This window comes from Sphingomonas sp. BK235 (assembly GCF_004345855.1).
Taxonomy (GTDB): domain Bacteria; phylum Pseudomonadota; class Alphaproteobacteria; order Sphingomonadales; family Sphingomonadaceae; genus Sphingomonas.
In genome coordinates this window covers 333,690-390,196 of sequence record NZ_SLXN01000002.1, presented here as the reverse complement: position 1 = coordinate 390,196, position 56,507 = coordinate 333,690, and the positions used below count along the sequence as shown (strand labels likewise).

The window sequence follows — 56,507 nt, the reverse complement described above, 5'->3', positions numbered from 1 at the left end:
GGGCTGCTCGGCCCCAATGGCGCGGGCAAGTCGACGTTGATCAACATCCTTGCCGGGCTGGTCAACAAGACCAGCGGCAGCGCCGAGATCTGGGGCTTCGACATCGACGCGCACCCGCGCAACGCCAAGGCCTCAATCGGGATCGTCAACCAGGAGATCCTGTTCGATCCCTTCTTCACCCCCGTGGAGACGCTCGAGATCCAGGCCGGGCTGTACGGCGTGCCCAAGAAGGAGCGGCGCTCGATGGAGCTGCTCCGCGCGGTCCATCTCGAGGACAAGGCCAACGCCTATGCGCGCACGCTGTCGGGCGGCATGAAGCGCCGGCTGATGGTGGCCAAGGCGATGGTCCACGCGCCGCCGGTGCTGGTGCTCGACGAGCCGACCGCGGGCGTCGACATCGAGCTGCGACAGCAGCTGTGGACCTATGTCCGCAGCCTCAACGACGCGGGCGTGACGGTGGTGCTGACGACCCACTATCTCGAGGAGGCGGAGGAGCTGTGCGATCGCATCGCGATCATCAGCGGCGGCCGTGTGATCGCCAACGAGCCGACCGCCGAGCTGGTCGGCAAGGCGCAGGAGAAGGTGGTTGCGGTCACGGTCGACCGCGACGTCGCGATGGTGCCCGAGAACGCCTGTTTCGGGAAGATCGCGCTCAAGGGTACGCGCACGCTCGAGATCACCTACGCCAAGGACCGGGTCAACGCGGGCGAGGTGCTCGGCGCGGTACAGGCCGACGGCTATGGCATCGTCGACGTCACCACCAAGGAGCCCGACCTCGAGGACGTCTTCCTCAACCTGACGCGCGCCGCGAACCATCGCTGAGCGCCCCCTCGCGCTCAGCGGATGAAGCTGCCCTCATTGGGCAAGGTCGCTTCCTCGGCGCTCGGCATCGTGTTGAACAGCGCGCGGTCCTCGGGGCCGAAGGCGTAGCGCCAGATCACGAACAGATAGGCGCCCATCGTTGCCACCACGCCGACCGACACCTGCATCCAGCGCCACCCCGGCGGCAGCAACGTGAACGCGCCGCCCACCGCGCCCCCCGCCAGCGCCGCCCATAGCAAGGGCCAGCGCATCGGCGACACCGGCGCGCCGAGCAGCCGCCCGAGTACGCGCGCCTTCACGAACGAGGTGAGCAGCAGCACCAGCAGCAGCGCCACCGGCGCGCCCGCGGCCTGTTCGGTGATGCCATAGCCAGCGTCACGGATCAGCAGGATGAAGGCGAAGGACAAAGCGATCTGGAGCACCAGCATCGTCGCGGAGATCAGCAGGTTGCGGTGACGCGCGAGGTACACCAGCGCCGATTCCGCCACCGCGCCGGTGGAGGCGGCCACCTCGGCGAACAGCAGGAACACCATCGCCGCGGCACCGCTGGTGAACTGCGGGCCGATCGTGGCCATCACCGCCTTGCGCGGGATCGAGGCGGTGAGCGCCAGCGCGAGCTGCGCGGCGATGATCCAGAACGCCACCTGGCGCACCTGGCGCGCGATCGCGCCGAGGTCGCCCCGCGCGATGCTCCGCGTCACCACCGGGCCGAGGATCGGGTCGAAGCTGGTCTTGAGCCGCTGTGGCAGCGAAGCGACCTGCTGCGCCATGTAATAGATGCCGACGACATTGGGCGCGAACAGCGTGCCGAGGATGAGCCGGTCGACGTTGCGGCTGCCCCATTCGAGCGCGTCGGCCCCGGCGAGCGGCGTGTTCGCGCGCGCCATCTGCCACAGCACGCTGAGGTGCGGCGACCAGCCGCTCGGCACGCCGTAACTGCGCAGCAGCGGCACGATGCTCGCGGTCAGCGCCGCCACCATCGACGCGACATAGGCGAGCACCAGCCCGTCCTTGAGCGTGAAGAAGGAGAAGAGGAAGGCGAAGATCGACAGCGTCCACGGCTCGACGATGGCGCGCGCGGTAACGCTGGCCTTGACGTCGTGGCGATAGGCCAAAGCGGCGAGGCTGACGTCGCTCAGCGCGGGCGCGAGGATGATCAGCGGGAAGAAGCGGTCGAGCCCGCCGATCGCCGAATTGGGGTACATCGCCTGGGGGAAAGCGCAGAGGACCGCGCTGGCGATCAGGCTGGCGACCAGCGCGAGCGCGAGCGCGTCGAACACGACATGGTTGTGCGGCCGCTCCGCCGAGGACAGCGCCTGCGCCAGCCCGCGCTTGAGCCCCAGCGTCGCGACGAGCGCGGCGAGCTCGACGACCACCACCGCGATGGCGAACCGCCCGACCAGCGCGGCGCCATAGAGATGGCCCGCGATGAACAGGAAGGGGATGCGCGCGCCGAGCTTGAGGATGAACCCCGCGACATTGGTGCGCCCGCCCTTGGCGAGCGCGGCGATGTCGTCTGGATGGTCGGTGGCGGTCATGCGGCGCGGGGCCGGGTGTGCGGGGCCGACAGGATGCGGCAACCTTGGGCGCTATCGTGCTCCCGCGTACGCGGAAGCCCGGGGCCACGAGCGCCGTTGTGTGCGACCCTGGGTTCCTGAGTCCGCAGGAACACGAACAAGGACGCGGCACCGGCCACCGGTCGTCGGACGCTCAATGCGCCGCCCCCCAGCTCGCACCGACGCCGATCTCCACGCCCAGCGGCACGTCGAGCGTCACCGCCGGCTCGGCCGCGGAGGCCATCACGCGCTCGATCACCGGGCGCGCCGCGTCGACGTCGCCCTCGGGCAGCTCGAACACCAGCTCGTCGTGCACCTGGAGCAGCATCCGCACGTGCCCCAGCCCGGCCGCCGCCAGCGCCGGCTCCATCCGCGCCATCGCGCGCTTGATGATATCGGCGCTGGTGCCCTGGATCGGCGCGTTGATCGCGGCGCGCTCGGCGCCCTGGCGCTCGTGCTGCACCTTGCTGCGGATCCGCGGGAAGTGGGTCTTCCGCCCGAACAAGGTCGTGGTGTAGCCGCGCTCGCGCACCTGCGTCAGCGTCTCGGCGATATAGCGGTTGATGCCGGGAAAGCGCTCGAAATAGCGGTCGATCATCGCCTGCGCCTCGTCGGCGGAGATATCGAGCCGCCCGGCCAGCCCCCAGCGCGATATGCCGTAGAGGATCGCGAAATTGATCGTCTTGGCGGAGGCGCGCGTGTCGCGCGTCACCGCGCCGAACAGCTCCTGCGCGGTGAGGCTGTGGATGTCGTCGCCGCGCGCGAACGCCTCCTTGAGCTGCGGCACGTCGGCCATGTGCGCGGCGAGGCGCAGCTCGATCTGCGAATAGTCCGCCGCGAGGATGACGTTGCCCGCGTCGGCGACGAAGGCGTCGCGGATCTGGCGCCCGGTCTCGGTGCGGATCGGGATGTTCTGGAGGTTGGGATCGGTCGACGACAGCCGCCCCGTCTGCGCGCCGGTCAGCGAGTAGCTGGTGTGGACGCGGCCGGTGGCGGGGTGGATCTGCTCCTGCAACGTGTCGGTATAGGTGTTCTTGAGCTTGGTGAGCTGGCGCCAGTCGAGCACGCGCGCGGCGATCTCGGCGCCCGGCGAGTCCTTGTCGGCGGCCAGCCGCTCCAGCTCGTTGACGTCGGTGGAATAAACACCGCTCTTGCCCTTGCGCCCGCCCTTGAGCCCCATCCGCTCGAACAGCACGTCGCCGAGCTGCTTGGGGCTGCCGATCGTGAAGGGGCCGCCCGCGAGCGCGTGGACCTGTGTCTCCAGGCCGGCGATCTGCTGCGAGAACTCGTCGGACAGCTGCGCCAGTCGCTCGCGGTCGACCTTGATGCCGTGCTGCTCCATCCGCGCGATCACCGCCACCAGCGGGCGGTCGACCATCTCGTAGACGCGGGTCGCGCCCTCGATCGGCAGCCGCGGCTTGAAGCGGCGCCACAGCCGCAACGTGACGTCGGCGTCCTCGGCGGCGTAGCGCGTGGCGGCCTTGAGATCGACCTCGTGGAAGCCGAGCGCCTTCTTGCCCGTGCCGACCACGTCCTTGTAGGCGATGCAGCTGTGCGACAGGTGCGTCGCGGCGAGCTCGTCCATGCCATGGCCGTGGCGCCCCGCGTCGAGATCGAAGCTCATCACGATCGTGTCGTCATAGGGCGCGACGTCGAGCCCCAGCCGGCCCAGCACGATCAGGTCGTACTTCAGATTGTGCCCGATCTTGAGCACGCTCGCGTCCTCGAGCAGCGGCTTGAGCTTGGCCAGCGCGAGGTCGCGGTCGAGCTGCACCGGCTTCTCCGCGAACATGTCGCTCCCGCCATGGCCGAGCGGGACATAGCAGGCGAGATTGGGCGCGAGCGCGAGGCTGACCCCGACCAGCTCGGCGAGCATCGGGTCCTTGGCGGTGGTCTCGGTGTCGATCGCGACCCAGCCCTGGTGGCGCGCGACCTGGATCCAGCGGTCGAGCGCGGCCTCGTCGACCACGGTCTCGTAGCCGTCGTGGTCGCAGGCGGGCTCGTCGTCCTCGGCGGGGGCACCGACGGTCTCGGGCTGGGTCGCCTCGGCGACCTCGCCGAGCCGGGTGAGCAGCGAGCGGAACCCGTGATGCTCGAGGAAAGCGCGCAGCGGCGCCTGCGGGATGCCCTCGGCGGGCAGCGCGAGCGAGTCGAGCGGGTCGGGCAGCGGCACGTCGCAGGCGAGCTCGACCAGTCTGCGGCTCATCCGCGCCGCCTCGGCATGCTCGATGAGGTTGTCGCGCAGCTTGCCCTTCTTCATCTCGGGCGCGGCGGCGAGCACCGCCTCGACGTCGCCGTGCTCGACGATCAGCTTGGCCGCGGTCTTGGGACCGACCCCGGGGACGCCGGGGACATTGTCGACGCTGTCGCCCATCAGCGCGAGCACGTCGCCGAGCTTGTCGGGGCCGACGCCGAACTTCTCCACCACCGCCTCGGGGCCGAGCCGGCGGTTGTTCATCGTGTCGAGCATGTCGACCGAGGGATCGGTCATCAGCTGCATCAGGTCCTTGTCGGAGCTGACGATGGTCACCTGCCAGCCCTGCGCCAGCGCGGCCTTGGTGTAGCTGGCGATCAGGTCGTCCGCTTCCCAGCCCTGTTCCTCGATGCACGGCAACGAGAAGGCGCGCGTGGCGTCGCGGATCATCGGGAATTGCGGGACGAGGTCCTCGGGCGGCGGCGGGCGATGCGCCTTATACTGGTCGTACAGCTCGTTGCGGAAGCTGGACGAGCTCTTGTCGAGGATCACCGCCATGTGCGTCGGTCCGTCGGACTTGTGCAGCTCGTCGGCGAGCTTCCACAACATGGTGGTGTAGCCGTAGACCGCACCGACGGGCTCGCCGTGCTTGTTGGTCAGCGGCGGCAGCCGATGATAGGCGCGGAAAATGTAGCCCGATCCGTCGACGAGATAGAGGTGCGGCATCGCGCTGCCCTAAACCGGTTTGGCCGTGTGGGAAACCGGGGTTGTGGGGTGCGGCGCGCCGCTGCGGTCGCGGTTCGGATGCGGGAGACAGTCACTCCCTTCGTCATCCCGGCCCTGAGCCGGGATCCATGGTGCCGCAGACGCAACCGCCGGCGTGTGCGCGGCACGATGGATCCCGGGTCAAGCCCGGGATGACGGCAGACGGCTGGATCTCCCGGCGCTCTCTCGCCAGCGCCTCACGTCCCGTCCTCGTCGCCCCCCACCGCGCGCGGCTGCGCGCCGGTGAGCGCGGCGCAGACGTTCTGGATCAGCTGCTGGCGCAGCCGCATCGGCGCGGCGGTGTCGCCGATCATCACCGCGATCGCGTAGCGCCGACCGTCCGGCGCCGTCAGCAGCCCGACGTCGTTGAAGCCCGCGTTGCGCGCGCCGAAATCCTGCCCGGTGCCGGTCTTGTGCGCCACCTTCCAGCCCGGCGGGGTGGCGGCGCGCAGCCGCGCGTGGCCGGTGCGCGACGCCGCCATCGTGTCGAGCAGGATCCGCGTCGAGGTCTCGCTCAGCAGCTCGCCGCGCGCCAGCCGCGCCAGCGCGCCCGCGATCGCCACCGGCGCGGCGCCGTCGGGCGGGTTGTCGATGTAGCGCTGCAGCGCGGCGCGGCGCACCGCCGGGTCGAGCCGGGCGCGCGCCGCCTCGAACCCGCGCCCCAGCGCCATCGACTGGCTCCACGTCAGCCCCGCGGTGCCGCTCTGGAGCAGCCGCTCGCCGGGGCCGAACTTGATCGCGCCGAGCTGATGCTTCGCGATGAAGCGCCGCACCGCCGACGGGCCGCCCACCACGGTGAGCAGCCGGTCGTTGGCGGTATTGTCGCTCTGCGTCAGCGCGCGGGTGAGCAGCCCGCCGACGGTGGTGCGATAGCCGTTGGCGCCGACCAGCCCGGCGATCGGCTGGTGGAACAGTGTGAGGTCGTCGCGCGTGACCAGCACCGGGTCGTCGAGCGTCAGTCGGCCCTCGTCGCGCTGCGACAGCACCGTCATCGCCACCCAGGTCTTGCTGACGCTCTGCTGCGGCAGGCTGAGATCGCCGCCCTGCTGCACCACCCAATCCTCGTCGACCGCGACGATCGCCGCGCCCGCCTTGCCGGGGAAATTGCGGACCAGTTGCTCGATGCGCGCCTGGAGCGCGCGCGGCGCGGCCGAGCGGCGCGGCGGCGGGGGTGGCGGCACCGCGGCGAGCGGCACCGGGATCGACACCAGCGGCTTGGGCGGCGCGGCGGGGATGAGCGCGGAACCCGCCCCCGCACCGCAGCCCGCGATCAGGAGCGACCAGCCGATGATCGCGACGCGGCTTCCCAACGTCCTCTTCCCCATGTCCGCCGCCATCGATCCCACTTGACTCGACCCTGTGAATGATAATGGCGCGGACACAATGCGGTGCGACTCGTCGCTGCGACGATCGCCGTTCCCGGCGCGACGAACGGTGGAGCGGGCGGTGGGGCGCAGAGGCTCCACGGCTCAGGCGCGCGGCACCAGCACCGTGTCGGCGGGCGCGTCGAGCGTCTCGGGCCAGTCGAGCGTATAGTGCAGCCCGCGGCTCTCGTGCCGGTGCAGCGCCGAGCGGACGATCAGCTCGGCCACCTGGAGGAGGTTGCGCAGCTCGATCAGGTCGGGGGTGACCCGGAAGTGGCCGTAATAATCCTCCACCTCGCTGCGCAGCAGGTCGATGCGATGCTGCGCGCGCTCGAGCCGCTTGGTGGTGCGGACGATACCGACATAGTTCCACATGAAGCGGCGGATCTCGGTCCAGTTCTGCTTGATCACCACCTCCTCATCGGAATCGGTGACGCGGCTCTCGTCCCACGCGCGCACCGCGGGGGGCGGCGGCAGCGCCTCCCAATGCTGCGCGATATGCTGCGCCGCCGCCTCGCCGAAGACGAAGCATTCCAGCAGCGAGTTGGAGGCGAGCCGGTTGGCGCCGTGCAGCCCCGACTGGGTGCACTCGCCCGCGGCATAGAGGCCGGGCAAATCGGTGCGGCCGTCGCGGTCCACCACGATCCCGCCGCAGGTGTAATGCTGCGCCGGCACCACCGGGATCGGCTGGGTCGTCATGTCGATGCCGAGGCCGAGCAGCTTCTCGTGGATGTTGGGGAAGTGCGCGCGCACGAAGTCGGCGGGCATGTGGCTGATGTCGAGGTGGACGAAGTCGAGCCCGTAGCGCTTGATCTCGGCGTCGATGGCGCGCGCCACCACGTCGCGCGGGGCGAGCTCGAGCCGGTCGTCGTACCACGGCATGAAGCGCCGCCCGGTGGTGGGGTTGATCAGATGCCCGCCCTCGCCGCGCACCGCCTCGGTGATCAGGAAGTTCTTGACCTCGAGATGGTAGAGGCAGGTCGGGTGGAACTGCATGAATTCCATGTTGGCGACGCGCGCGCCCGCGCGCCACGCCATCGCGATCCCGTCCCCGGTGGCGCCGCGCGGCGCGGTGGAGAAGAGATAGGTCCGCCCCGCCCCGCCCGTCGACAGGATCGTCGCGCGCGCGGTGTGCACCTCGACCGCGCCGGTGCGCCGGTCGATCGCGTAGACACCCCAGACGTTGCCCGCGCCCGAGTAGCGTTCCTCGTGGCGGCTGGTGGCGAGGTCGATCGCGACCTGATCGGGCACGAGCGTGATATTGGGATGCGCCTCGGCGGCGCGCTGGAGCGCCTCCTGCACCGCCCAGCCGGTCGCGTCGGCGACGTGGACGATGCGGCGGTGCGAGTGGCCGCCCTCGCGCGTGAGATGGAGCGCGCCGCCCTCCTCCGCGAACGGCACGCCCAGCGCGCGCAGCCGCGCGATCGCGGCGGGGGCGCGCTCCACCACGAACTCGACGATCGCGCGATCGTTGAGCCCGGCGCCGGCGACCATCGTGTCCTCGACATGGTGCTCGAACGTGTCGCCGGGTTCGAGCACGGCGGCGATCCCGCCCTGCGCCCAGGCGGTGCTGCCCTCGTTGAGCGCGCCCTTGGCGAGCACGGTCACGGTGAAGCGGTCGGCCAGGTTGAGCGCCGCGGTGAGCCCGGCCGCACCCGAGCCGACGATCAGGACGTCGCTCTGCGTCATGCACTTAGCCCGCGAATGTTGCGAATGTTGAGTCGCTGGCGCGGGTCGCGGCGGACGTGAACGTTGAGTCGGCGGCGGTCGGGGCGCGGGTGGCGGTCGGGCTCGGGGAGAGACATGACGCCCATGTGGCACAGCTGCGGCCGTTTAGGACAGTGTGACGTGGGGACAATGATCCTCCCGGCGCGCGGGGGAGGGCAATCGCATAACGGTCTCCGCTCGCCCAAGGCCATCTCGTCATCCCGGGCTTGACCCGGGATCCATGGCGCCGCCTACGCATGAGCCGTCGTTCTCGCGGAAACCTGGATCCCGGATCAAGTCCGGGACGACGGCAAGAAGTGAAGCGCCCGGCGCATCACCATCATATGTGATAGCCCTGCCCGTGCCGGGGAGGGATGACAGCGGCTCACTCCTTCGCCACGACCTTGGGCAACCGGTCGATCGGCTCCACCGTGATGTCGCGGAACCACGTCTCCGCGCCCTCGGACTGGAGCTGCACGCTGCCGTGCGTCAGCGGCATCCGCTTGCCCGCGGCGTCGACCGTCGCCAGCCCCTCCACCACCATCACCGGCACGCCGTTGACGACATGCACCGCGCGGTCGCCGAGCACGTAGAGGTCGAGCGTGTTCCACTGCCCCGCCGGCCTCTCCGCGTCGCGCGCGTTCTCGACGTTCCAGATCAGCGTGCCGTTGACGATCTCGACCGGCCGCCCGCCGTGGCGGTAGCGCACCGGCGGCGAGACGAGCGATGGGTCGAGCGCGGCGGTGGTGCGCAGGCGCACGTCGCGCCCCACTGCCACCGCCATGCCGGTCGAGCCCTGCATGATCTCGAACTCGACCGAGGGCTGCCAGGTGCCGAACACCGCGCCCGGCGCACCATGCGTGTGGTAGAGCAGGCCGTTGTTGGGCGGCTGGCCGAGCCGCGGCGCCCAGCGCTTGGCGCCCCAGCGATATTGTAGCCGCAGGTGATAGTCGCGCAGGTCGGCATGGTGGACGAGCGCGCCCCAGGTCTCCCCCTTGACCCACAATGCCGCGCGGCCCTCGATCCGCCGCACCGCGAAATCGCCCGCGGTCGAGCGCGAGGTGCCGATCGCGGTCGCGCCGGGGCGGTCGCGATAGGTCACCGACGGATCGGGATAGCCGAGCCAGGGCGACCAACCGGTGAGGTCGCGCCCGTTGAACAGCGTGATGCGCGGCCCGGTGGCACGCGGCACCGCGGCGAGCACCAGCGTCTGCGGCGTAGCGACCGCATCGCCGACGAGTGCGCGCGCCTCGGCGAGCTGGGCGGGGGTGGTCGGCGCCTGTGCCGCCAGCGGCGCGGTGGCGCCGAGCAGCGCCAACCCGAATGCGACCTGTCTCACGCTCGTCCCCTCCCCCGTCCCGATCCGTCGGCTATCGCAGGCCGGTGGAGGCGAAACAATGGTTTATGGGAACGTTCTACCCAAAGCGCCTGACCGCAGATCGGTCCCGGCGCGCGTCACGCGGGCGCGACCGCATCACGCCGACGCCAGTGCGATGCCGGGTCGCGGAGCGGGAGCGCGCGGCCGCTCCCGCTCCGCGCTCATTGGCCGTCGCTGGCGCCGCGTCCGGCACCGCGCGCACTGTCCTCGCCGGTGGCGCGGCCGCCGTCCTTCTTGGGATAGGCCTCGGGGGTGGTGCCGCCCTGGTTCTTGACCGCCTGCTCGTCGCCGGGGTCGCGGACCTTGCCGTCGGCGCGCACGTCACCACCGGGCTTGTTGGGTTGCTGGTTCACGGCGTCTCTCCTTCACGCCACCAACGTGCCGCCCGCGCGCGGGTTCAGCCGTCGCGGCGGCGTTCGATCAGCCAGGGCCGCGGCCGCCCGGTCGGCTTGGGCGTGCCGTCGAGCCGCGTCGCGCGGTTGACGCGCACCGGGGTGAGCATCAGCGTGCCGTTCATCCCGCCCCCGGTCGGCTCGGCGAGGATCCGGCGCACCGTCGCCTGGCCGCCGACGACGCGCCCGAAGGCGGCATAGCCCGGGTTCGAGGCGCTCCAGTCCATCGACGGGATCGCGCCGACGGTGATGAACCAATTGCCGTTGGCCGATCCCGGCGGGCCGCGGCGCGCCATCGAGATCGTCATGTCGAGATGCTTGAGCCCGGTCTGTTTGGTCGATTCATGCGGGATCGTGTCGAGGAAGCGGCGCGCGTCGGTGCGGATGCCCGACTGGATGAAGCCGACGCGCGGGTCACGCTTGTTGCGCGCGGTGCGGTAGAAGCTGACCCCGTCGAACCGCCCATCGTCGACGTAGCGGAGGAAATTGGCGGTGCTGACGGGGGCGCGGCGCTGGCTGAGCGCGAGCACGATCGGCCCGTCGGCGGTCTCCAGCCGGACGCGGGTCCAACCCGGCGTGGCGCGATCGGCGCGCTGCGCCGACGCCGCGGCGGAAATGGAGGCGACGAGCGCGAGCGAGACGAGGAACAACCGCATGGCGCCGGGGCTAGGTCGCCGCGCGGCACAGCGCAACCCGGCAGGCGATACGGCGTCGGCGTCGGCACCGTCCGTCGCGCCGCGCCCGTGGCGCTCCGCTCCGCGGGTCAGCGCGCCGCGGAGCGCGCGAGCAGCGCGACCAGATCGTCCTTCCACAGCCGTGCCCAGGTGTGGCTGCCGTGACCGCGCGTCGCGGCGCTCTCGGGGATCAGCCGGAAGCGCGCGTCGCGCATCCGCGCCACCGCGCGCGCGGGATAATCGAGCCCGCGCGGGTTGATGAAATCGTCCGCCGAGTTGATCCAGGTGAGCGGCGCGGTGATCGCTTCCATCCGCGGCCAGGGATCATAGCTGCGCGACGAATCGAGCGCCCAGATCAGATCGTTGGCGTCGAGACCCGCCACGGACGCGGCGACGCGCGCGCGGGCGTACTCGGCCGCGGCGTCGCGCCCCGGATAGGCCTGCTGGAGGTACAAAGGCGCACCGCCCGCGACGAACAGCAGCGCCGCCGCGCCGCGCAGCCCCGCGAGCGGCTGGCGCGTGTAGCGTCCGTGCCGATAGGCGGGATCGGCTGTGATCGTGTCGATCGCGAGTTGGCGCCACATGCGATTGAGCCCAGCGATCGGCACCGCCTCGCACCCCAGCGGCATCAGCGCGCGCGCCGCGTCGGGCCAGGTCTCGCCCCAGATCAGCGCGTGCATGCAGCCCATCGACGTGCCCATCAGCAGCCGCAGCCGCGCGATGCCGAGCGTCTCGGTCACCAGCCGATGCTGGAGCCGCACCATGTCGTCATAATCGTAGCGCGGGAAATCGGGGCCGCCCCCCGCCGAGGGACGCGACGAGCCGCCATGCCCGATATTGTCCGGCAGGATCACGAAATAGCGCGTGATGTCGAGCGGCTGGCCGGGGCCATAGAGTTCGTCGGCGAACTGCGGCTGGAGGAATTGCTTGCCCGTGCCGCCGGTGCCGTGGAGCACCAGCACCGCATTGTCGATCGCGCCCGCGGCGTCGCGGTGCGGGGTGCCGAGCGTGGTGTAATGGAGCGTCACCTGCGCCAGCCGTCCGCCCGCGGCGAAGCGCACGTCGCGCAGCACCGCATCGGCCTCGCGGATCGGCCAGGCATGGCGCGGCGCTGGCTGCGGCGCGGCGGCGGTGACGGGCGGACGCTCGCCCGCGCCCTGGGCGGCGACGGGGAGCGGCGTGGCGGCGAGCCCGATCAGGGCGAGGAAAGCGCGGAGCATCCACGACGTGTCGGCGGACGCGCGGCGCGGCGCAAGCGCGGGTGTCGCGCGCCTACAGCGCGGTGCGCGCGCGCAGCAGCCGCACGAAGGCGCCGAGCGGGCAGCTCCGCTCGGGTCCGCGGTCGCAGCCGGGAATGGTGAGTCGGGTCACCGCGCCGCGGCGCGCGAGCCGGCGCAGTTCGTCCGGCGATTGGGTGCGGTAGGTGGCGCGGACGAAGCGCGCGCCATCGCGGGCGCGCAGCAGCTCGAGCACCAGCGCACCGCCCGGCGCGACGTCGCCCTCGGCATAGCCGGGTGCGGTCAGCCGCACGCCCAGGATCGCGGCGAGCGCGGTGACATTGGTGTCATGGCCGACCAGCAGGTCGACCGCGGGGGCCTCGGGGGTGGAGAAATCCGCCTCGATCCGGCGCGCGATCGGCCCTGCCTGGCGTGCGGCCATGTAAGGCGGGCGCGAGAAGACGTCGAACAGGGCGGCGTGCAGCGCGCCGAGCCGACGCAGCGTCGCGGCATCGACGCGCGGCCAGGCGTCGCGTCGCGCCAGCCCCTCGGCGTGGAGCAGCAGCAGCACCTGCGCTGTCCCCGACACGTCGCGGATCGGCCCCTCGAACACGATCGAGCGACCGTCGGCGCTGGGACGCAGCGCGGCGGGCGGCGAGGGCGTGCACCCGTGCGGATCGCCACAGCCCAGCACGCGGTCGAGCGTCGCGATCAGCGCGCGGTGACGGTCGGCCTGTTGCGCGACTCCGCCGGTGTAAGCGGCGATCGCGGCGATGGCGGCGGCGGGGTCGAACGGCGCGACCCCGGCACGCAGCGGCTCGAACAGCGGGTCGGCGCTGCCCGGGGCGCGATGCCCGACCGCGAGCGCGCAGCCGGGCGCGACGCCCTGCGCCAGCGCCTCGCCGCTCGCGATCGTGCGCTCGGCGGTATTGGCCCAGAGGGTGAGGCGGCCAGCGCCGGGGCATCGACGGGGGACGAGCAACCCGACCGAGTCGAGCCAGCGCCGCATCGACGCGCCCTCGATCGTCAGCGCACGCGCGCCGTGCGGGGTGAGCGCCTCGGGCGGCACCGGCCATCTCGGCCAGGGCGCCGCGGTGCGCGTGCGCTCGGGCACCTCGCCCGGGATCGGCGCGCGGACGCCATGGCGCACCAGCGCGACGACGCGCTCCACCCGCAGCGCGCGCGTGCGCACCGCCCCTGTCGGCTCGCCCACGCCCGCGGCCGCCATGGTCGCCATCGCCACGGCCAGCAGCGCGCCGGCCCTCGTCACTCGCATCATCGGTCGCATCGCGGCCGCGGCTAGGCGCGATCGATGACTCCGGTGTGACCGCGAACGGCGGCGCGGGTCAGAGCTTCTCGGTCAGCTCCGGCACGATCTTGAACAGGTCGCCGACCAGGCCGATGTCGGCGACCTGGAAGATCGGCGCGTCCTCGTCCTTGTTGATCGCGACGATCACCTTCGAGTCCTTCATCCCGGCGAGATGCTGGATCGCGCCCGAGATGCCGACCGCGACATAGACCTCCGGCGCGACGATCTTGCCGGTCTGGCCGACCTGATAGTCGTTGGGGACATAGCCCGCGTCGACCGCGGCGCGGCTCGCGCCCACCGCCGCGCCGAGCTTGTCGGCGAGCGGCTCGATCAGCTCGTGGAACTTCTCGCCCGAGCCGAGCGCGCGCCCGCCCGAGACGATCACGCGCGCGCTGGTCAGCTCGGGGCGGGTCAGCGCGGCGATCTCCGCGCCCTCGAAGGTCGCGAGGCCGGTGTCGCCGGTCGCCGCCACCGCCTCGATCGTGCCGCTGCCGCCCTCGGCCGCCGCCTTCTCGAAGGCAGTGCCGCGCACCGTCAGCACCTTCTTGGCGTCGCGCGTCTGCACCGTCGCGATCGCGTTGCCCGCGTAGATCGGGCGCGTGAACGTGTCCTCGCCCTCGACCGAGAGCACGTCGCTGATCTGCATGACGTCGAGCAATGCGGCGACGCGCGGCGCGAGCGCCTTGCCGGTGGTGGTGGCGGGCGCGACGAAGGCGTCATGGTGCCCCATCAGCTCGACCACCAAAGGCGCGACATTCTCGGCGAGCTGGTGCGCGTAGGCGGCATCGTCGGCGACATGGACCTTGCCCACGCCGGCGATCTTGGCCGCCGCCTGCGCGACGCCGTCGACGCTTTGCCCCGCGACCAGCAGATGGACCTCGCCGAGCTTGGCGGCCGCGGTCACGGCGGAGAGCGTGGCGTCCTTGACGGACTGGCCGTCGTGCTCGACCCAAACCAGAGTCTTCATGCTGCGCTCCCTTACTTCGCGATGCCGAGCGACTTGAGCTTGCCCGCCAGCTCGTCGACGTCGGCGACCTTGACGCCCGCGGTGCGCTTGGCCGGCTCGGCGACCTGCAATGTGGTGAGCCGCGGCGCCACGTCGACGCCGATATCCGCGGCGGTCTTGGTCGCGAGCGGCTTCGACTTGGCCTTCATGATGTTGGGCAGCGAGGCGTAGCGCGGCTCGTTGAGGCGCAGGTCGGTGGTCACGATCGCGGGCAGTGTGTAGCGATCGGTCTCGAGCCCGCCGTCGACCTCGCGCGTCACCGTCACCGCCTCGGCGCTCAGCTCGACCTTGGAGGCGAAGGTCGCCTGGCCCCAGCCGAGCAAAGCGGCGAGCATCTGGCCGGTCTGGTTGTTGTCGTCGTCGATCGCCTGCTTGCCGAGGATGACGAGCTGCGGCTGCTCCTCCGCGACGATCTTCGCGAGGATCTTGGCGACGCCGAGCGGCTCCACCTTGGTGTCGCTGGTGACGAGGATAGCGCGGTCGGCGCCCATCGCCAGCGCGGTGCGCAGCGTGTCCTGCGCCTTGGGCTCGCCGATCGAGACCGCGACGATCTCGGTGACGGTGCCCTTCTCCTTGAGCCGGATCGCTTCCTCGACCGCGATCTCGTCGAAGGGGTTCATGCTCATCTTGACGTTGGCGAGGTCGACCCCCGAGCCGTCCGCCTTCACACGGGGTTTCACGTTATAGTCAAGCACGCGCTTGACCGGCACCAAGACCTTCATCAGCGTCCTTCCGATCCTGCGGTCGGGGCACGCGTTCGCGGCCCCGGTGTGGGCTCCACATGGCGGTTTTCCGCGCTTTTCGCAAGTTCAGTACGGAAAGCGCGGTTGCCGTAGCGGCAGCGTTCGCGGCGTCAACGCGCGGGGCGCGGACATGGTGTCTGCGGCAGGTGATTTTCGCGTCGTGCCTTGATCGCCGCGGCACCTGGGCGGCTAGAGGCCGCGAGGATTGTGCCACACCAGCCCCCAACACAACCTGCCGTCATCCCGGACTTGGTCCGGGATCCACTCCTCCGCTCACTCGCCGGCGATGGGGTATGCGGGCCGGTGGATCCCGGACCAAGTCCGGGATGACGGAAGAGAGAGGGGTGCCCGACGAGTGTGAGGCGGCGCCACCAGGCGCCGCCCCTCCCACATCACGCGACCTTCTTCACCTCGGCGACGATCTTCTGCGCGGCGTCGCCCAGGTCGTTGGCGGGGACGATCGCGAGGCCGGAGGTGGACAGGATCTCCTTGCCCTTCTCCACATTGGTGCCCTCGAGCCGGACGACCAGCGGCACCGACAGGTTCACTTCCTTCGCCGCGGCGACGATGCCCTCCGCGATGATGTCGCACTTCATGATGCCGCCGAAGATGTTGACCAGGATGCCCTTCACCGCGGGATCGGCGAGGATGATCTTGAACGCCGCGGTCACCTTCTCCTTGCTCGCGCCGCCGCCGACGTCGAGGAAGTTGGCGGGGAACATGCCGTTGAGCTTGATGATGTCCATCGTCGCCATGGCGAGGCCGGCGCCGTTGACCATGCAGCCGATGTCGCCGTCGAGCTTGATATAGGCGAGGTCGTACTTGGACGCCTCCAGCTCGGCCGGATCCTCCTCGGTCTCGTCGCGCAGCTCGGCGAGGTCCTTGTGGCGGAACATCGCATTGCCGTCGAAGCCGACCTTGGCGTCGAGCACCATCAGCTTGTTGTCGTCGGTCACCGCGAGCGGGTTGATCTCGATCTGCGAGGCGTCGGTGCCGAGGAAGGTGTCATACACCTTGCCCGCCAGGCTGTGCGCCTGCTTGGCGAGGTCGCCGGTCAGGCCGAGTGCGTTGGCTACGGCGCGGCCGTGGTGCGGCTGGAAGCCGGTCGCCGGATCGACCGCGAAAGTGTGGATCTTCTCGGGCGTGTCGTGCGCGACGGTCTCGATGTCCATCCCGCCCTCGGTCGAGACGACGAAGGCGACTCGGCCGGTGGCGCGGTCGACCAGCAGCGCGAGGTAGAATTCCTTGGCGATGTCGACGCCGTCGGTGACGTAGAGGCGGTTGACCTGCTTGCCGGCGTCGCCGGTCTGGATCGTCACCAGCGTGTTACCGAGCATCTCGGTGGCGGCGTGGCGCACCTCGTCCTCGGTCTTGGCGAGGCGGACGCCGCCCTTGGCCTCGGCCGGCAGCTCCTTGAACTTGCCCTTGCCGCGCCCGCCGGCGTGGATCTGCGCCTTCACCACGTACAGCGGCCCGGGCAGCTTCTTGGACGCGGCGACCGCCTCCTCCACGCTCATCGCGGCGAAGCCCGCGGGCACCGGCACGCCGAACTTCGCGAGCAGCTCCTTGGCCTGATATTCGTGGATGTTCATGCGCGGTCTCCGAGACAGCAGGACAGACTAGACTGGAGCGTGCCTTAGGCGCTTGCGGCGCGGGAATCCACCCTGCGGTTGTGGTTTCTGCGCGGCACGACGCAGTTGCGATGCGATAGCAATAGGGTGGATGAGTGCCCGACTTGGGAGCCTTGCGAGTGATCGGAGGTCCCTCTTTCCTCACCCACCTCCGTCATCCCGGACTTGGTCCGGGATCCACGGTGCCGCATATCCAGCGGCCGGTGGGTGCGCGGAAGGATGGATCCCGGAACAAGTCCGGGATGACGGTCAGAGCGTGGGGCAAAGGTGCCTCACTCATCGCAGCGGTTCTCCACGCGATCTTCCCCGCGGTGAGGGACGGCTCGCGGGCGATGTCCCCGCGCCGTCCTCGCCCCCGCGACCGCGCACCGCCTCACCCTCGTCAGCGCCGCGAGCCTTTGCGGTTGCCGATCTGTTCCGCGTGGCGCACAGCGACAGCGTGACGTCGCCCTTCCCCGCGCTGCCGCATCCCGCGCTTCATGCCAGCCACTCGGGCGTGTGGGTGGCGCATGCCGGCGAGACGCGCGCGCTATCGCGCGGGGAGGCGATCCGGCTCGCCGCCGACACGCCGGTGATCCTGCTCAACGCGCCGCTGGTGGCGCAGCGGCTCGGCTATGTCGAGCTGTCGGGGCTCGACCTCCTCGAGCTGTTCGCCTTCCTCCACCCCGCGCGCTTCGCGGTGCCGACGCCGCGCGGGATCGCGCAGGTGACCCGGCTCGACGCGCCCGCGCGCGACGAGGACGTCGCCGCCTTCCTCGCCGCGGCCGCCGAGCGGCTGCTCGCGGTGACGCAGGCGAGCGACTGGCCCGAGCGCGAGGGCGCCTGGACCGCGGCGCAGTCGCTCACCCGCGCGCGCTGGCCCTGGGCGCCAATCGTCGCCCCGCGGGTCGCCAAGCCGGCGCAGCACGAGCGCTGGCTGTTCTCGCGCCTGCCCGAGTGGCAGGAGGCCGCGCCCCGCCCCGCCCCGCGCGCGGTGACGCTCGACGACGCCGCGGTGCTCGACCGGCTCGAGACGCTCGTCGGCGGCGGCGCCGAGCTGCGCACCGGCCAGCGCGCCTATGCCGCCGCCGCAGCCGCCGCCTTCGCGCCGCGCATGGCGCGCGACATGCCCAACCTCGTGCTCGCCGAGGCGGGGACCGGGATCGGCAAGACCTTGGGCTATCTCGCCCCCGCCAGCCTCTGGGCCGAGCAGGCCGGCGGCGCGGTGTGGATCTCCACCTACACCAAGGCGCTGCAACGCCAGCTCGGGCACGAGACGCGGCGGCTCCACCCCGATCGCGCGGTGCGCAAGGCGCGCGTGGTGACGCGCAAGGGTCGCGAGAACTACCTCTGTCTCCTCAACCTTGAGGACGCGCTCCAGGGCGGCTTCGCCGGGCGCGCCGCGATCCTGGCGCATCTGGTCGCGCGCTGGGCGGCCTATAGCGACGACGGCGACATGGTCGGGGGCGACCTGCCCGGCTGGCTCGTCACGCTGTTTCGCCGCAACGGTTCGGCCGCGCTGACCGACCGGCGCGGCGAGTGCGTCTATGCCGGCTGCCCGCATTACCGCCGCTGCTTCATCGAGCGCGCTGCGCGCGCCTCGGCCGAGGCCGACCTCGTCATCGCCAACCATGCGCTGGTGATGGTCAACGCCGCGCGCGGGCGCGAGACCGCGACTCGGCCGACGCGCTACGTGTTCGACGAGGGGCACCATCTGTTCGACGCCGCCGACGCGATGTTCGGCACCGCGCTGACCGGGCAGGAGACGATCGAGCTGCGCCGCTGGATCGTCGGCCCCGAGGGCAACGCGCGCGGGCGGCGGCGCGGGCTCCAGGCGCGGCTGTCCGACCTCGCCAGCTACGACGAGCAGGGCGCGCGCGCGATCACCGAGATCGTCGCCGCGGCGGGGGCGCTCGCCGCCGACGGCTGGCTCCAGCGAGTCGCCGAGGGCCAGCCGTTCGGGGCGATCGAGACCTTGCTCGCCGCCGTGCGCGGGGTCGCCTATGCGCGCGCCGAGCAGGACGCCGACGCCGGCTACGGCCTCGAGACCGAGCTCGCCGAGCCGACCCCCGAGCTGATCGAGGCCGCCGCGCCCGCCGCGCATGCGCTCGATTCGCTGGTGCGGCCGATGGTGGCGCTGGGCAAACGGCTGGAGGCGGTGCTCGCCGACGCGCCCGACTGGATGGATGGGCCGGCGCGCGCGCGGGTCGAGGGCGCGATCGCCTCGCTCGGCTGGCGCGCCGAGACCGTGGCGGCGTGGCTGGCGCTGCTCGCGCGCGTCGGCGGCCCGGCCGACCCGCGCCACGTCGACTGGCTCGCGGTCGAGCGCGGCGAGGGGCGCGAGTATGACATCGGGCTGCACCGCCGCTGGCTCGACCCCACCCTCCCCTTCGCCGAGACGGTGCTCAAGCCGGCGCACGGTGCGCTCGTCACCTCGGCGACGCTGACCGCTGGGGGCGACTGGGAGACCGCCGAGGCGCGCGTCGGCGCACCGCACCTCCAGCGCGCGCCGGGCCGCTTCACCGCGCCGAGCCCGTTCGATTACGCGCGCAACGCCGAGGTGGTGATCGTCACCGACGTGAAGCGCGGCGACGTGCCCGCGCTCGCCAACGCCTATGCGCGGCTGATCGAGGCGTCGGCCGGCGGGGTGCTCGGGCTGTTCACCGCGATCCGCCGCCTGCGCGCGGTGCACGCGCGCGTCGCCGACCGGCTCGCGCGCGCCGGGCTGCCGCTCCACGCGCAGCACGTCGACCCGATCGACACGGGCACGCTGGTCGACATCTTCCGCGACGATCCCCACGCCAGCCTGCTCGGCACCGACGCGCTGCGCGACGGCGTCGACGTGCCCGGCCAATCGCTGCGATTGGTGGTGATGGAGGGCGTGCCCTGGCCCAAGCCGACCGTGCTCCACGCCGCGCGCCGGCTCGCCGGGGGCGGCAGCGCCTATGACGACCGGATCGTGCGCGCGCGGCTGGCGCAGGCGTTCGGGCGGCTGATCCGGCGCGGCGATGACGCGGGGTTGTTCGTGCTGCTGTCGGCGGCGATGCCGTCGCGGCTGCTCGACGCCTTTCCGCCGGGGGTGCGCGTGTCCCGCGTGCCGCTCGACGAGGCGGTGAGTCGCGTGCGGCAGCGGCTTTCCACCGCGGGTCCGATCGGGCATGAGGCCGACCTCGACGCCTGAGCGGAGTTCGCCCGAATGAAGACGCTGACGCTGCTGCGCCACGCCAAGTCGGGCTGGGACGATGCCGTGCCGCGCGATCTCGACCGCCCGCTCAACCCCAAAGGCCGCCGCGCGGCGCAAGCGATGGGGCGCGAGATCAAGGCGATGGGGCTCGACTTCGACCGCGTGCTCGCCTCGCCCGCGGTGCGCGTGCGCGAGACGATCGAGGAGGCCGAGCGCGGGCTCGGCCATGCACTCGCGCCCGAGTGGGACCGGCGGCTGTATCTCGCCTCGGCGGCGACCTTGCTCGACCTCGTCCACGAACAGGACGAGGGCGCGGAGACGCTGCTGCTGGTCGGGCACAATCCCGGGTTGCACGAGCTGGTGCTGGCCCTGGTGCCGGACGCACCCGGCCGGCTGCGCGACGCGGTGGCGGAGAAATATCCCACCGCCGCGCTGGCCGAGATGACCCTCGACGTGCCGCGCTGGCGCGATCTCGCCGCGGGCTCGGCGACGCTGACGCGCTTCGTCCGCCCGCGCGACGTCGATCCCGCGCTCGGCCCCGACGACGCCTGAAGGCGCGCGCTCACTCGCCGCAGCGCACCGTCGCCCCCGCGGTGGCGCGCACCGCGCAGCGCGGGCGGCCCGCGACGCTGACCTGCGCCGCCGCGCCGGCGATCACCCCCGCCTCGTAGCGCGCCGCGGCGCGCACCACCGCATCGCCCTGCGCGCGTACCGTCAGCCGATCGGTCGCGAGCGCCGCCGCGTCGATCGTACCGGGGCCATTGGCGACCAGCTCAGCGGTCACCGCACGTCCCGCCAGCGCGAGCGTGCCGTCCCCCACCAACGTCGCGGCGAGCGCGGCGGCGTCGACGCGCGCGACCGCCAGCGTCCCGGCGGCGACCGCGGCGGTGGCGCGCTCGCCGCGCAGCGCCGCGACGCTGACCGTCGCGGGCGCGTAGACCGACACCGCCGCGAGCCGCGGCGCCACCACCGTCACCGTCGCGCCCGCGCTCGACGCGTCGCCGCGGATCACCAGCGCCGCGCCGGTCGCGACGACGCTCAGCGCGGCGAGTGCGGCCGGGTCCGGCGCGGTAGCGACCACGCCGCTGCCCGCGCCATCGCGCGCGGCGAGCACGACGCGGACGGTCGCGGGCGCCTCGACCCGCAGCCGCTCGACCGCGGCGACCGGCCAGCGCCGCTCCGCCGCCAGCGCCGGGGTCGCGACCGCCGCCAGCAGCGCGGCGGGGGCGATCAGCCGCCGCACCGCACGTTGCCCGACCCCATCTTGCGCACCGAGCAACGCGCGCGCGGGCCGAGATCGACGTCGCCCGATCCCATCACGACCACGTCGGCCGTTCCCTCCACCGCGGCGCGGACGCTGCCCGAGCCCATGATCTTGACGTCGGCGGCGCGCGCGACCAGCCGCTGCGCCGCGACGTCGCCCGAGCCCGGGATCGACACGCCGAGCCGATCGGTCTCGCCCGCGAGCGTGACATTGCCCTGCCCGGCGATCGACAGGTCGAGCGTGCGCGTCGTGCCGGTCACCGTGGCGTTGCCCGATCCGGCGATCGCCACCTCGGCCTCGTCCGCCCGCAGCGCCGCCACGTCGAGGTTGCCCGAGCCCAGGATGCGCCCGGCGAAGCTGCGCGCGGCGACCCGATCGATCGAGAGATTGCCCGATCCCGCCAGCGTGGCGCGTTGTATCGCCGGCATGGTCACCAGCACGCGCGCATGCCCGGTGGAGCGACCGTTGCGGCGCGATACCTTCAGCGTCGTGCCGTCGCGCGTGATCTTGAGCTGGTCTAGCGCGGCGGGGTCGCCGGTGGCGCTCACCGCGAAGGCGCCGCCGACGCGCACGGTGACGTCGTCGTTGCCGGCGAGTTCGACCGCATCGAAGCCCGCCACCTCGAAGCTCCGCTCGCCTCCGCTGCCGCTGCCCGGGATGCCGCCGCGATCGTCGTCGACGCTGAACGCATTGCCGCAGGCCGCCAGCGGCAGCAGAGCGGCGGCGATGACGGCGCGCATGACCTGATCTCCCCTACGTGTGTTGCTGCTATAATACACGCACGCGGCGGGCGCAAACGAAAAGGGCGGCCCCGCGGGGCCGCCCTTCGTCGTGGTCGCGGTGGCGCGCGGTTCAGGCGGGCACCTTGTCCTTGTTGTAGATCGCCGCGGCCTTGCGCAGGATCTCGAGGATCTTCTCCTGCGCGGCGGGCTCGTCGATCTGCTCCATCGCGGCGAGTTCGCGCGCGAGGCGGCTGCACGCGCCCTCGAAGATCTGGCGCTCGGAATAGCTCTGCTCGGGCTGGTCGTCGGCGCGGAACAGGTCGCGCACCACCTCGGCGATCGACACGAGGTCGCCCGAGTTGATCTTCGCCTCATATTCCTGCGCGCGGCGCGACCACATCGTGCGCTTGACCTTGGGCTTGCCCTTGAGCGTCTCCATCGCCTCGCGCATCGTCTTGTCCGACGAGAGCTTGCGCATGCCGACCGACTCGGCCTTGTTGGTGGGGACGCGCAGCGTCATGCGCTCCTTCTCGAAGCGCAGGACGTACAGCTCCAGCTGCATGCCCGCGATCTCCTGTTTCTGCAGCTCGATCACACGGCCGACCCCGTGCTTGGGATAGACGACATAGTCACCGACATCGAAATGCAGAGCCTTGGCAGCCATTAAACGGCCTTTCCAATGTTGTGGCTCCCGCAGTCCCGTGCGACCCGCGCCGGCTAGCACCGCGGAACGGACTGATCGTGGGAGCAGAAGGTTTGACGTCTCCAGGAGCGCGAGAACGAATGCGCCCGTGCCGGCCTCATGTAGCACCTCGGCAATAAAATTTCCACCCTGTTTAGGGCAGGCACGCTGTCGCGAGGGAACCTTTTTACAAAATCGCGTCACCCGAGGTGGGGATCGCGCGAGACCGAAGGCGGTCGCGGGTGGCGGACGCGGACTCTCGCGCTGGAGCGGCTCTCCTGGCGTGTGGCCCACCTCGCTCGACCTGTGCTCCTGCGGCCGCAGGAGCCTGGTGCAGCAGACGAGCCGCTCACGCGGCGCGGCGTACCATAACGAGACGCACCAGGGATCACGCCGGCACGCGCGTCAGTCGCCCTTGCCCGGTTCGGGCGAGAAATATTGGTCGTACTTGCCGTCCTGGCCCTTGAAGGCGTCGGCGTCGGGCGGGGTCTGGTCGAGCTTGCGCGTGACGTTGGGCCATTGCGCCGAGAAGGTGTTGTTGAGCTCGAGCCACTGCTCCAGCCCGCTCTCGGTGTCGGGCAGGATCGCCTCGGCCGGGCATTCCGGCTCGCACACGCCGCAGTCGATACACTCGGACGGGTTGATGACGAGCATGTTCTCGCCCTCGTAGAAACAGTCGACCGGGCAGACTTCCACGCAGTCCATGTACTTGCAGCGGATGCACGCGTCGGTGACGACGTAGGTCATGATCGGGATATCCTCGCTTCTCGCGCGCCGCTTTTGCGCCGCATCACGCCCGCGTCAACGCTCGTCACCGCGTTGCGACCCGTTCTCAGCGCCACCAGCGACCAGTTCCTGGTAGCAGGCCTGCGCCTCGGGCGCCGGGCCGCGCCGTCCCGGCAGTGCCTCGACGCGCAGCACGCGCACCCGCCCGGCGTGGAAGAAGGTGAGGATGTTGCCGACGCGCACCGGCGCATGCGCGCGGTCGATCGCGCGCCCGTCGATGCGCAGCCGGCCGTCGCAGGCGAGTGCCTGCGCGACGTCGCGCGTCTTGGCCAGCCGGGTGAACCACAGATAGCGGTCGAGCCGCATCGCCTCGCCGCCGCTCACCGTCGCACCAGCTCGGCGAGCGCGGCGAAGGCGTTGTCGGGCGCTGGCCGCGACTCGCGCGCGCGGGAACGGCCGCGCCAGACATAGTGCGGCGGCCCCTCGGCGCTGACCGGCGCCGGACGGAAGCCGAGCTCGGCCATCAGCCGCGCGATCGTCGCCGGCTCCAGCCCGATCGACACCGCCAGCGCGGGATCGGGCGCGAAGGGCGCGCGGCCGTCGGCGGCGCGCGCGTCATGCGCGGCGCGCGCGACCCGCTCGACCAGGTCGATCCGCACCGCCTGCGCGCCGAGCGGGCGATAGCCCATCAGCGGCACCGCGCCCGCGCTGCCGCGGGGCAGCGTCGTCGCGCCGGCGCGCGGCAGCGGCGGCGCGGGCATGCCCGCCGCGGCGAGCAGAGCGCGGCGCCACGCCTGCGCGCTGGGCTTGAGCAAGCGCGGATCGAACAGGTCGAGCGCGCCGATCGTCACACCCTGGCGCCGCAGCCAGTGGCGGTCGCCGGCGCTGAGCGACTCGATCGCGGCGCGCAGCGGCAGCCGCTCGGCGAAGCCTGCGCCGCTCTCCAGCGCCGCCGCGACGCTGCGCAGTGCCGGGCTCTCCGCGGGCGCGCGCGCCGCCTCGGCCGCTGCCGCGACGCTGCGCAGCGCGCGGCCGATCGCCGCCGTCAGCCACGCGCGCAGCCGGGTCGCGATCGCCTCGCGCACCGCCGGGTCGAGGCAGTCGAGCGCCGAGTCGAGCGCGAGCTGCGGCCGGGCGAGCGACGCGCCGCGCTTGAGCCGCGCCACCGCCAGCCCGTCCGCCAGGATCAGCCCGTCGTCGTCGAGCGCGAACCCCGAATCGTCGCGCGCCACCAGCGCGTCGGCGCGACGCCGCCGCTCGGCGCCGAGCCGTTTCTCCGCGGTGGCGAGCAGCAGCCGCTTGTCGGAAGCGGTGGCGTCGGGCGCGACGACGAAGCGGAAGCCTTCCAGCCGCCCGATCGCGTGGGTGTCGATCGTCACCTCGCCCTCGGCGTCGATCTCGACCGGCAGCGCGCCCACGCCGCTGCCGATCTTCTTGGCCAGCGCGGTGGTACGCTTGTCGACGAAACGCTGGGTGAGCTTCTCGTGGAGCGCGTCGGACAGCCGCTCCTCCACCGCCAGCGTGCGCGCGGCCCAGTGCGCCGGGTCGGCGAGCCAATCGGGCCGCTGCGCGATATAGGCCCAGCTGCGGATCGCCGCGATCCGCCCCGCGATCGTCTCGACGTCGCCCTCGACGCGGTCGAGCCTGGCCACCTCGTCGGCGAACCACTGGTGCGGCACGTTCCCTTGCGCGAGATAGCCGAACACGCGCCCGACGAAGCGCGCGTGCGGGTCGATACCGAGCTTGGCGAAATCGGGGATGCCGCACGCCGCCCACAGCCGCGCGACGTTGCCGCGCGCGCGGTCGCGCACGCCCGCCTCCTCGGCGAGTCGCTTGAGCACGCGCAGGTCGGTCGCCTCGGGCGCGGCGCGCAGCCGCTCGTGCTCGGGGCGGCGCGCGAGCGAGGCGAGCAGCGCGTCGATCGAGGAGAGGTCGGGCGTGCCGTCGCGCCAGTAGAGCCAGTCGAGCCGCGGGAAGCGATGCGCCTCGATCGCGGCCACTTCCTCGGGCTCGAACGCGTCCGGCCCTTCCTCGGTCAGCCCGCCGAACGTGCCGTCGCGCTGGTGGCGCCCGGCGCGGCCGGCGATCTGCGCCATCTCGGCGACGGTGAGGCGGCGGCGTTGCTGACCGTCGAACTTGGACAGGCCGGCGAAGGCGACGTGGCCGACGTCAAGGTTGAGCCCCATGCCGATCGCGTCGGTGGCGACGAGATAGTCGACCTCGCCCGCCTGGAACATCGCCACCTGCGCGTTGCGCGTGCGCGGCGACAACGCGCCCATCACCACCGCCGCCCCGCCGCGCAGCCGCCGCAGCATCTCGGCGGTAGCGTAGACCTCCTCGGCGGAGAAGGTGACGATCGCGGAGCGCCGCGGCAGCCGCGACAGCTTCTTGGCGCCGGCGTAGCTCAGCGTCGAGAAGCGCGGCCGCTCGATGATCTCCGCCTCGGGCACCAAAGCGCGCAGCACCGGGCGCAGCGCCTCGGAGCCGAGGATCATCGTCTCCTCGCGCCCGCGCGCGCGCAGCAGCCGGTCGGTGAAGACATGGCCGCGTTCGCGGTCGGCGCCGAGCTGCGCCTCGTCGAGCGCGACGAAGGCGACGTCGCGGTCGAGCGGCAGGCTCTCCGCGGTGCAGAGGAACCAGCGCGCGTCCCTGGGGACGATGCGCTCCTCGCCGGTGATCAGCGCGACCCGCTCCGGCCCCTTGATCGCGACGACGCGGTCGTACACCTCGCGCGCCAGCAGCCGCAGCGGGAAGCCGATCATGCCGCTGGCGTGCGCGCACATCCGCTCGATCGCGAGATGCGTCTTGCCGGTGTTGGTCGGACCCAGCACCGCGATCACGCGCGAGCTGTCGTGCGGGCGAGGGGTGAGCGACATGACCCAGACTACATCGGGTCTGCGTCCAGCGGATGCAATCGCGCTCAGTCTCGGGCGCGGCCCGCCGCCGGACACGACCGGCTCGCCGCAGCGATCGCCGCGGCGAGGTGCGGTTAATTTGACTTTAGCACCTCTTCTCCACAACGCTGCCACCCACGCGCTGGAGGGGTTGGTCCGGCGCACGACGGAAGGCGGCGGCCGACGTGTTCTTGCGCGACGATCAGGGGATGGAGCTGGCAGGCGCGGGGGGACGCAGCGCCGGGCGCGCGTTCGGTCGCGCGCTGGTGCCGCTCGCCGAGCGCGGCGCGCTCGATCGTGCCCGCGTCGCGCTGGCGCAGGCCGATTGGGCGCCCGACCTCGGCCAGGACATCGGCAGCCGCACCTGGTGGCGCGGCCTCGCCACTTGCGCGGCCTTGTGCTGGGGGACGTGGCAGCTCAACCCCGGCCTTCCCGCGATCAGCGGCGACCTGCCGGTGGCGGGCGACCGCGCCGCCTTCGAGGAAGCGCGCACCCAGGGGATCGCACCGCTCGCGCTGGGCGCCACCACGGGGCGGCGAATGGCGGCGAGCGCCTTGGTGCGCCCGCTGGCCGAGACGCCCGAGCGCCCGCAGATCGAGCTCAGCGCCGCGCTCGCCGACGGTGACACGCTGCGCGGCGCGCTCCAGCGCGCGGGCGTCGGCGGCGGCGAGGCGGGGCGGATCGCGGGTCTGGTCGGCGACGCGGTGGCGCTCGACTCGCTCAAGCCGGGCACGGTGCTGGCGCTGACGCTCGGCCGCCGCCCGACCAAGTTCCAGCCGCGCCCGCTCGAGCGGCTCGCCTTCCGCGCCGCCTTCGACCTCAACCTGGTGGTGGAGCGCGCCGGCGAGGGGCTGGTGCTCGACCGCCAGTCGATCGCGATCGACCGCACCCCGCTCCACGTCACCGGTACGGTCGGTTCGAGCCTGTATCGCTCGGCGCGCGCCGCGGGCGTGCCCGCGCGCGTGGTGGAGACCTATATCAAGGCGATCGCGGCGCAGCTGCCGATGGGGCAGCTGGCCAGCGACGACCGCTTCGACATCGTCGCCGACCAGGCGCGCGCCGCCACCGGCGAGGTCGAGGTGGGTCAGCTGCAATATGCCGGTCTCGCGCACGGCCGCCGCCAGGTGCGGCTGGTGCGCTGGGGCGACAAGGACGGCGAGGGCGGGCAGATGCTCGATCCCTCGGGCACGATCGAGCGCCGTGGCGCGATGGGGATGCCGGTGGCGGGGCGGATCACCTCCACCTTCGGGATGCGGATGCACCCGCTGCTCGGCTTCATGCGGATGCACAAGGGCACCGACATCGGTGCGCCCTACGGCAGCCCGATCTACGCCGCGGTCGACGGCACGGTGCAATTCGCCGGGCGCGCCGGCGGCTACGGGAATTTCATCAAGCTGGCGCACGGCGGGGGGCTCGTCACCGGCTACGGCCATATGAGCCGGTTCGCGGTGCGCCAGGGCACGCGCGTGCGGCGCGGGCAAGTGATCGGCTATGTCGGCTCGACCGGCATCTCGACCGGGCCGCACCTTCACTGGGAGGTGTGGAAGAACGGCCGGCCGGTCAACCCGCGCACGCTGTCGCTGTCGAGCGTGCAGACGCTGCCAGCCGAGACGATCCGCGCGATGCGCGCCAAGATCGCGCGGCTGATCGGATAAGGTCCGATCCCGTGAAGCCGGAAAGTGCTCCGGTGCACGAAGGTTCAATCCAAGTGGAGCACGCGCTCGCTTCGCCGACCGGCGGCTCAGCCGGTCGCGCTGCGTCCCGCGATCGCGCGCGCGTCGGTGACGGTGGCGGTGCCCGAGTCGTCCAGCGTGATCAGCCAGGCGGACTGGTCGTCGCAGGTGGCGACCCAGGCGGCCTTGCCCGCGACCGGGTCGGTCGGCACCGAGCGCTCCACCTTCTGACACGTCCGCCCCGCGTCGCGCACCGCGCGGAACAGTGCGACGTTGCGCTCCTTCTCGTTGAGCGCCTGCATCCGGGTGACGAAATCGCCCCGCGGCGCGGCGATGGCGGCGGACTGGTTGCCGCTGTCCCCCCCGCCGCAGCCCGCGAGCGGCGCGGTGAGCAGCACCGCGAGCAGCACGGCGGCGGGGCGAGGCGACAGGCACACGATCATGCCGCGCAGAATATCAGATCGCGGTGGCCCCGCCAGCGCTATTCCCCGCCCGCGCGGAACGCCGTCGCGCCTGCCCGGCGTTAACCTGTATCGCATATACAAGGTAAGGGCGGCGCGCTACGCCGCCCGGGGGTTGCAGGAGTGGACGATGCGTAGACCGCGGTGGGTCGGGGTGCTCGCGCTGGCGGCGATGCTGGCGGGGTGCGGCGGTGACAATGACCAGATGACCGCGGGATCCGGCAGCGCCGCGACCCCCGCGCCGAGCGCGGGCGGCGGCAGCGCCGGCGGGGGCGCGGTCGCCGCCTGCACGTTGCGCGCGCGTCAGGACTGGGTGCTCGCCGCGCTCAACGAATGGTATCTCTTCCCCGACCTGCTCGCATCGGGCGTGAACCCCAGCAGCTATACCGATCTGGGGAGCTACGTCGACGCGCTCACCGCGCCCGCGCGCGCGCAGAACCGCGACCGCTTCTTCACCTATGTCACCTCCGCGGCGCAGGAGACCGCTTATTACACCTCGGGGCAGACCGCCGGCCTGGGGCTGCGGCTGTCGTTCGATTCGCGCAACCGACTGATGGTGACGGAGGCGTTCGAGGGCGCCCCCGCGCTGGCCGCGGGCATCGACCGCGGCACGCAGATCCTCGCGGTCGGCACCTCGGCCACCGCCCTGCGCGACATCAGTGACATCGTCGCCCAGCGCGACGACGCCGCGCTCGACGCCGCCTTCGGCGACACCGCGGCGGGCGCGGCGCGCGTGCTGCGCGTCAGCGATGCCGCGGGCACGCGCGTGGTGACGCTGGCGACCGCCGATTACGCGCTCTCGCCGCTCTCGACGCGCTACGGCGCCAAGGTGATCGATGACGGCGGGCGCAGGGTCGGTTACGTCAATCTGCGCACCTTCATCTCCAGCGCGGACGACCAGTTGCGCGCCGCCTTCGCGACCTTCCGCGCGCAGGGCGTGACCGATCTGGTGATCGACCTGCGTTACAATGGCGGCGGGCTGCTCTCCACCGCCGAGGTGTTCACCGACCTGCTCGGCGCGGCGCGTTCCACCAGCGACGTCCAGGCCTACACCAGCTATCGCGCCTCCAAGTCGAGCCGCGACCGCATCCGCTATTTCCAGCAGGAGGCGCAGGCGATCGCGCCGCGCCGCGTCGCCTTCATCGGCACCGGGCAGACCGCCTCGGCGAGCGAATATGTCATCAACGCGCTGATCCCCTACCTCCACGCGCAGGTCGCGCTGGTGGGGAGCAACACCTATGGCAAACCGGTCGGCCAGATCGCGCTCGACAACCCGTCCTGCACCGACGACCGGCTGCGCGCGATCGCCTTCGCCTTGCAGAATTCGGCGCGCCAGGGCGATTACTACAGCGGGCTGGCGACCAAGGTCGAGGCGAGCTGCCAGGCGAGCGACGACCTCACCCACGCGCTCGGCGACCCGGCGGAGACGTCGACGCGCGCGGCGCTCGACTTCGTCGCGGGGCGCAGCTGCACCCCGATCACCAGCAGCGCGGCGACGCGCAGCGCCGGGCTGCTCGCCCCGGCGACCCAGCCGCTGCGCGCGTCGCATCCCAATGCGGCGCAGCGCGACCAGCCGGGGCTGTTCTGACCGGCTGAGCGCGGGGCGCTTGCCAGCGCGGCGGGGGACTGCTGTGCTGGCGGGCATGATCGCGCTTCTCCTCGCCCAGGTCGCCACCGCCCAGCCCGCTCTCACCGCTCAGCCCGCCCCCACCATCTCGGAGGCGGTGCCGGCGCGGATCGAGCGGCTGCTGACGCGCGCGCCGGTGATCGACGGCCACAATGATCTGCCCTGGGAGCTGCGCGAACGCTATGACGCCAGGGTCGAGGCGGTGGACCTGCGCCGGGACTCGAGCCGGCTGCCGCACCCGCTCCAGACCGACATCGCGCGGCTGCGCGCGGGGCATGTCGGCGGGCAGTTCTGGTCGGTCTACATCCCGGCGAGCGCGACCGGCGCGCGCGCGGTGGAGATGACGCTCGAGGAGATCGACATCGTCCATCGCCTCGCCGCGGCCTATCCCGACACGTTCGCGCTGGCGCGCACCGCCGCGGACGTGCGGCGGATCCAGCGTGCGGGCCGGATCGCCTCGCTGATCGGGGTCGAGGGCGGGCACCAGATCGACAAGCGGCTCGCGGTGCTGCGCCAGTATAAGGCGCTGGGCGTGGGCTATATGACGCTGACGCATTCGCACAGCCTGGACTGGGCCGACAGCAGCACCGACGCGCCGCGCGCGGGCGGGCTCAGCGCGTTCGGGCGGCAAGTGGTCGCCGAGATGAACCGGATCGGCATGATCGTCGACGTCAGCCATGTCGCCGACACGACCATGGCGGCGGTGCTCGACGTCTCGCGCGCGCCGGTGATCGCGTCGCATTCGTCCGCGCGCGCGATCGCGGACGCGCCGCGCAACATCCCCGACGCGCTGCTGAAGCGGATCGGCGGCGCGGGCGGCGTGGTGATGGTCAATTTCTACCCCGCTTTCGTCTCGGCGCGCTGGCGCGCGTGGGACGCCGAGCGCACAGCCTTCGCGCGCTCGATCGGGGTCGCGGCGGATACCTATGACTCGCGCGCCGCGGGGCCGCTGCTGGCCTGGGATCGCGCGAACCCCGCGCCCGCGGTGACGGTGCGCGACGTCGCCGACCATGTCGAGCATGTCGCGCGCGTGGCGGGGCGCGGCGCGGTCGGGCTCGGGGGCGACTTCGACGGGATCAACGGCACCGGGCCGATCGGGCTGAGCGGGGTGGACGGCTATCCGCGGCTGTTCGCCGAGCTGGCGCGCCGCGGCTGGAGCGACGCCGACCTCGCTGCGCTGGCACAGGGCAATGTGCTGCGCGTGATGGAGCAGGTGGAGGCGGTGGCGCGCGCCTCCGCCGCCCAGCCGCCGGTCGACGCCACCGCGCCGGACTAAGCCGCACGGTCAGCGCGTCGCCCCGCGGCCGCGTCGTCAGCTCACCCCCAGCCGCCGCTCCATCTCCTCCAGCGGCACGCCCTTGGTCTCGGGGAAGTAGAGCGCCACCACGACGAGCTGCAGCAGCATCATCGCCGCGAAGACGTAGAAGGGCAGGCTCACCGACAGCGCCGCCACGGTTGGGAAGGCGGCGGCGATGATCGCGTCCAGCCCCCAGTGCGTCGAGGCGCCGACCGCGCTGCCCCGCCCGCGCACCGCGGTGGGGAAGACCTCGCTGATATAGACCCAGATCACCGCACCCGTGCTCGGCGCGAAGAAGGCGATGAAGCCGATCAGCGCGGGCAGCACGATCCAGCCCGGCAGCGATCCACCCAGCGCCAGCCCGGCCACGGTGAGGCTCGCCGCCATCCCGGCCGAGCCGACCATCAGCAGCGTCTTGCGCCCGAGCCGGTCGATCAGCAGCATGCCCACCGCGGTGAAGATGCCGTTGACGATCCCGATGATGATCGCCTGCACGTCGGCCGAGAGCGCGCCGCCGGCCGCCGCGAAGATGTCGTTGAGGTAATAGAGCAGCGCGTTGATGCCGGAGAGCTGGTTGAAGCCCGCCACCAGCAGCGCCAGCAGGATCGGCTTGCGATGGCGCCGCCACGACAGTCGCTCGCCGCTCGGCTTGGCGGCGAAGCCGGCGTGGATCGCGGCCAGTTCCTTCTCGGCCTGCTCCTCGCCCATGCCGACGCGGGCGAGCGCGTCGCGGGCCGCGGCGGCGCGGCCCTTCGCCATCAGCCAGCGCGGCGAGTGCGGGATGCGGAGCAGCAGCAGCAGGAAGACGATCGCGGGCGCGGCCGAGACGCCGAACTTCCAGCGCCAGTCGTCCGCCCCCAGCGCCAGCGCGGCGATGATCGCGTTCGACACATAGGCCAGCAGGATGCCGAGGATGATGTTGAACTGGAACGCCGCGACCAGCCCGCCGCGGCGCGCCGGCGGGGCGATCTCGGAGATATAGACCGGCGCCAGCACCGACGAGCCGCCCACCGCCAGCCCGGCGATCACCCGGAAGAAGACCAGCGACTCCCAGCTCCACGCCAGCCCGCAGCCGATGCCCCCGGCGACGTAGAAGAGCGCGAGCACGCGCAGCGTGTCGCGGCTGCCGAAGCGATCGCCCGGGATCCCCGCGAACAGCGCGCCGACCAATGTGCCCCACAGCGCGGAGGAGACGGTGACGCCGAGCCAGAAGCTGTCGAGCCCGTAGGCGCGCGTCAGCGACACGGTCGTGCCCGAGATCACCGCGGTGTCGAAGCCGAACAGCAGCCCCGCCAGCGCGGCGGTGACGATGCAGGCGAGCAGCCCGGCGTTGAGCGGCGGTGCGCTGCCGCCCGATTGATCCGGGCCTATCGCCGTCACCGCCATCCGTCCTGTCCTTCCCTCAGCCTTCGATCCCGCTCAGCAGGCTGGCGACATTGGCACCCAGCGCGTCCACCGCATAGCCGCCTTCCATCACGATCGCGCACGGCAGCCCGGTCGCGGCGATGTCGCCCGCCAGGACCGCATAGTCCGCGGTGCTGAGGCGGAAGTGGCTGATCGGGTCGCCCTCCCACGTGTCCGCGCCGAAGCTGAGCACGAGGACGTCGGCACCGAAGGCGGCGATCGCGTCGAGCGCGCGCGCCTGCGCGGCGCGGAACCCGGCCAGCGCGGTGCCGCGCGGCAGGGGCAGGTTGAGCGTCGCGCCCTCCCCTTCGCCCTCGCCGCGCTCGTCGGCATGGCCCCAGTAGAAGGGATAGTCGCTCGCCGGATCGGCGTGAACCGAGGCGTAGAAGACGTCGCCGCGGTCGTAGAAGATGTCCTGCGTGCCGTTGCCGTGGTGATAGTCGATGTCGAGCACCGCGACCCGCGCCCGCCCCGCGTCGCGCGCCGCCTGCGCCGCGACGGCGGCGACGTTGAGATGGCAATAGCCGCCGCAATAGTCGCGCCCGGCGTGGTGGCCGGGCGGGCGGCACAGGGCGAAGGCGGCGCGCTCGCCGTCGAGCACCGCGTGGGTGGCGGCGAGTGCGGTCTGCGCGCTCCAGTAAGCGGCGTCCCAGGTCTGGTCGGTGATCGGGGTCGTGGCGTCGAAGGCATGCGCGCCGAGCAGCGCGTCGACGCGCGACAGCGCCAGCGGGCGCCGGCCGACGATCGGGAAGGCATAGGGGATGGCGTCGCCCGGCCGCCCCGCGGCGCGCCACAGCGCGGGCACGTCGCGCAGGAAATCGAGATAGGCGGCGTCGTGCACCGCCGCGATCGGCGCGCGACCGCGATCCGGTGGCGCCTCCGCCCCACCGACCGCGGCAAGGATCATCTCGGCGCGCTGCGGCACCTCGGCGTAGGCGGTGAAGGCGCCGTTGTGCAGCTCCAGCGCGGGCGCATGCAGTGCCTGCTGCGGCGCGTAGAAGCGCTTCACCGGCGCGGGCGTTCGTGGCTGACGGTCAATCGGACTCTCGCGCGACCTCGGGACGATCTCCACGCCGTGCCGCCGGCATCGCGCCCGCGTCAAGTCGGCGGGAGGAATGTCCCAGATCCGATCCACTTCCGTGACGATCCCGTTTGACGACGGCGGGGCGCTCGGCGAGGTTCGGCCGCGGCCCGCGGGGGCGGGCCGCAAACGGGGGTTCACATCATGATTCATCTGTACGCCGCGGCCGCGGCGGTGTTGCTCGTGGGCGGCGCTGCCCGCGCGCAGACCGTCGCCGCGCCAGCGCAGCCCGAGGCCGTCGCGCCAATCGCCGCACCGGTGACCGGGCAGGCGGTGCTGCGCACCGGCACCGAGGTGCCGCTCAAGCTCACCGAGGAGCTCACCACCAAGGGCAAGAAGCTGAAGATCGGCCAGCGCGTCCACCTCGAGACCGCCGAGCCGCTGCTCGTGCAGGGCACCACCGTCGTCCCGGCGGGCACGCCCGCGGTCGGCGAGCTCACCGAGGTGCGCAACAAGGGCATGTGGGGCAAGTCGGGCCATTTCGCGGCGCGACTGCTCTATCTCACCGTCAACGGTCGCCAGGTGCGGCTGTCGGGCGGCTTCGACGACAAGGGCACCGCCGGCGGCATCGGCGCCACCGCGGTGTCGGCACTGGTGTTCCTGCCGGCGGGCTTCTTCATGACCGGCACCAGCGCGCATCTCGCGATCGGCACGCCGGTGAAGGGCTTCGTCGACGAGGACGTGCCGCTCGCCTTCGCCGCGGCGGCGCCGGCGCCGCTGGCGGTGACGCCGGCGGCGGCCACGCCGATCGTCGCCGCCGTGGCGGCCGCGCCGGTCGCTGCCACCGTGCCCGTCGCCGCGGTCGCGCCCGCGAAGTGAGGCGCACCCGCGCCGCCCGGCGCGACCGGGTTGCGCGGGTCACCGCCGCGCTTTCCCGCGCGGACAACGCGGCCTAAGGGTCGCGCCATGAACCAGCCGACCAGCGCCACCTCGCTCGCCGCGGCGCGCGCGCACCCGGAGACGGGCGCGGCGGCGTTCGTCGCCTTGGTGGTCGCCAACAGCGCGCTCGCCTTCGGGCCGCTGTTCGTCCGGCTCGCCGACGTCGGCCCGGTCGCCGCCGCCTTCTGGCGCATGGCGCTGGCGCTGCCGCTGCTCGGCGGTGCCGCGCTGGTGGCGGCGCGGCGCGCGCGCGGGGTCGCGCCCGCGGCGCCCGCCTCGGCGCGGCGCTGGTGGCTGCTCGCGCTCGCCGGGCTCGCCTTCGCCGCCGATCTCGGCACCTGGCACGCCGGCATCCTGCAGACGACGATGGCCAACGCCACGCTGCTCGGCAATTCGGCGACCTTCCTGTTCCCGCTATGGGGCTTCCTGGTGGCGCGCACCTGGCCGACGCGGTGGCAGGGGCTGGCGCTGCTGCTCGCCGCCGCGGGGGCGGCGCTGCTGATGGGGCGTTCCTACCAGCTCGACCCGCGCCAGCTCGGCGGCGACCTGCTGTGCGTCTGCGCGGGCGTGCTCTACGCGATCTATTTCATCCTGATGTCGGACGTGCGCCGCGCGATGGCGCCGCTGCCCTCGCTGGCGCTCTCGTCGGCGGCGTCGCTGCTGCCGCTGCTCGTCTTCGCGCTCGCGCTGGACGAGCGGATCGTGCCGGGGAACTGGACGCCGTTGCTGGGCGTCGCACTGGTGAGCCAGGTGATCGGTCAGGGCTGCATGATCTACGCGCTGGGGCGCGCCTCGCCGCTGGTGGTGGGCTTGGCGCTGCTGATCCAGCCGATGGTCGCCACCGCGGTGGGCTGGGTCTGGTTCGGCGAGACGCTCGGCGGCCCCGATCTGGTCGGCGTGGCGATGATCGCGGCGGCGCTGGTGCTGGTGCGACGCGAGCGCGAGGATGCTAGACCGATCGGGGCGGCAGCGCCGGCCGAGGCGGTGACGGAGGAAGCGTGATGGCAATCGACGACGGCGCGGCACCGGTGCCGCAGGACCTGACGCTCGACGAGGTGCGCGTGCTGCTCGCCCCCGCGATCGCCGCCAATGCCGCCTTCGACGGCTGGGGCGACGCCGCGCGCGATCTCGCCGCCGAGAGCCACGACATCGACGCCGACGTGGCGCGGCTCGCCTTCGCCGACGGGCCGGTGGCGATGATCGACGCCTGGTTCGACCAGGTCGACGCCGAAATGGCGCGCGCGCTGCCGCCCGAGCGGCTCGGCGCGATGAAGATCCGCGAGCGGATCACCGCTTTGGTCGAGGCACGGCTGGCGGTGCTTGGGCCCGAGCGCGAGGCGCTGCGGCGCGCGCGCGCGGTGCTGGCGCTGCCGCAGAACGTCGCGCGCGCGGCGCGACTCGGTTGGCGCAGCGTCGACCGCATGTGGCGGCTCGCCGGCGACCGCGCCACCGACTACAATCATTACACCAAGCGCGCGATGCTGCTGGCGGTCTATGCCGCCACCACCACCGTCTTCCTCGACGACGAGAGCGAGGCGCACGCGGACACCAGCGCCTTCCTGGCGCGGCGGATCGACGGCATCATGCGCTTCGAGAAGAGCAAGGCGGCGTTCCAGCAGCGCGCCCAGCGGCGGCCGAGCCTGAGTCGCTTCGTGGGGCGGCTGCGCTATCCGGTCGTCTGACCCGGCGCGGCGATCGGCGACGCAGCTTATTGATAATCAGTTGCATCGCCCTTATAGCGGGGAAGTGACCGCGACCCGTTCTCCCGCTCTCGCCCGCCCTGAGGCCGATCCGCTGACGCTGGAGACGCTGCCGCGACGCCGCTCGGCGATCGTCGGCGCGATCGAATGGACTCGGCTCGCCTCGCCCGAGGCGCGGCGGCTGCGCGAGCTGGGCTTCGACGAGGGCGTCGCGGTGGAGGTGCTGCATCGCTCGCGGCTGGGCGGCGGGCCGATCGCCTGCCGTATCGGGCGGATGACGGTGGCGCTGCGCCGCGCGGTGGCGCGCGCGATCAGCGTCTCGGTCGAGCCGCTCCCCGCGGAATGACCCGCCGCGCCTGATGGAACTCCCGCCGCTGGTCGCGATGGTCGGCAATCCCAATGCCGGCAAGAGTGCGCTATTCAACGCGCTGACCGGCGCGCGCCAGAAGGTCGGCAACTACCCCGGCGTCACGGTCGAGCGGCATTCGGGCCGACTCGCGCTCGACGACGGCCGCCCGATCGAGCTGGTCGACCTGCCCGGCGCCTATAGCCTCGACCCCGCCTCGCCCGACGAGCGCGTGACGCGCGACGTCGTCACCGGCGCGCAGGCGGGCGAGCGGCTGCCCGACGCGCTGCTGGTGGTGGTCGACGCCTCCAACCTCGACAATCACCTGCGCTTCGCGATGCAGCTGATCGCGCTGGGGCTGCCGGTGGTGGTGGCGCTCAACATGGTCGACCTCGCCGAGCGCGACGGGCTGGTGCTCGATCCCGCCGTGCTCGAGCGCGAGCTCGGCGTGCCGGTGGTGCCGACTGTCGCGGTGCGGCGTCGCGGCATCGATACGCTGCGCGGCCAGCTCACCGCGCTGGTGGGCGGCGCGCCCGCGGCGGCGGGGATGCGCCGGCTGCGCGCCTCGGACGGCAGCGTCGACGACGATATCGTCACGCTCCAGCGCCGCGCGCGCGCGATCGCCGCCGCCGCGACGGTGAGCGAGACGCCGGTGCGGCGCTGGAACCACATGCTCGACTCGGTCGCGCTCCACCCGGTCCTCGGGCCGGTGCTGCTGGTGGCGCTGCTGTTCGTGATGTTTCAGGCGGTGTTCAGCTGGTCGGAGGCGCCGATCGGCTGGATCGAGGGCGCCTTCGCCGCCGCGGAGGCGTGGCTCAAGGGCGTGCTGCCCGACGGTTTCCTGCGCTCGCTGCTGACCGACGGCGTGATCGCGGGCGTCGGCGCCGTGGTGGTGTTCCTGCCGCAGATCCTGATCCTGTTCCTCTTCATCCTGGTGCTGGAGGCGAGCGGCTATATGGTCCGCGCCGCCTTCCTGATGGACCGGTTGATGGCGCAGGTGGGCCTCTCCGGGCGCGCCTTCATCCCCTTGCTCTCCAGCTTCGCCTGCGCGGTGCCCGGGATCATGGCGACGCGCACGATCGAGGACGAGAAGGACCGGCTCACCACCATCCTCATCGCGCCGCTGATGACCTGCTCGGCGCGGCTGCCGGTCTATACGATCATCATCGGCGCCTTCATCCCGTCGCGGCAGGTGCTGCCGTTCGTGGGATTGCAGGGGCTGGTGCTGTTCGCGCTCTACCTGCTCGGCATCGTGGGTGCGTTCGTGGCGGCGCTGCTGCTGCGCCGCACCGTGACGAAGGGTGAGTCGTCGGGCTTCATGATGGAGATGCCCAAATATCAGATGCCGCGGCTGCGCGACGTCGGGCTGGGGCTGTGGAGCCGCACCGCGATCTTCCTCAAGCGCGCGGGCACCACGATCGCCCTCACCACGGTGGTGCTGTGGGCGCTGCTCAGCTTTCCCCAGGCGCCGGCGGGGCAGAAGCAGGTTGAATATTCGATCGGTGGTCGCATCGCGAGCGGGCTGGAAGTGATCGTCCGCCCGATCGGCTTCAATCACGACATCGCGCTGGCGCTGATCCCGACCATGGCGGCGCGCGAGATCGCGGTGGCGGCGATCGGCACCGCTTATGCGATCGACGATACCGAAGACGCCTCGGGCACGAAGAGCCTCATCGATCATCTGCGTGGGCGCTGGTCGCTGCCGACCGCTCTGGCCTTCCTGATGTGGTTCGTGTTCGCGCCGCAGTGCATCTCGACGATCGCGGTGACGCGGCGCGAGACCAACGGCTGGCGCTGGCCGCTGTTCATGATCGGCTACCTGTTCGCCGCGGCTTATGTGATGGCGGGGATCACTTATTGGCTGGCGGTGGCGGCGGGGCTGTGACTATCTAGGCCATCGGTCGTTGACCCGCCACGCGCGGGAACGCCGCGGGACGCCGGCGTGGGCCGGCACTCACCAGCAGGCGCCGGCGCTACCGGCGCGCAGAGGATTCGATGGCAGGCAGCGTCAACAAGGTCATTCTCGTCGGCAATCTCGGGCGCGATCCCGAATCGCGCTCGTTCCAGAACGGCGGCAAGGTAGTGAACCTCCGCATCGCCACGTCCGAATCGTGGAAGGACCGCAACACCGGCGAGCGCAAGGAGAAGACCGAGTGGCACTCGGTGGCGATCTTCAACGAGGGGCTCGCCAACGTCGCCGAGCGCTACCTGCGCAAGGGCTCGAAGGTCTATATCGAGGGCCAGCTCCAGACGCGTAAGTGGCAGGACCAGCAGGGCAACGACAAATATTCCACCGAGGTGGTGCTGCAGGGCTTCAACTCGGTGCTGACCATGCTCGACGGCCCGCAGGGCGGCGGCGGTGGCGGCGGCGGCGGTGGCCGCGACGATTTCGGCGGCGGTGACGACTTCGGCGGCGGGTCGCGCGGCGGCGGCGGCGGCGGCTCGCGTGGCGGCGGCGGCGGCGGTTACGGCGGTGGCAGTGGCGGTGGCGGGAGCAGCGGCGGCGGCAATCGCGGCGGTGGCTTCGGCGGCGGCTTCGCGGACGATCTCGACGACGACGTGCCGTTCTAGGCGCCGGCGCCATGGGCGAGCACAGCGCCGATCCCGGGCAGTCCGGCATGATCGCCCCCCGCCCCGGCGGGACGGGCGCCCCCGCGCGCGGCTGGCGCATCGACGAGGCCCGCCGCCGCGCGACGATCGACTCGCTCAATCTCGCCTCGCTGCGCCGCTCGGCCGCGCTGCGCCAGATCACCGACTTCGCCGCGCAACTCTGCAACGCGCCGGTCGCGCTGATCACGCTGGTCGAGGAGACCGAGCAGACCTTCCTCGCCGCGACCGGGACCGAGATGGAGGGCACCCGCCGCTCCGATTCCTTCTGCACGCACGCGATGTGGGAGGAGGACGTCACCGTCTTCCGCGATCTCGCCGCGGACGAGCGCTTCATCGGCAACCCGCTGCTGACCGACCCCGGTGTGCGCTTCTACGCCGGGATGCCGCTGGTGGCGGACGACGGCGTGCCGCTCGGCGCCCTGTGCGTGCTCGACATGACGCCGCGCCCGGCAGGACTCACCCCGCTCCAGCGCGACGGGCTGCGCGTGCTCGCCGCCAACGTCATGGCGCGGCTGCGCGGCTCGCGCGACGACGCCGCCTGGCGCGAGGCCGCGGGCGAGGCGCGGCGCGCCGCCGCCGAGAGCGAGGCGCGCTTCCGCACGCTGGCGGATACGATGCCGCAGATGGTGTGGTCGACGCTGCCCGACGGCTATCACGATTATTACAACGCGCGCTGGTACGAGTTCACCGGCATGTCCGAGGGCACGACCGACGGCGACGAGTGGAACGGCATGTTCCACCCCGACGACCAGGCGCGCGCCTGGGCGGTGTGGCGCCACTCGCTCGAGACCGGCGAGGCCTATCAGATCGAATATCGCCTGCGCCACGCCGACGGCACCTATCGCTGGGTGCTCGGCCGCGCGCTGCCGATCCGCGACCGGCAGGGGGCGATCACGCGCTGGTTCGGCACCTGCACCGACATCCACGAGCAGAAACTGGCGCTGGAAGAGCGCGAGGTGGTCAGCCAGGAGCTGAGCCACCGCATCAAGAACATCTTCTCGGTGATCTCCGGGCTGATCCATTTCGCCGCGCGCGCGCATCCCGAACTGTCCGGCGTGGCGAGCGACCTGCGCCAGCGCATCATCGCGCTGGGGCGCGCGCACGACTTCGTCCGACCGCACAGCGCCGAGTCGCGCCCGTTGCTCGCGCAGGACAGCCTGCACGGGCTGCTCGGCGAGCTGTTCGCGCCCTATCAACGCGCGCCGGGTGAGCGCATCACGATCGCGGGAGACGATGTCGCGGTGGACGACCGCGCCGCCACCCCGCTCGCGCTGCTGTTCCACGAGCTCGCCACCAACGCGAGCAAATATGGGGCGCTGTCGACGGAGGACGGGCGGGTCGCGCTGACGATCGCGCGGCACGCCGGGACGGTGCGGCTCGACTGGCGCGAGCGCGGCGGCCCCGCGCTCGCCTCACCGCCGACGCAGGGTGGGTTCGGCAGCCAGCTGATCGAGCTCAGCGCGGTGCGTCAGCTCGGCGGTACGGTGACGCGCGACTGGCATGCCGACGGGCTCGACCTGACGGTGACGGTGCCGCTGCCCGCCTTCAGTCGCGTCGCGGCCACCTGACGAAATCCTGGGGCATCGGCACGTCGCCGGGCGCCATCTCCGCCGCGGTCAGCGCCGCGCGGAGGATCGCCTCGTCGTTGAAGGGTTTGCGGATATAGCCCAGCGCGGTGCCGGGATCGCTGATCTGGCCCGGATTGGCGGTGACGAACACCACCTTGACGCCATGTTCGCGCGCGATGCGCTCGGCGATCTCGGGGCCGGTCGCGCCGTCGCGCAGGTTGACGTCGACGAAGGCGATCTGGCAGCCGGGCGCCGCGCGATAGGCGCTCTCGGCATCGGCGGCGATCGCGGCCACGACGAATCCGGCGTCCTCGAGGATCCGCTCGAGATCGAGCGCGACGAAGATCTCGTCCTCCACGATGAGCGCGGTCTTGGCCATGACGTCGCTTTCGCAAACTCCTCCGGGTTGGCCCGGGTTAACCCCGATCAATCCGCAGGGTTCCGACGCAGCAGGAAAACCGCGTGCTCGGCGAGGAAGTTCGCCGCCGCGCCGCCGGTGCGTTTGTCGCCCGAGAGGAACCAGGCATCCTCGGTGGCGACCCCGCGCTCGGCGAGGTGCGCGCGGAAATCGTCCACGGTGAGATGGTGGATGTTGGGCGTGTCGTACCAGCGCTCGGGCAGCAGCCGCGTCACCGGCATCCGCCCGCCCCACAGCAGCGACAGCCGCACCCGCCAATGCGCGAAATTGGGAAAGCTGACGAAGGCGTGGCGCCCGATCCGCAGCAGCTCGTCGAGCACGCGGTCGGGGGCGCGCGCGGTCTGGAGCGTCTGGCTCAGGATGGCGTAGTCGAAGCTCTGGTCGGGATAGCCGGCGAGGTCGGTGTCGGCGTCGCCCTGGATCACCGACAGCCCGCGCGACACCGCCGCGGCGACGTTGCGCGGGTCGAGCTCGAGCCCGCGCGCGTCGACTCCCTTGGTGTCGCGCAACGCCTTCATCAGCTCGCCGTCGCCGCAGCCGACGTCGAGCACCCGCGCGCCCGGCGGCACGTGCGCGGCGATGATCGCGAGGTCGGGGCGCAGGCTCATGCGCCGGTCCCGAGGAAGCCGCCGATCACGCGATCGAGCTCGGGCGAGTCGAGCAGGAAGGCGTCGTGGCCATAAGGGCTCGACAGCTCGACGAAGCTGGCGGGCGCGCGCGCCGACACCAGGGCCTGGACGATCGCGCGCGACTCGGCGGTGGGGTACAGCCAGTCGGTGTCGAAGCTGACGAGGCAGAAGCGCGCGCGCGCGGCGCGGAAGGCGTTGGCGAGCAGCCCGCCATGTTCCTCGGCGAGGTCGAAATAGTCCATCGCGCGGGTGATGTAGAGGTAGGAATTGGCGTCGAACCGGTCGGTGAAGGCGAGGCCCTGGTGGCGCAGGTAGCTCTCCACCTGGAAGTCCGCGTCGAAGCCGAACGACTTCTGCTCGCGCGCCTGGAGGCGGCGGCCGAATTTCTCGGTCAGCCCCGCCTCGGAGAGATAGGTAATGTGCGCCGCCATCCGCGCCACCGCCAGACCCGCCGCGGGCGGCGCGCTGTCGTAATAGTCGCCGTTCTGCCAGTTCGGGTCGGCCATGATCGCCTGGCGCCCGACCTCGTGGAAGGCGATGTTCTGCGCGGTGTGGCGCGCGGTGGAGGCGATGACGAGGCAGGCGTCGAGCCGCTCGGGGAAGGTCGCCGCCCAGCTCAGCGCCTGCATCCCGCCCATCGATCCGCCCACCACCGCGGCGAGCTTCGCCACGCCGAGATGGTCGAGCAGCAGCGCCTGCGTGCGCACCATGTCGCGGATCGTGATGACCGGGAACGCCATGGCGTACGGCGCGCCGCTCGCCGCGTCGGTGCTCGCCGGGCCTGACGAGCCCATGCAGCTGCCCAGCACGTTGGCGCAGATCACGAAGAAGCGGTCGGTGTCGATCGGCCGGCCCGGTCCCACCATCCGCTGCCACCAGCCCGGCTTGCCGGTGCGCGGATGCGCCGAGGCGACGTGATGGTCGCCGGTGAGCGCGTGGCAGATCAGCAGCGCGTTGCCCGCATCGGGCGCGAGCGTGCCATAGGTCTCATAGGCGATCTCGACTGGCGCGAGCAGAGCGCCGCCGTCGAGCCGCAGCGGCCCGGGCAAGATGATGCGGCGCGCGAGACCGAAGCGCTGGTCGAGCGAGGAAGGCGTGGTGAGCATCGCGGCACAGCCTTTACGCGCGCGCGGCGCCGCAAGTCGAGCGGGCGCGGCGCGCGATCGTCGCCCCCTTCCCCCTGCGCGCCGCAGCCGCTACCCGCTCGCACATGACCGACGCACCCCGCCCCAAGTCCTGGATCATGGACATCGCCCCCTACGTTCCGGGGCGCTCCACCACCGACGACGGGCGCACCGTCGCCAAGCTCAGCTCGAACGAGAACCCGCTCGGCACCTCGCCCGCGGCGCGCGCGGCCTTCGCCTCGGCCGCCGACTCGCTCGAGCGCTATCCCGACGCCAGTGGCGCGATCGTGCGCGAGGCGATCGCGGCGCGCTTCGGGCTCGACCCGTTGCGGATCATCTACGGCAACGGCTCGGACGAGATCCTCCACCTCGCCGCGGGCGCCTTCGCCGGACCGGGGGACGAGGTGATCTTCGTCCGCTACGGCTTCGCGGTCTACGAGATCGCGACGCGCCGTGTCGGGGCGGTGCCGGTGATCGCGCCCGACCGCGATTATGCCACCGACGTCGACTCGATCCTCGCCTGCGTCAGCGAGCGGACGCGGATCGTCTATGTCGCCAACCCCAACAACCCGACCGGCACCTTCGCGCCGCGCGCCGAGATCGCGCGGCTCCACGCCGCGCTGCCGCCGACGGTGCTGCTGGTGCTCGACCAGGCCTATGCCGAATATCTCGCCGACGCGGACGACGACGGCGGGCTCGACCTCGCGGCGACCGCGCGCAACGTGCTGGTGACGCGCACCTTCTCCAAGATCCACGGGCTCGCCGCGGAGCGGATCGGCTGGGGCTATGCCCATGCCGACATCGTCCAGGCGCTGCACCGCATCCGGCTGCCGTTCAACATCACCATCGGCGGCCAGCGCGCCGCGGTCGCCGCGATCGAGGACCGCGATTTCGTCGCGCACACGCGCGCGCACAATGCGACCTGGCGCGCCTGGTTCGCCGACGAGATCGCCAAGCTCGGCAATGCCGGGCTTCGCGCGATCCCGAGCGAGGCCAATTTCGTGCTGGTGGTGTTCGAAGGCGCGCTGACCGCAGAGACCGCCTATAAGGGGCTGATGGACGCGGGCTATATCGTCCGCTGGCTGCCCGGTCAGGGGCTGGCGCAGGGGCTGCGCATCACCATCGGCACCGAGGAGGAGACGCGCGGCGTCGCCGCGGCGCTGCGCGCGCTGGTCGAGCGCGGCACCGCCCCGGCGCAGGCCGAGGCGGCCGACGCCGGGATCGAGCGCGGCTGATGCTGCCGTTCAGCCGCGTATCGGTCATCGGGCTCGGGCTGATCGGCTCGTCGGTGGCGCGCGCGGTGCGCCAGTATCTGCCGACGGTGCGGCTCACCGGGCATGACGCCAGTGCCGACGTGCGCGAGACCGCGCGCCGGATCGATCTGGTCGACGACCTCGCCGACAGCGCCGCCGCGGCGGTGACCGACGCCGATCTCGTCATCCTGTGCGTGCCCGTCGGCGCGATGGGGACGGTCGCCGCCGAGATCGCCGAGGAGCTGCCCGCCGACGCGATCGTCAGCGACGTCGGCAGCTGCAAGACCGCGGTGGCGCAGGCGCTCGCCGCGGTGCTGCCGCCCGAGCGCGTCGTCCCCGCGCACCCGGTGGCGGGGACCGAGCAGAGCGGCCCCGAAGCAGGTTTCGCCTCGCTGTTCCGCGGCCGCTGGTGCATCGTCACCCCGCTGGCGGAGAGCGACCCGCTCGCGATCGCGCGGGTCGAGGAATTCTGGCACCGGCTCGGCGCCGAGGTGGAGCGGATGGCACCCGACCACCACGACCGCGTGCTGGCGGTGACGAGCCACCTGCCGCACCTGATCGCCTATACGATCGTCGGCACCGCGGACGATCTCGGCCAGGTGACCGAGTCCGAGGTGATCAAATTCTCCGCGGGCGGCTTCCGCGACTTCACCCGCATCGCGGCGTCGGACCCCGTGATGTGGCGCGACGTCTTCCTCGCCAACAAGGAGGCGGTGCTGGAGATGCTGCAGCGCTTCAGCGAGGATCTCAGCCAGTTGCAGCGCGCGATCCGCTGGGGCGACGGCGACGCGCTGTACGACCGCTTCGCCCGCACGCGCGCGATCCGGCGCTCGATCGTCGACCAGGGCCAGGACGACGCCGCCGCCGACTTCGGGCGCCGGCACGACTGAGGGTTACATCCTCCTCACCTCGACGTGGCGTCATGCTGAACTCGTTTCAGCATCCACCCGCCCGCGAGCGCCGCGGCGTCAGGATGTGCGGCGCGGTGGATCCTGAGACGAGCTCAGGATGACGCCGGTGACGAAGCTCAGCTTCCCCCTCCCCATCAGATCCTGCCTCCGCAGGAACCCGACGATCCTCACCCTCCATTCAGCGCATTGATCGCGGCGTGCACGCGGGCCTCGATCTCGCGCCGTGGCAGCCCCGGGGGGATCGGCTCGCCCAGCCGCATCGTCACGTCCCCCGGCGTGACCGTGCCGCCGCGCAGCCCCAGCCGCCCGCTGTCGAGCGCGATCGGCACCACCGGATAACCGAGCGCCTTGTACAGTCCGGCGAAGCCCGAGCGCAGCGGCGGTGCCTCGCCGTGCTTCACGCGCGTGCCCTCGGGATAGACGATCACCGATCGCCCCGCCTCACGCGCCACCTTGGCGTCGCGCACCAATTGCCGCAGCGCCGCGGCGGAGGCGTCGCGATCGACCGGGATCGCGCCATAGACTCGCGTCGCCCAGCCCCAGAAGGGGATGTTCCACAGCTCGCGCTTGAGCACCACCGCCGGGCCGCGCAGCAGCGGCTGCAATTCCACGGTCTCGTACATCGCCTCATGCTTGGCGGCGTAGAGCACCGGCCCCGCGGGCAGGTCGCCCTCGAAGCGCGTCCGCACGCCGAGCAGCGCGCGCGCCGCCCAGCGGTGATAGGCCGACCAGACGTGCGCATAGGGCACCATCGCGCGCTGCCCGAACAGCGCCACGATCGGCACCACCAGCACGATCGGCACCGAGCCGGCGTAGAACACCAGCCGGAAGAGCCAGGATCTCAGCGCGTTCACCGTCTCACCCGCTCCCATCCCAGCACCACCGCGCGCAGCAGCAGCTTGTTATATTCGTTCACCGCCTGCGCGAGCGTCGGTTCGCTCGGCACGCCCTCCACCGTGACGTCGACCGCGCCGCCCAGCGACGCGGCGAGCTCGAGCGCGGCGCGGCGCGCGTGCCAGTCGGAGGTGACCAGCCGGATCGAGCGATAGCCGTGCGCCTTGACCCAGCCCGCGGTCTCCTCGGCGTTGCCGCGCGTGTCGACCGCCTCGGCACCGAGGTCGACGCAGCAGGCGAAGGTGGCGGCATGGCCGCTGATCCGCGCGAGGTCGGCGCGCGTCACGCCCGGCGCAGTACCGGTCACCAGCATCCGCCGCGCGCGCCGCTGCTCGAGCAGTTCGAGCCCGCGCGCGATCCGCCCCGCCGCGCCGGTCGGCACCACGATCGCGTCGGTGCGCAGGCCGGCGTCGGGCGTGCCCGGCAGTGCCAGCATGAAGGCGGCGAAGCCGAGCGCCCAGCCGAGCAGCGCGAGCGCGACGAGCCGCTTGATCACAGCGTTCGGGCCAAGGCGCGGGTGACCGCGGCACGCGCGACCGAGCCCGCGAAGAGCACGAAGGCGATCGGCAACAGCGCGAGCACTCCCCAGCCGTCGGCGCCGAGCGCCACCGCGTCGAGCGTGCCGATGCCGTCGCGCAGCTGGGGGGCGAGCGCCGCCGCCACCAGCGTCGCGGCCAGCGCCGCCGCCATTGCCGCCAGCGCGGCGTCGCGCGCGACCCGCCGCTGGAACAGCCGCGCCACCTGCGCATCGGTGGCGCCGAGCCCGTGCATCACCGCGATCGTGCCGCGATGCGCCTCCAGCCCGGCGCGCGCGGCGAGCACCACCACCGCCGCGCTCGCCGCCACCATCAGCGCCGCCACCGCGACCGCGAGCAGCGCGGCGCTGCGCAGCAGCCGCGACAGCGGCGCCACCGCGGCGCCATGCGAGTCGATCACCGCTCCCGGCGCCACCGCGGCGAGCACCGCGCGGGCGCGCGCCAGCGAGCCGGCGCCGGGCGCGAGCTCGAGGTCGATCAGCGCGGGGATCGGCAGATCGGGGTCGTTCGCGGCGGCGCCGAGCCAGGGCGCGACCAACTGGGCCAGCTCGGCGCGGGGCACCGCGCGCGCCGCCACCACCGCGGACGAGTCGCGCAGCGCGTCGAGCGCGCGCCGCGCCGCGGCGGTGCGCGCGGCGGGATCGGCGTCGGTGAGCTGCACCGTCGCGCGAGACTCGAGCCGCGCGCCCAGCGCGCCGGCACCGCGCGCGGCGGCGATCCCCGCCGCCGCGGCGAGCAGGGTCAGGAACAGCATGATCGCGAGCACGCCCACCATCGCGCGCCCCGCGCGCGACCGGTCGAGCACCTGGGCGATCGCGGCGCTCATGCCATGCTCACGCGCGACGGCGGGTGGCGCAGCGCGCCGGTGGGATCGAGCAGCCGCCCGTCCGCCAGCCGCATCATCTGCGCCGCCTTGACGCGGCGGAGCAACTGCGGGTCGTGCGTCGCCACCACCACCGTGGTGCCCAGCCCGTTGAGCGAGGCGAACAGCTGCATCAGTCGCTCGGCCATCGCCTCGTCGACGTTGCCGGTGGGCTCGTCGGCGAGCAGCAGCTCGGGGCGCGCGATCACCGCGCGCGCGATCGCGACGCGTTGCTGCTCGCCGCCGGACAGCGTCGCGGGATGCGCCGCGGCGCGATGCGACAACCCCACCCAGGCGAGCATCTCGCTCACCGCCTCGGCGACGTCGCGCTCGTCGGCGCCCGCGATACGCAGCGGCAGCGCGACATTGTCGGCGATGCTGAGATGCGGGACGAGGCGGAAATCCTGGTAGACCACGCCGACGCGGCGGCGGAAGCCGGGCATGCGCGCGCGCGGCAGCGTCACCACGTCCTCGCCGAACAGGCGGATGATGCCCCGGCTGGGACGCTGCGCGAGGTAGAGCAGGCTGAGCAGCGAGGTCTTGCCCGCGCCGCTCGCCCCGGTGAGGAAATAGAATTCACCGGGCGCGAGCGCGAAGCTGACGTCGCGCAGCACCTCCTCGCCATGGCCGTAGCGCAGCCCGACATTCTCGAACTGGACGATCCCCGCCACCCGGCCGCTCACCACCTCTCGCCTGCGCATCGCTGCGGCCCGCCATCGCACGCGCTCCGCCGCGCATCAAGCAGGCGACGGGCCGCTTGCTTCGCATGGCTCGCACGTGCTTAGAATCGCGATCAGTTCCTGCCGGTGGCCCGCCATGATCATCGAATGTCCCGAATGTCGCGCGCGCTACCTGGTGCCGGACGGCACCGTCGGCGCGACCGGCCGCACCGTGCGCTGCGCCAATTGCCGGCACAGCTGGTTCCAGGAACCGCGCGACGAGCCGCTGCCCGAGCTCGACGAGTCGCCGCCAGCGGACGCCGCCGAAGCGCCGCGCGACCGCCCCGACGCGCGCGCGGCCGACGCCGCGCCAGCGGTGGTCGAGCCCGATCCAGTGCCGGCGCCCGCGCGCGCGGTCGAGCAGCGCGCCGATCCCGTGACGCCCGCCGCGCCGCCCCCGCTGGTCGCGCCCGCGCCTGCCGAGCCCGAGATGGCGGTGGCCGCCCCCGGCTATGACGCCTTCGCGCACCGCCCGCCGTTCCGGCCCGAGCGCAATCTCGTACGGATGCGGACCATCGCGAGCCTCGCGGCGGGGCTGCTGATGCTCGCGGCGGTGGCGGTGATCCTGTGGACCACCGCGCCCGGGCTGGCGCAGCAGGTCGGGCTGGCGATCGGCCCCGCCGAGCTGCCGCTGCGGATCGTCGACCACCCGATCGAGCGCCGCAAGATGGCCAATGGCTCCGAGCTGTTCGCGGTCAGCGGCCAGATCACCAACCCGTCACCGTCGCGCCAGCGCGTCCCCGACATCCGCGCCGACCTGCGCGACGCGCAGGGCAAGATCGTGTTCAGCTGGACGATCACGCCGCAGCAGCGCACGCTGCTGCCCAACGGCGCGCTCGACTTCAACTCGGCACAGGTCGACGTGCCCGCCTCGTCGAAGCGGCTCGACCTCAGCTTCGTCGGCGAAGAAAGCTGAGGACGGGCGAAGAAAGTTTGTTGCCACCCGTCTGGGCCTTTGCTAGGGGCGCGCTCCTGCCAGCCGCCGGGCCAGCCCGGTGGACATCACGTGCGGTCGTGGCGGAATTGGTAGACGCGCAACGTTGAGGTCGTTGTGTCCGAAAGGACGTGGAAGTTCGAGTCTTCTCGACCGCACCATCCTCCCGCCTGAGTGCGGGAGGAGCAGGCCCCGGCGCCCGGCCGGGCCTCTCCCGCGACGGGATCGTTTCGTGCACCGGCGCCGAGCGCGCCTGCCGCGCGTTATGACCCGCGCATGACCCGTAACGCGTATCTCCAGGCGGTCGGCACCGCCACGCCGAGCCACGACATCCACGCCGCCTTCGTCGACTGGGCCAGCGCGCGGCTGCACGACCGATCGGCGCGGCTGTTCGAGCGGATGGCGGCGCGCGCGGGGATCGGCCATCGCTGGTCGGTGCTGCCCGCCGCCACCGGCTCGCCGGTGGCACCCGGCGGCTTCTACGCGGAGGAGCCGATGCCCGGCACGGCGGCGCGGATGGCGCTCTATGCCGAGGCAGCGCCCGCGCTCGCGCTCGCGGCGGTCGCGGCACTGGCGGAGCAGGTCGCGCTCGACGGGATCACGCATCTGGTGGTGGCGAGCTGCACCGGCTTCGTCGCGCCCGGGATCGACCAGAGCGTCGCGCGCCGGCTCGGGTTGGCGGCGTCGGTGGAACGGACGCTGATCGGCTTCATGGGCTGCTATGCCGCGGTGGTGGCGCTGCGCACCGCGCGTCATATCGTCCGCTCCGAACCCGGCGCGCGCGTGCTGGTCGTCAGCGTCGAGCTGTCGACGCTCCACCTCCAGGCGAGCGACGACATCGAGGCGCTGCTCGCGATGCTCCAGTTCGGCGACGGCGCCGCCGCCGCGCTGGTCAGCGACGCCCCCGGCGGGCTGACGCTCGACCGGCCCTTCGCCGCCGCGCTGGACGATTCCGCAAGCCTGATCCGCTGGGACATCACCGATCGCGGCTTCGCGATGCATCTGTCGGGCGAGGTGCCGGGGCGGATCGCCGCGGCGCTGCGCGCGCCCGCGCTGGTCGAGGCGCTCACCGGCGGGACGGCGGTGGATCGCTGGGCGGTCCATGCCGGCGGACGGTCGATCCTCGACGCGGTGGAAGGGGCGCTGGCACTCGCGCCCGACGCGCTCGACGAATCGCGCGCGGTGCTCACCGCCTGCGGCAACATGTCATCGGCCACGCTGCTGTTCGTGCTCGCGCGCGTGCTCGCGGGCGCCCCGGTGGCGCATGGCGTCGCGCTCGCCTTCGGGCCGGGGATGGCGGCGGAGGGGATCGCCTTCCGCAGCGCGCCGTGATCGCGCCGCCGCTCCACCGACGTCTGGTCGCAGACGAGCTGATGGACGCGGACGACCTGGCGCCCGCGGTCTATGCCGCGGTGGTGGCCGATCTCGCGCGGGTCAATGTGGTCACGCTGGCGGCCCGGCCGACGCTGGCCTTCCTCCGCCGCGCGACCCGGCCGGGACGATGCTATCGGCTGCTCGACGTCGGCTATGGCGACGGTGACATGCTGCGCCGCATCGCGCGCTGGGGGCGTCACCACGGCGTGACGTTCGAGCTGGTCGGCATCGACCAGAACGAGCGCAGCCGCGCCGCCGCGATCGCGCACAGCCCGCCCGGCACCGCGATCGACTGGCGCGTCGGCGACTATCGCGCGCTCGCGGGCGAGCGCTGGGACCTCGTCATCTCCAGCCTGGTCGCGCATCACATGCGCCATGACGAGCTGGTCGGCTTCCTGCGCTGGATGCAGGCCGAGGCGCAGCGCGGCTGGCTGGTCAACGACCTGCATCGCCATCGTCTGGCGTACCACGCCTGGCCGCTGCTGGCGCGCGCCTTCGGCTGGCACCCGATCGTGCGCCACGACGGCCATGTCTCGATCGCGCGTAGTTATCACCCCGCCGAATGGGCCGCGCTGCTCGCCGAGGCGGGGATCGCCGACGCGCGCGTCCACCGCGTCTTCCCGTTCCGACTGTGCGTCGAGCGCCGCTGATCCTTGGCGGCGGGCCGGCGGGCGCCGCCGCCGCGATCACGCTCGCGCGCGCGGGCACACCGCCGCTGGTGCTGGAGCGGACGCGCGCGACCGGCGACGCCTTGTGCGGCGGGTTCCTGAGCTGGCGCACGCTGGCGGCGCTGGAGCGGCTCGGGGTCGACCCCGCGGCGCTGGGCGACGGCGTGGTGCGACGGGTGCGGCTGTTCGCGGCGGGGCGGACGATCGAGGCACCACTCCCCGCGCCCGCGCGGGGGGTGTCGCGGCGTCGGCTCGACGCGGTGCTGCTCGCACACGCCGAGTCGCTCGGCGCCGCGGTGGAACGCGGCGTGGCGGTGCGCGCGGTCGAGGCGGATGCGCTGCGGACCGCGGATGGCGCGCGGCTCGAGGGCGCGGCGCTGTTCCTGGCGAGCGGCAAGCATGACGTGCGCGGCGCGGCACGGACGCCCTCACGACCGCGCGACCCCGCGATCGGGCTGCGGACTCGCCGCGCGGGATCGCGCGCGCTCGATCGGCTGGTCGGCGACGCGATCGAGCTCCACCTGTTCCGCGGCGGCTATGCCGGGGTGGTGCGGCAGGAGGACGGCAGCACCAACATCTGCCTCGCGCTGCGCCGCTCGCGCCTCGGCGCCGCGGGCGACCCGGCGCGGCTGCTCGCGACGCTCGCGCACGAGGCGCCCGCGCTGGGCGAGCGGCTCGGCGACGCGGCGGGCGCGATCGAGGCGATCGCCAACGTGCCTTACGGCTGGCGCGCGCGCGCCGGTCGCGCGGGCACCTTCCGGCTCGGCGACCAGGCCGCGGTGATCCCCTCGCTCGCGGGTGAAGGCATGGGGATCGCGCTGGCCAGCGGCGCGTCGGCGGCGCGCGCCTGGCTGGACGGGGGCGCCGCGGCGGCACCGGCGTGGCAGGCGGCGTTCGCGCGGCGCGCTGCCCGGCCGCTCGCGGTGGCGGGCGCGGTGCGCACGCTGGCGGAGCACCCGCTGCTGGCGGCCCCGCTGCTGGCGCCGCTGACGCGCGCCGGGCTGGTCGAGGCGCTCGCGCGCTGGACCCGCGTGGCGCACGACTGAACGGCCCACCGGGGCGGGGCGGCCACGTCCCCGGATCACCGCGGCGAGTTGGCCAGGTGCCAATCCGCTTGTTAAGCCTGGCTCAAGCCACTATCCGCCAGTTCCGACGCCATGGCCCGCGCCCCCTCCCGCACCTCCCGCCCCTCCCGCTCGCGCGCGCCGCGTTCGCCGTGGCGGCGTCGGCTCGGGATCGCGCTCAAGACGCTGCTGGCGCTGGCGGTGCTCGCGGTCGGCGCGCTGGTGATCGCGGTCTATATCGCGCGCTCGCAGCTGCCGAGCTTCGAGTCGCTCAAATCCTCGCCCAACGGGCAGATGGTGCGCGTCCACGCCGCGGACGGCAGCGTGCTGGTGTCGCTCGGGCCGAGCTACGGCCAGTGGCTCAGCTACGACCGCATCCCCCAGGTGATGACCGATGCGACGATCGCGGTGGAGGACCGGCGCTTCCGCGGTCACCTCGGGGTCGATCCGATCGGCATCGCGCGTTCGGTCACCGTGCGCTACGAGCGCGGTCACTGGGTGCAGGGCGGCTCCACCATCACCCAGCAGCTCGCGCGCACGGTCTTCCTCAACAACCAGAAGAAGTTCGGGCGCAAGTTCCGCGAGGCGATCCTGGCGCTGGCGCTGGAGCGCAAGTTCAGCAAGGACCAGATCCTCGAACTGTACCTCAACAAGGTCTATTACGGCGGCGGCGCCTATGGCATCGACGCGGCGAGCCGCAAATTCTTCGGCCATGGCGCCAACCAGCTGAGCCTGACCGAGGCGGCGGTGATCGCCGGGCTGGTCAAGGCGCCGTCCAATTACTCGCCCACCGCCGACGCCGAGGCAGCGGTCGGGCGCGCCGGCGTGGTGATCCAGCAGATGGTGCGCAACGGCTTCATCACCCCGGGCCAGGCCGCCGCGGCGGATCCCAACGACGTCCGCCTCGCGCCCGCGCCGCGGCAGAACAGCGTGCGCTATTTCACCGACTGGGCGCTGCCCCAGCTCGAGCTGCTGATCGACGAGACCGAGAAGCCGCTCGAGGTGTGGACCACGCTCGACCCCGCGATGCAGCGCGTCGCCGACGAGGCGGTGCGCGCCAACGTGCCCAAGGGAACGCAGGGCGCGCTGGTCGCGCTCGACCGCGACGGCTCGGTGCGCGCGATGGTGGGCGGTACCGATTACGTCAGCTCCAACTACAACCGCGCCACCAAGGCACAGCGCCAGCCGGGCTCGGCATTCAAACTGTTCGTCTATCTCGCCGCGCTCGAGGCGGGCCGCACGCCCGAGGACCGCGAGGTCGACGAGCCGGTGACGATCGACGGCTGGAGCCCGCGCAACGATTCGCGCCGCTTCTCGGGCGAGGTCACGCTGCGCACCGCCTTCGCCTTCTCGCTCAACACGATTGCCGCGAAGCTCGGCTATGCGGTCGGCTTCCAGACGGTGGCGGACATGGCGCGTCGCTTCGGCATCACCACCGCGGTCAACACGCATCCCTCGATGGTGCTCGGCACCTCGGAGGTGCGCGTGATCGACATGACGCGCGCGTTCGCCAGCGTCGGCAACAAGGGCGTCGCGGTGACGCCGTTCGGGATCACGCGCGTCACCGCCGAGGGCGAGGAGATCTACCGCCACGAGGTCGACCGCAGCCACGTGCTGGTCGCGCCCAATGTCGCGGCGCAGATGATCGACCTGCTCCAGACCACGGTCAACACCGGCACCGGCCGCGCCGCGCAGATCGGCCGCCCGGTCGCGGGCAAGACGGGCACGACCAGCAGCAGCAAGGACGGCTGGTTCCTCGGCTTCTCCTCGGGGCTGACGACGGGCGTGTGGATGGGGCGCGACGACGCGCGGCCGGTCGGCGGGCTCCACGGCGGCACCGCGCCCGCGCGCGCTTTCGCGCAGTTCATGCGCCAGGCGGTGGGAAGCCGCCCGATCGAGCAGTTCGACACGCAGGTGACGCTGCCCGAGGCGCAGCTCGAGCCCGACGCCGAGAGCTATTACGGCGCCCCCGACAATGCGACCTTCGTCGGCGACGACGGCTATGCGCTCGACCCCGGCGCACCCGCCGAGCCGCAGGCGCCGGTGTTCGGCCCCGAGCGGCCGGTGGTTCAGCCGGTGCCGCGCGCGCGCGAGGACGACAGCGCGCCCGACGATGGTCCGGAGCCGCGCGACGTCCCCGCGCAGGCGCCGGCGCAGCGGCTCGACCAGGATTGGCTCGACCGCGTCACCGGTCGGCCGCGGCGCGACCAGGATCGCGACGCCGCCCCGCGCGACCGCGCCGCGCCGCGGGCTCAGCCGCGCGACGCCTCGGGTGACCGCCCGTACCAGTGAAGCGAGGCGCCGTGCGCGCGGAGCCAGGCGCGCTCGGGCGCCGGGTCGCGGCCGAACAGCTCGGCAACCAGCGCGTGGAAGCGCGGTGAATGGTCCATGTGAACGCGGTGCGCCACCTCGTGCGCCGCGGTCGCGCGCCGCACCGCGCGCGGGGCGAGCACCAGCCGCCAGCTGTAGCGGATCGCCCCGTGATGCGCGCAACTGCCCCAGCGCCCGCGCGGGTCTCCCACGCTCACCCCGCTGACCGCGACGCCCGCGCGCCCCGCATAGAGCGCGGTGTCCTCGCCGAGCAGCGCGAGCGCCTCGCGCCGCAGCCAGGCCGCGACGCGGCGCTCGACCATCTCCGCGGGGCCACCGAGGCGGAGCAGCGCGCCCTCCACCCGCGGCATCCGCGGCGCCTCGGGCCGCCAGTCGATCAACAGCACTGCGTCGTCGACCGGCAGCGTCGCACCGGGGACGAAGGGGCGCGGCGCGGGCAGCAGCGCGCGCTGCGCGTCGAGCCACGCGCGTTGCCCAACCGCCCAACGCAGCGCCTTGCTCGCCGAGGCGCGCGGCGGCAGCGTCAGCCGCACGCGCCCGCTGGTGGGATCGAACGACAGTTTCGTCTTCCGCGCGCGCGGGTGACGCACGAGCTCGATCGCGTCCTCCGGGATGGTCGCGCCGGTCACGCCCGGATCAGCCCCGCGTCACAGCGCGCGGTCGACCATATGATGTTCGAGGTCGCCGGCATCGTCCTCGCTGATCGTCCAGCCGCGCACCGATTCACCCGCGCGATGCACCGCCTCGCGGTCGCCGCAGACCAGATAATGCCAGTCGGGCAGCGGCTCCCCGTTGGCGCGCAGGCGATAGGCGCAGGTCGAGGGCAGCCAGTCGATCGCATCGACGTTGCCCGAGGTCAGCCGCACGCACTCGCTGACATAGGCGCGGCGGTGGCGGTAGTTGGAGCATTGCCCGCTGCGCCGGTCGAGCAGGCGGCAGGCGACGTTGGTGGCGATCAGCTCGCCGGTCTCCTCATCCTCCAATTTGTGCAGGCAGCATTTGCCGCAGCCGTCGCACAGCGCCTCCCACTGCGCGCGGTCGAGACGGTCGAGCGGGACGTCCTCCCAGTAGCGGCCGGTCAGCGCGCCCATTTCTGCACCTCGTCGGCGATCGCCTGGGGCGGCCCCTCGGGCAGCAGCGCCAGCGGGCGGCCGTCGGGATCGAACAGATAGATCTGGCGGCTGTGGTCCATCAGATAGCCGTCTTCATTGCCCTGACCGCGCGCGTAATAGATGCCGAAGGTCTTGGCCGCCGCGGCGATCTGCTGCGGCGTGCCGGTCAGCCCGACCAGACGCGGGTGAAAGGCGGCGACGAAGCGCTTGAGCGCGGCGGGCGTGTCGCGTGCGGGATCGACCGTGACGAAGATCGGCGTGATCCGCGCCGCCAGCGCCGGGTTCGCCTTCTCGATCAGCCGCAGCCCGGCGGCGACGTTCTGGACGTCGGTGGGGCAGACGTCGGGACAGAAGGTGTAACCGAAATAGACGATGCGATACTGGCCGGTGAAGTCGCGGTCGGTGCGCTGGTGCCCGTCCTGGTCGGTGAGCGTGAAGGCGCCGCCGATCCGCGCGCCCGCGAGCGGCGGCGCGGCGGCGGGCTCGCTCGAGCAGCCCGCGACCGTTCCGGCCAGCGCGAGCGCGAGCGCGGCGGAGACGTGACGACGCATGTTCATGGTGGCGGCAGATGTGATGCGTTATAGCGCTCGCCGCAACCCTTTCCGCTCCGTCCACGCGAGACCGCCCGACCCATGATCCGCCGCCTGCTTCCCGCCGCCGCGCTGATGCTTTCGCTCGGCACCGCCCTCGTCTCCCCCGCCGCCGCGCAGCAGCAGTCGCAGAGCTACAAATTCCTCGAGTCGGTACGAAAGGGCGACGGCAATGCGGTGATCGCGACGCTCGACCAGCCGGGGCAGACGATCATCAACACGCGCGACGTCAC

The 56,507-nt window shown here is 72.5% G+C and carries 52 protein-coding genes and 1 tRNA gene (2 of these 53 cut by a window edge); 22 read left to right on the top strand and 31 right to left on the bottom strand.

The window, feature by feature from the left end; translation table 11 throughout:
* A protein-coding gene (locus EV292_RS07400; RefSeq protein WP_132908559.1) for an ABC transporter ATP-binding protein crosses the window boundary here: on the top strand, positions 1-822 show its 3' portion. The gene continues 120 nt to the left of window position 1, outside the view; 822 of the gene's 942 nt are visible here — the last part of the coding sequence; its start codon lies off the left edge, out of view; it ends in the stop codon at positions 820-822.
* Between the two features lie 14 nt (positions 823-836).
* Here EV292_RS07400 and EV292_RS07395 read toward each other — a convergent pair whose 3' ends face one another.
* The 12 genes from EV292_RS07395 to sucC all read right to left on the bottom strand — a co-directional run bounded on the left by EV292_RS07395 (position 837) and on the right by sucC (position 16,719).
* Entirely contained in the window at positions 837-2,360 is a 1,524-nt protein-coding gene (locus tag EV292_RS07395; protein WP_132908558.1) for an oligosaccharide flippase family protein, read from the bottom strand.
* A 172-nt stretch (positions 2,361-2,532) separates the two neighbouring features.
* Entirely contained in the window at positions 2,533-5,298 is a 2,766-nt protein-coding gene (gene polA, locus EV292_RS07390; RefSeq protein ID WP_132908557.1) for a DNA polymerase I, read from the bottom strand.
* A gap of 236 nt (positions 5,299-5,534) precedes the next feature.
* Positions 5,535-6,662 (bottom strand): serine hydrolase, encoded by a 1,128-nt coding sequence (locus tag EV292_RS07385; protein ID WP_132908556.1) that lies wholly within the window; start codon positions 6,660-6,662, stop codon positions 5,535-5,537.
* Between the two features lie 144 nt (positions 6,663-6,806).
* Complete coding sequence (gene nadB, locus EV292_RS07380; protein WP_132908555.1) at positions 6,807-8,390, bottom strand: L-aspartate oxidase; 1,584 nt, start codon at positions 8,388-8,390, stop codon at positions 6,807-6,809.
* 403 nt (positions 8,391-8,793) lie between these two features.
* Positions 8,794-9,747: a DUF1080 domain-containing protein gene (locus EV292_RS07375; RefSeq protein WP_243693653.1), complete on the bottom strand. Its 954-nt coding sequence runs from the start codon at positions 9,745-9,747 to the stop codon at positions 8,794-8,796.
* A gap of 200 nt (positions 9,748-9,947) precedes the next feature.
* Entirely contained in the window at positions 9,948-10,139 is a 192-nt protein-coding gene (locus EV292_RS07370) for a hypothetical protein (protein ID WP_132908554.1), read from the bottom strand.
* A 44-nt stretch (positions 10,140-10,183) separates the two neighbouring features.
* Complete coding sequence (locus EV292_RS07365) at positions 10,184-10,834, bottom strand: peptidylprolyl isomerase (protein ID WP_132908553.1); 651 nt, start codon at positions 10,832-10,834, stop codon at positions 10,184-10,186.
* Positions 10,835-10,941: 107 nt separating this feature from the next.
* Complete coding sequence (locus EV292_RS07360) at positions 10,942-12,072, bottom strand: alpha/beta fold hydrolase (protein WP_132908552.1); 1,131 nt, start codon at positions 12,070-12,072, stop codon at positions 10,942-10,944.
* Between the two features lie 52 nt (positions 12,073-12,124).
* Positions 12,125-13,345: a histidine-type phosphatase gene (locus EV292_RS07355; protein WP_243693652.1), complete on the bottom strand. Its 1,221-nt coding sequence runs from the start codon at positions 13,343-13,345 to the stop codon at positions 12,125-12,127.
* 70 nt (positions 13,346-13,415) lie between these two features.
* Entirely contained in the window at positions 13,416-14,345 is a 930-nt protein-coding gene (locus tag EV292_RS07350; RefSeq protein ID WP_132908550.1) for an electron transfer flavoprotein subunit alpha/FixB family protein, read from the bottom strand.
* Positions 14,346-14,356: 11 nt separating this feature from the next.
* The gene (locus EV292_RS07345; RefSeq protein WP_132908549.1) at positions 14,357-15,106 is read right to left on the bottom strand and encodes an electron transfer flavoprotein subunit beta/FixA family protein; all 750 of its coding nucleotides are present in this window, start codon (positions 15,104-15,106) and stop codon (positions 14,357-14,359) included.
* A 413-nt stretch (positions 15,107-15,519) separates the two neighbouring features.
* Positions 15,520-16,719 carry an ADP-forming succinate--CoA ligase subunit beta gene (gene sucC / locus EV292_RS07340; protein ID WP_132908548.1) on the bottom strand — a complete coding sequence of 400 codons (1,200 nt, stop codon included), beginning with the start codon at positions 16,717-16,719 and terminating at the stop codon, positions 15,520-15,522.
* Between the two features lie 478 nt (positions 16,720-17,197).
* Here sucC and EV292_RS07335 point away from each other — a divergent pair, with 478 nt between their 5' ends.
* Together EV292_RS07335 and EV292_RS07330 are read left to right on the top strand one after the other, a co-directional pair.
* Positions 17,198-19,918: an ATP-dependent DNA helicase gene (locus tag EV292_RS07335; RefSeq protein WP_132908857.1), complete on the top strand. Its 2,721-nt coding sequence runs from the start codon at positions 17,198-17,200 to the stop codon at positions 19,916-19,918.
* 15 nt (positions 19,919-19,933) lie between these two features.
* Positions 19,934-20,473 carry a histidine phosphatase family protein gene (locus EV292_RS07330; RefSeq protein ID WP_132908547.1) on the top strand — a complete coding sequence of 180 codons (540 nt, stop codon included), beginning with the start codon at positions 19,934-19,936 and terminating at the stop codon, positions 20,471-20,473.
* 10 nt (positions 20,474-20,483) lie between these two features.
* Here the strand turns inward: EV292_RS07330 and EV292_RS07325 are convergent, their stop codons facing one another.
* The 6 genes from EV292_RS07325 to EV292_RS07300 form a co-directional block, all read right to left on the bottom strand.
* Positions 20,484-21,164, bottom strand: a complete 681-nt coding sequence (locus EV292_RS07325; RefSeq protein ID WP_132908546.1) for a DUF2807 domain-containing protein — start codon at positions 21,162-21,164, stop codon at positions 20,484-20,486.
* A complete protein-coding gene (locus EV292_RS07320; protein ID WP_132908545.1) occupies positions 21,152-21,925 on the bottom strand; it encodes a head GIN domain-containing protein in 774 nt (257 codons plus the stop codon). Before EV292_RS07320 ends, EV292_RS07325 begins: the two co-directional genes overlap by 13 nt.
* A 112-nt stretch (positions 21,926-22,037) precedes the next feature.
* Entirely contained in the window at positions 22,038-22,571 is a 534-nt protein-coding gene (locus tag EV292_RS07315; RefSeq protein ID WP_132908544.1) for a CarD family transcriptional regulator, read from the bottom strand.
* Between the two features lie 423 nt (positions 22,572-22,994).
* Positions 22,995-23,336, bottom strand: a complete 342-nt coding sequence (gene fdxA / locus EV292_RS07310) for a ferredoxin FdxA (protein WP_132908543.1) — start codon at positions 23,334-23,336, stop codon at positions 22,995-22,997.
* Positions 23,337-23,390: 54 nt separating this feature from the next.
* Entirely contained in the window at positions 23,391-23,681 is a 291-nt protein-coding gene (locus EV292_RS07305) for a S4 domain-containing protein (RefSeq protein ID WP_132908856.1), read from the bottom strand.
* 14 nt (positions 23,682-23,695) lie between these two features.
* Entirely contained in the window at positions 23,696-26,191 is a 2,496-nt protein-coding gene (locus EV292_RS07300) for a helicase-related protein (protein ID WP_132908542.1), read from the bottom strand.
* Positions 26,192-26,394: 203 nt separating this feature from the next.
* Here EV292_RS07300 and EV292_RS07295 point away from each other — a divergent pair, with 203 nt between their 5' ends.
* Complete coding sequence (locus EV292_RS07295; protein WP_207913367.1) at positions 26,395-27,864, top strand: M23 family metallopeptidase; 1,470 nt, start codon at positions 26,395-26,397, stop codon at positions 27,862-27,864.
* 86 nt (positions 27,865-27,950) lie between these two features.
* Here the strand turns inward: EV292_RS07295 and EV292_RS07290 are convergent, their stop codons facing one another.
* Complete coding sequence (locus EV292_RS07290; protein ID WP_132908541.1) at positions 27,951-28,325, bottom strand: hypothetical protein; 375 nt, start codon at positions 28,323-28,325, stop codon at positions 27,951-27,953.
* A 148-nt stretch (positions 28,326-28,473) separates the two neighbouring features.
* Here EV292_RS07290 and EV292_RS07285 point away from each other — a divergent pair, with 148 nt between their 5' ends.
* A complete protein-coding gene (locus tag EV292_RS07285; RefSeq protein ID WP_132908540.1) occupies positions 28,474-29,931 on the top strand; it encodes a S41 family peptidase in 1,458 nt (485 codons plus the stop codon).
* 55 nt (positions 29,932-29,986) lie between these two features.
* Positions 29,987-31,246, top strand: coding sequence for a dipeptidase (locus tag EV292_RS07280; protein WP_132908539.1), 1,260 nt, complete (start codon positions 29,987-29,989; stop codon positions 31,244-31,246).
* 36 nt (positions 31,247-31,282) lie between these two features.
* On the opposite strand, the gene EV292_RS07275 is transcribed toward EV292_RS07280, so the two are convergent.
* Both EV292_RS07275 and EV292_RS07270 read right to left on the bottom strand, forming a co-directional pair.
* A complete protein-coding gene (locus EV292_RS07275; protein WP_132908538.1) occupies positions 31,283-32,653 on the bottom strand; it encodes a sugar porter family MFS transporter in 1,371 nt (456 codons plus the stop codon).
* A 16-nt stretch (positions 32,654-32,669) separates the two neighbouring features.
* Entirely contained in the window at positions 32,670-33,680 is a 1,011-nt protein-coding gene (locus tag EV292_RS07270) for a histone deacetylase family protein (RefSeq protein ID WP_132908537.1), read from the bottom strand.
* Between the two features lie 216 nt (positions 33,681-33,896).
* Between EV292_RS07270 and EV292_RS07265 the strand changes: the two genes are divergently transcribed.
* From EV292_RS07265 to EV292_RS07235, 7 genes are all read left to right on the top strand, one after another.
* Positions 33,897-34,571 (top strand): hypothetical protein, encoded by a 675-nt coding sequence (locus EV292_RS07265; protein WP_243693651.1) that lies wholly within the window; start codon positions 33,897-33,899, stop codon positions 34,569-34,571.
* 87 nt (positions 34,572-34,658) lie between these two features.
* A complete protein-coding gene (locus tag EV292_RS07260) occupies positions 34,659-35,633 on the top strand; it encodes a DMT family transporter (protein WP_132908536.1) in 975 nt (324 codons plus the stop codon).
* On the top strand, positions 35,633-36,313 hold the full coding sequence (locus tag EV292_RS07255; protein WP_132908535.1) for a COQ9 family protein: 681 nt from the start codon (positions 35,633-35,635) through the stop codon (positions 36,311-36,313). The genes EV292_RS07260 and EV292_RS07255 overlap by 1 nt, the downstream gene beginning before the upstream one ends.
* Before the next feature lie 64 nt (positions 36,314-36,377).
* Positions 36,378-36,677, top strand: a complete 300-nt coding sequence (locus EV292_RS07250) for a FeoA family protein (RefSeq protein WP_132908534.1) — start codon at positions 36,378-36,380, stop codon at positions 36,675-36,677.
* A 13-nt stretch (positions 36,678-36,690) separates the two neighbouring features.
* A complete protein-coding gene (locus tag EV292_RS07245) occupies positions 36,691-38,562 on the top strand; it encodes a ferrous iron transporter B (RefSeq protein WP_132908533.1) in 1,872 nt (623 codons plus the stop codon).
* A 110-nt stretch (positions 38,563-38,672) separates the two neighbouring features.
* Positions 38,673-39,248, top strand: a complete 576-nt coding sequence (gene ssb / locus EV292_RS07240) for a single-stranded DNA-binding protein (RefSeq protein ID WP_132908532.1) — start codon at positions 38,673-38,675, stop codon at positions 39,246-39,248.
* Positions 39,249-39,295: 47 nt separating this feature from the next.
* Positions 39,296-40,855 carry a PAS domain-containing protein gene (locus EV292_RS07235; RefSeq protein WP_132908853.1) on the top strand — a complete coding sequence of 520 codons (1,560 nt, stop codon included), beginning with the start codon at positions 39,296-39,298 and terminating at the stop codon, positions 40,853-40,855.
* Here EV292_RS07235 and EV292_RS07230 read toward each other — a convergent pair.
* The 3 genes from EV292_RS07230 to EV292_RS07220 are packed head-to-tail and all read right to left on the bottom strand — an operon-like array spanning position 40,833 to position 43,008.
* A complete protein-coding gene (locus tag EV292_RS07230; protein ID WP_132908531.1) occupies positions 40,833-41,234 on the bottom strand; it encodes a response regulator in 402 nt (133 codons plus the stop codon). The two genes, EV292_RS07235 and EV292_RS07230, sit on opposite strands and share 23 nt — an antisense overlap.
* A gap of 47 nt (positions 41,235-41,281) precedes the next feature.
* Positions 41,282-41,881 carry a methionine biosynthesis protein MetW gene (gene metW, locus EV292_RS07225; protein ID WP_132908530.1) on the bottom strand — a complete coding sequence of 200 codons (600 nt, stop codon included), beginning with the start codon at positions 41,879-41,881 and terminating at the stop codon, positions 41,282-41,284.
* The gene (locus EV292_RS07220) at positions 41,878-43,008 is read right to left on the bottom strand and encodes a homoserine O-acetyltransferase (protein ID WP_132908529.1); all 1,131 of its coding nucleotides are present in this window, start codon (positions 43,006-43,008) and stop codon (positions 41,878-41,880) included. The genes metW and EV292_RS07220 overlap by 4 nt, the downstream gene beginning before the upstream one ends.
* Before the next feature lie 104 nt (positions 43,009-43,112).
* Here EV292_RS07220 and hisC point away from each other — a divergent pair, with 104 nt between their 5' ends.
* On the top strand, positions 43,113-44,261 hold the full coding sequence (gene hisC / locus EV292_RS07215; protein ID WP_132908528.1) for a histidinol-phosphate transaminase: 1,149 nt from the start codon (positions 43,113-43,115) through the stop codon (positions 44,259-44,261).
* The gene (locus EV292_RS07210; protein WP_132908527.1) at positions 44,261-45,169 is read left to right on the top strand and encodes a prephenate/arogenate dehydrogenase family protein; all 909 of its coding nucleotides are present in this window, start codon (positions 44,261-44,263) and stop codon (positions 45,167-45,169) included. Before hisC ends, EV292_RS07210 begins: the two co-directional genes overlap by 1 nt.
* 188 nt (positions 45,170-45,357) lie before the next feature.
* Here EV292_RS07210 and EV292_RS07205 read toward each other — a convergent pair whose 3' ends face one another.
* Genes EV292_RS07205 through ftsE form a run of 4 tightly spaced genes read right to left on the bottom strand, consistent with a single transcriptional unit; the run spans position 45,358 to position 48,153 of the window.
* The gene (locus EV292_RS07205; RefSeq protein WP_132908526.1) at positions 45,358-46,044 is read right to left on the bottom strand and encodes a lysophospholipid acyltransferase family protein; all 687 of its coding nucleotides are present in this window, start codon (positions 46,042-46,044) and stop codon (positions 45,358-45,360) included.
* Complete coding sequence (locus EV292_RS07200) at positions 46,041-46,580, bottom strand: YdcF family protein (RefSeq protein ID WP_132908525.1); 540 nt, start codon at positions 46,578-46,580, stop codon at positions 46,041-46,043. The genes EV292_RS07205 and EV292_RS07200 overlap by 4 nt, the downstream gene beginning before the upstream one ends.
* Complete coding sequence (locus EV292_RS07195; RefSeq protein WP_132908524.1) at positions 46,577-47,446, bottom strand: permease; 870 nt, start codon at positions 47,444-47,446, stop codon at positions 46,577-46,579. Before EV292_RS07195 ends, EV292_RS07200 begins: the two co-directional genes overlap by 4 nt.
* Positions 47,443-48,153 (bottom strand): cell division ATP-binding protein FtsE, encoded by a 711-nt coding sequence (ftsE, locus tag EV292_RS07190; protein ID WP_132908852.1) that lies wholly within the window; start codon positions 48,151-48,153, stop codon positions 47,443-47,445. Before ftsE ends, EV292_RS07195 begins: the two co-directional genes overlap by 4 nt.
* 145 nt (positions 48,154-48,298) lie before the next feature.
* Between ftsE and EV292_RS07185 the strand changes: the two genes are divergently transcribed.
* The 6 genes from EV292_RS07185 to EV292_RS07160 all read left to right on the top strand — a co-directional run bounded on the left by EV292_RS07185 (position 48,299) and on the right by EV292_RS07160 (position 54,533).
* Positions 48,299-49,117, top strand: a complete 819-nt coding sequence (locus EV292_RS07185; protein WP_132908523.1) for a zinc-ribbon domain-containing protein — start codon at positions 48,299-48,301, stop codon at positions 49,115-49,117.
* Positions 49,118-49,209: 92 nt separating this feature from the next.
* Positions 49,210-49,296, top strand: a tRNA-Leu gene (locus EV292_RS07180).
* Between the two features lie 115 nt (positions 49,297-49,411).
* Entirely contained in the window at positions 49,412-50,467 is a 1,056-nt protein-coding gene (locus tag EV292_RS07175; RefSeq protein WP_132908522.1) for a type III polyketide synthase, read from the top strand.
* A gap of 41 nt (positions 50,468-50,508) precedes the next feature.
* Complete coding sequence (locus EV292_RS07170) at positions 50,509-51,159, top strand: methyltransferase domain-containing protein (RefSeq protein ID WP_132908521.1); 651 nt, start codon at positions 50,509-50,511, stop codon at positions 51,157-51,159.
* Positions 51,141-52,223: an FAD-dependent monooxygenase gene (locus tag EV292_RS07165; protein WP_132908520.1), complete on the top strand. Its 1,083-nt coding sequence runs from the start codon at positions 51,141-51,143 to the stop codon at positions 52,221-52,223. The genes EV292_RS07170 and EV292_RS07165 overlap by 19 nt, the downstream gene beginning before the upstream one ends.
* Positions 52,224-52,334: 111 nt before the next feature.
* Complete coding sequence (locus EV292_RS07160; RefSeq protein ID WP_132908519.1) at positions 52,335-54,533, top strand: PBP1A family penicillin-binding protein; 2,199 nt, start codon at positions 52,335-52,337, stop codon at positions 54,531-54,533.
* Here the strand turns inward: EV292_RS07160 and EV292_RS07155 are convergent.
* Genes EV292_RS07155 through EV292_RS07145 form a run of 3 tightly spaced genes read right to left on the bottom strand, consistent with a single transcriptional unit; the run spans position 54,494 to position 56,241 of the window.
* Entirely contained in the window at positions 54,494-55,201 is a 708-nt protein-coding gene (locus tag EV292_RS07155; RefSeq protein WP_243693650.1) for a YgjP-like metallopeptidase domain-containing protein, read from the bottom strand. The genes EV292_RS07160 and EV292_RS07155 overlap by 40 nt on opposite strands.
* Positions 55,202-55,219: 18 nt before the next feature.
* Positions 55,220-55,663 carry a YcgN family cysteine cluster protein gene (locus EV292_RS07150; RefSeq protein WP_132908518.1) on the bottom strand — a complete coding sequence of 148 codons (444 nt, stop codon included), beginning with the start codon at positions 55,661-55,663 and terminating at the stop codon, positions 55,220-55,222.
* Positions 55,651-56,241 carry an SCO family protein gene (locus EV292_RS07145; protein ID WP_132908517.1) on the bottom strand — a complete coding sequence of 197 codons (591 nt, stop codon included), beginning with the start codon at positions 56,239-56,241 and terminating at the stop codon, positions 55,651-55,653. Before EV292_RS07145 ends, EV292_RS07150 begins: the two co-directional genes overlap by 13 nt.
* A gap of 75 nt (positions 56,242-56,316) precedes the next feature.
* Here EV292_RS07145 and EV292_RS07140 point away from each other — a divergent pair, with 75 nt between their 5' ends.
* Positions 56,317-56,507, top strand: the beginning of a protein-coding gene (locus tag EV292_RS07140) for an ankyrin repeat domain-containing protein (protein WP_132908516.1). The gene runs 418 nt beyond the window's last position; the window shows 191 of its 609 coding nt (coding positions 1-191); it begins with the start codon at positions 56,317-56,319; its stop codon lies beyond the right edge, outside the window.

Bases quoted from the DNA above. Each gene is read 5' to 3' on its own strand.
- EV292_RS07275 (WP_132908538.1), bottom strand. From the start codon at position 32,653: ATGGCGGTGACGGCGATAGGCCCGGATCAATCGGGCGGCAGCGCACCG.
- EV292_RS07330 (WP_132908547.1), top strand. From the start codon at position 19,934: ATGAAGACGCTGACGCTGCTGCGCCACGCCAAGTCGGGCTGGGACGAT.
- EV292_RS07145 (WP_132908517.1), bottom strand. From the start codon at position 56,241: ATGAACATGCGTCGTCACGTCTCCGCCGCGCTCGCGCTCGCGCTGGCC.
- EV292_RS07150 (WP_132908518.1), bottom strand. From the start codon at position 55,663: ATGGGCGCGCTGACCGGCCGCTACTGGGAGGACGTCCCGCTCGACCGT.
- EV292_RS07185 (WP_132908523.1), top strand. From the start codon at position 48,299: ATGATCATCGAATGTCCCGAATGTCGCGCGCGCTACCTGGTGCCGGAC.
- EV292_RS07175 (WP_132908522.1), top strand. From the start codon at position 49,412: ATGACCCGTAACGCGTATCTCCAGGCGGTCGGCACCGCCACGCCGAGC.
- EV292_RS07195 (WP_132908524.1), bottom strand. From the start codon at position 47,446: ATGAGCGCCGCGATCGCCCAGGTGCTCGACCGGTCGCGCGCGGGGCGC.
- EV292_RS07345 (WP_132908549.1), bottom strand. From the start codon at position 15,106: ATGAAGGTCTTGGTGCCGGTCAAGCGCGTGCTTGACTATAACGTGAAA.
- ssb (WP_132908532.1), top strand. From the start codon at position 38,673: ATGGCAGGCAGCGTCAACAAGGTCATTCTCGTCGGCAATCTCGGGCGC.
- EV292_RS07290 (WP_132908541.1), bottom strand. From the start codon at position 28,325: ATGATCGTGTGCCTGTCGCCTCGCCCCGCCGCCGTGCTGCTCGCGGTG.
- EV292_RS07315 (WP_132908544.1), bottom strand. From the start codon at position 22,571: ATGGCTGCCAAGGCTCTGCATTTCGATGTCGGTGACTATGTCGTCTAT.
- nadB (WP_132908555.1), bottom strand. From the start codon at position 8,390: ATGACGCAGAGCGACGTCCTGATCGTCGGCTCGGGTGCGGCCGGGCTC.
- EV292_RS07385 (WP_132908556.1), bottom strand. From the start codon at position 6,662: ATGGGGAAGAGGACGTTGGGAAGCCGCGTCGCGATCATCGGCTGGTCG.
- EV292_RS07300 (WP_132908542.1), bottom strand. From the start codon at position 26,191: ATGTCGCTCACCCCTCGCCCGCACGACAGCTCGCGCGTGATCGCGGTG.
- EV292_RS07395 (WP_132908558.1), bottom strand. From the start codon at position 2,360: ATGACCGCCACCGACCATCCAGACGACATCGCCGCGCTCGCCAAGGGC.
- EV292_RS07350 (WP_132908550.1), bottom strand. From the start codon at position 14,345: ATGAAGACTCTGGTTTGGGTCGAGCACGACGGCCAGTCCGTCAAGGAC.
- EV292_RS07230 (WP_132908531.1), bottom strand. From the start codon at position 41,234: ATGGCCAAGACCGCGCTCATCGTGGAGGACGAGATCTTCGTCGCGCTC.
- fdxA (WP_132908543.1), bottom strand. From the start codon at position 23,336: ATGACCTACGTCGTCACCGACGCGTGCATCCGCTGCAAGTACATGGAC.
- EV292_RS07355 (WP_243693652.1), bottom strand. From the start codon at position 13,345: ATGCGAGTGACGAGGGCCGGCGCGCTGCTGGCCGTGGCGATGGCGACC.
- EV292_RS07365 (WP_132908553.1), bottom strand. From the start codon at position 10,834: ATGCGGTTGTTCCTCGTCTCGCTCGCGCTCGTCGCCTCCATTTCCGCC.
- sucC (WP_132908548.1), bottom strand. From the start codon at position 16,719: ATGAACATCCACGAATATCAGGCCAAGGAGCTGCTCGCGAAGTTCGGC.
- hisC (WP_132908528.1), top strand. From the start codon at position 43,113: ATGACCGACGCACCCCGCCCCAAGTCCTGGATCATGGACATCGCCCCC.
- EV292_RS07220 (WP_132908529.1), bottom strand. From the start codon at position 43,008: ATGCTCACCACGCCTTCCTCGCTCGACCAGCGCTTCGGTCTCGCGCGC.
- EV292_RS07160 (WP_132908519.1), top strand. From the start codon at position 52,335: ATGGCCCGCGCCCCCTCCCGCACCTCCCGCCCCTCCCGCTCGCGCGCG.
- EV292_RS07210 (WP_132908527.1), top strand. From the start codon at position 44,261: ATGCTGCCGTTCAGCCGCGTATCGGTCATCGGGCTCGGGCTGATCGGC.
- EV292_RS07170 (WP_132908521.1), top strand. From the start codon at position 50,509: ATGGACGCGGACGACCTGGCGCCCGCGGTCTATGCCGCGGTGGTGGCC.
- EV292_RS07285 (WP_132908540.1), top strand. From the start codon at position 28,474: ATGCGTAGACCGCGGTGGGTCGGGGTGCTCGCGCTGGCGGCGATGCTG.
- EV292_RS07265 (WP_243693651.1), top strand. From the start codon at position 33,897: ATGATTCATCTGTACGCCGCGGCCGCGGCGGTGTTGCTCGTGGGCGGC.
- EV292_RS07320 (WP_132908545.1), bottom strand. From the start codon at position 21,925: ATGCGCGCCGTCATCGCCGCCGCTCTGCTGCCGCTGGCGGCCTGCGGC.
- EV292_RS07235 (WP_132908853.1), top strand. From the start codon at position 39,296: ATGATCGCCCCCCGCCCCGGCGGGACGGGCGCCCCCGCGCGCGGCTGG.
- EV292_RS07255 (WP_132908535.1), top strand. From the start codon at position 35,633: ATGGCAATCGACGACGGCGCGGCACCGGTGCCGCAGGACCTGACGCTC.
- EV292_RS07280 (WP_132908539.1), top strand. From the start codon at position 29,987: ATGATCGCGCTTCTCCTCGCCCAGGTCGCCACCGCCCAGCCCGCTCTC.
- metW (WP_132908530.1), bottom strand. From the start codon at position 41,881: ATGAGCCTGCGCCCCGACCTCGCGATCATCGCCGCGCACGTGCCGCCG.
- polA (WP_132908557.1), bottom strand. From the start codon at position 5,298: ATGCCGCACCTCTATCTCGTCGACGGATCGGGCTACATTTTCCGCGCC.
- EV292_RS07260 (WP_132908536.1), top strand. From the start codon at position 34,659: ATGAACCAGCCGACCAGCGCCACCTCGCTCGCCGCGGCGCGCGCGCAC.
- EV292_RS07245 (WP_132908533.1), top strand. From the start codon at position 36,691: ATGGAACTCCCGCCGCTGGTCGCGATGGTCGGCAATCCCAATGCCGGC.
- EV292_RS07360 (WP_132908552.1), bottom strand. From the start codon at position 12,072: ATGCTCCGCGCTTTCCTCGCCCTGATCGGGCTCGCCGCCACGCCGCTC.
- EV292_RS07305 (WP_132908856.1), bottom strand. From the start codon at position 23,681: ATGCGGCTCGACCGCTATCTGTGGTTCACCCGGCTGGCCAAGACGCGC.